We start from the raw sequence: 57,671 nt of genomic DNA, 5'->3' as shown, positions 1-57,671 counted from the left end.
CTACGGTAGTGTTTATTAATGGAAAAGTAACTGATTATAATAGGCCTGCAGGAGAAGGTGTTGAACTAATTTTTACTAAAAAAGAAAATAACAAGAAATTTAAAACTGTAACCGATTCTATTGGTAATTTTGAAATAGAAGTAGTAAAAGGATCATACGAATTACAGCTAATACCATACATATACGGCAGAACTCCAACCTTAACCTTTGAAAATTTAAATTTTAAATCTGGAGAAAAACGTGAATTGATAATTTATACTGAATCAAATTATGAGACTATAGCAAAAGACACCATTTTTGAGAATAAAAAAGCCTATAAAAAATATACTGAAAGGTAACCATAAATACTACTGACAACAACACCTATAAGCATTACGGATTTTAGTCCTTACTACAAAAGTTTAGTGAATATTTATTAAGTCTACCAAATAATTTTGAATTGGCTTTATTTAGCAATACTAAAATACTCAAACTAAGTACTTAATAGTAAATTAATTGCTTATTTACTCCTGCACTAACCATATCCAAAACCGTTTTTAAAATATAAATAGTAGATTACTGCTTTTTAATGTACTTTAAAGTTTAAAAACATTTATTTCTTCTCTAAATTTTGGATTTTATAACAACGGATAATCTCAAAATTAAACGCTTTTAAATAAATAGTAGAACACAAAAAAATGAACAAACATTCAACAGTTTTTTTCACTGAAATCAGTGAGAAATAATGATTGAAGAATATATATTTTTGTGAATGAGACAGTTCACTATGTATCCTTACCAATAATTAAATTTAATGAAAACTAAAATTACGCTTCTATTACTATTAATAACTACAATAGCTGTTGCACAAGAATATAACTCTTTTATGCTAGAACAAATTGAATCTCATGAAAAATTTTCTTACGAAGGTGTTTTTGAACTATTTAATGCACAAAAAGTTGATGCCGAAATAGATCAAAATTACAAATTACCGTGGAACTCTACATTATATACAGAGGCAGACTGTAAAGCAATTCTAGATACATTGGCAAAAAATGGAGCAATAAATATTAAAGAGGGTAGCTTTTCTAATCACGTTTTAGAATTAAATTCACATTTTCCGGAGTTTGCTAAAAATAATTTAATGGATAATTTTAAATTATCTATTAAGGAAAGTAATATTACCAATGAAGATCTAAATTTAAAAATACAAAATAGTGGAACTATTTTCTATGGCTCCAATAGTTCTTCTGTATATAAAAACGGTAGCACAAAATTACACCGTTGGCGAACACTTAATGCTACTTTTAATATTAATACAAACATAAATACAGAAATATACAAGGGCTCAGTAATATTTGAAAGCGGATTTGTTTATGGATATGATTACGTAAAAATTAAAAAATCTGATATTGGAACAAAAATGAAAATTGGCAATTACAAGTTTAAAGTTATTGATGTTATGAATAATACTGTCATATTAGATTTTAAAAACAACATTAACCTTTTAGATTTTGATTTGATTAATTTAAATGAAAATGAGGAACGACTCATTGCAACAAATGGTATGTCATCTGGTGCCAAAACACTTTATAAAGATATATATCAAAAGTTTAAAGAAAACCCAAGCCTATCATTTGACGAATACAAAAAGACATTTCATTCTAAATTTTTAGACCTAATTAAAAGTACTGACTTAAGTAAAGAAGCTAAAGAAAAGTACTTAGGTAAAGAGTATGTTGCTTTTTCGTCATCCACTAAATTAGAAAACGCCTATTTATACCTTCCCAAATATTATTCAAAAACCTTTAAAATTAATTTACCTGACAATTAAAAAGAGATAAGTATTGGCAAATGGCATCAATTATAATTGCCTATTTACATAAAGCTTAATTATTATTTTAAACACATAAACTTAACACCACTCCAAAGCAACATTTATGCATATTATAATTAATAACGCACAATTTAATAAAGAAGATTTAGTTAAATTAATAAATGAAAGTAAATAAAAAGCAATTACACATATAACATCAAAAACCAATATTAGCTTAAAAGACGCCCATAATATAGTTGAAAATTTGAATGATAATCCTAACTACTATGATAATCAGGTATTAGATATTGCAGAAAAAGATTTTTCTACAGAAGAAACCATCACTATTAACGAAGAACCAACGTTCATTATAAATAAAAATTCAACTACCAATAAAGATGCCTTCACATTTACATCTAATAATAAATTAGACCAGATAAAACAAATTAAGGAAAGTTTAAATGTAGATTTAAAAACGGCACAGAAAATTGTAGAGGAGTTACATGAGAAAATGGGTGGTGGAATTGTAAAATATGTAGAAAGCCGTATGGTCAAGGAAAATGGTGAGTATACTACCATTAAAAACGAATTTTTATTGAACGAAATAATCTCTGAAAAGGAGTTTAACACCCTTGTTAAAAATGCCAAAAAACAGTAACATTTTAAAATAAAGTTAGCAAGATATTTATGATGTTGAGTTAAACCATAACATAAAACAACGCATTAAACATAGCTAACACACACTACACATTATTAAAATATGAATATAAACAAACTTTTAATAACCTCTTTACTATTAACTTTTACTGCAGGCTTAATGGTATTTATAAAACTAAGCTATTATTTTTGGAGTACACAATTTGATGCCTTAATTTATTTAGCTATAATTTTGGTTTTAATCGCTGTACTATCAGCTTTAACAGCCTTTGTACAATCATCAATACAATTTTACACGACTCAAAAATTTGAATGGAATTGGCTATTTAGTTTTATACTAGTATGTCTATATGCTATTGGGTTTACATACTATTTAATATTTAGCTAATCTTAGAACAACCATTAATTCTAAAATAAAAAAATATCTACATCTATTTTTATGAAAACACTATTTACTTGTCTATTTCTATTAACAACCATTTGCAACGCCCAAAATAGTACAATGAAAAAAACCAACATAACCGATTTAGAAAAATTGAACCTAAAAGGAAACGTAAAGAGTGTAAACGAATTTTCGCAAGTATTACACGTAGATGATGCACCATCTATTGAAAATGTTAAAACGTTTAATACAAACGGATTTTTAACAAATGAAACCATCTATTATCGGGGGAAAGCAAGAAGTACTGAAGAATATACATATTTAGACGGAAAATTAAAAACCAAAGTTGAAACACTATTAACATCCAGTGGCTACACAACTACATACAGATATGACTACAAAGAAAATGAAATTGTAGTAAAAGTTTTTGAAGATGATGAATTAGCAGAGTCGTCGATTAAAAAAATAGATAAAAACAATAACGTTATATACACTAAAGACAGTAACCTATTGTTTAATACCTACTGTGAAAAAACATACAAATACGACAAAAACGACAACCTACTGCTAGTAACCGAAGACTGCTACAATGAAGATGGTAAAAACTACAGCAACACTATAAAATATGAATATAAAGATGCATTACTTGTAAAAATGCAACACTCAAATACAATTACTAATGACAATATAGGCTTTACAGAGCAATATTATTACAACAACTTAAATGAGTGTACAGAAATAAAAGTTTTTATAGATAACAAATTAGATAGCAAGCAAACCAAAGTATACGATAATAGTCTATTAACAGAACATCATTTTTATGAAAATGATGATGAAATAAAATTTATAAAATACGAGTACGACCAAAAAGAGAATATCACAAAAAAAACTGTTAATGAAGTATCTTCTAATGGAACTGTAACAACTATTTTTACTTTTAAAATTAGCTATTACAACAATTAACTACTGTAAATCAATTTATTGAGAATATAAAAATTGCTAATTATCAATGAAAGATTATTAAAGCCTAAACAAAGATGTAAACTAAAAACAATTATAAAATTAAGGTGTTATTACTTTTTTTCGTAACCGTTCAATCCATAAATGCTCAAAATTATATAGATTATTATGAGAACGGGAAAAATTAGAAAATAGCCTATGTCCATAAACAAACACGCTAACCTCAATTGTCCTAAATAAATACCTATAAGCAATATATTAAAGATTCTAAATAATATTTGTAACGTTTACTACCACAAGAGTACAAATAATATAGATGTGTGTACTTATTATATATCTTGAACAGAATAGACATCAAAAAAATAAATAATTAAAATCTTTATGAAAAAAAATAAAAAACTACCCATTGGAATTGCTATTGGAATAGGAATAGGAACCGCTGTTGGTGTTGCAACAGATAATCTGGGACTATGGCTTAGTGTTGGAATTGCCGTTGGGGTTGCTATAGGAACCACACTTGATAAAAAAAATAAATCGGAAGAAAGCAATAGACCTTAAAAACAAGTTTAGCTAATGAAAGAAATTTTAATTTGCTAAACTAGGTGCTTAACTATCTAAATAACCTAACACAACCAAAAAGTATACAACATCCGAAAATTTGTATAAGCATTTAAGCCTATTACTACCTCATCTTTGCAATGTTATTTTAATCTATAAAAAAACAGACAGCAATGAAAGCAAATAAATTTGGCAAAAATGGTTGGACACCAGAAAGAATTGATGATTTAAGCGGTAAAACATTTGTTATAACAGGCACTACAAGCGGAACCGGATTTGAAGCAGCTAAAATATTGCTGTCTAAAAATGCTAAAGTGGTAATGCTTAACAGAAACCCTAAAAAGGCAGAAGACACCATTAAAACTTTAAAGCAGGAAGTTGGTAGCCATTGTAATGTTTTAAATATAACTTTAGATCTATCTAAACAAGCCTCTGTAAAAAAAGCTGCCCAAGAGGTGCTTAACACCGTTACTAAAATTGATGCGTTAATTTGTAATGCTGCAATTGCACAAGTACCAAAACATACACTAACAATAGATGGTTGGGAAAGTCAAATGGGCACCAATTACTATGGAAATTGGACATTACAAGCTTTATTGTTTCCGCTTATAGAAAAATCTAACGGGCGCATTGTAACTGTTGGTAGTATGGGGTATAATATGGGAATTAAAACCATAAAATTTAATGATTTAAATTGGAATAAAGATTATACACCTAACAATGCATATAGCCAAAGTAAATTAGCACAAATAATGTCAATTTACGAACTACAAGATAGGTTAAAAGAAGCTGGCAAAACTAACGTTAAGGCCTATGCTTGCCACCCAGGAGCATCAAGAACAAACTTAATTAACACAAGCGGAAGCTTGCTTATGCGCTTTATGTTTTTTCTAATGAAACCATTTACACAATCTGCAGAAAAAGGTGCTTACCCGCAATTAATGTGTGCTACAGAAGAAAATTTAGACCAAACGGGTTTTTACGGCCCTACTGGAAGAAGCAATTGGGTTGGCCCTGTTGGCGCACATAAGTTAGAACCACACGCTAAAGACGAAGCGGTTTCTAAAAAATTATGGGAGCTTTCTGAGAAAGAGACAGGTGTAAAATGGAATATTTAAATTTGTAGTATGCAACATTTTAAAACATTATCTGCTTATTTAGATTATTTAGAGCTACCAAGTCCAGAGCATCCAATGCTTAGTGTTTTTAACTCTAAAGGAAATGGTAATTTACCGTGCCCTAAAGAGAGCTCGCCGCCAATTACAAACGATTGTTATTCTATTAGCTTTAAAAAGTTTGTAAAAGGAAAATTAAATTATGGGCGTACAAAGTATGATTTTACTAATGGTGCTTTATTTTTTATTGCTCCAAGGCAAGTTTTACAATGGGATAGTAGCGTGGTTTTTGAGCAAAAAGGTTTTTCTATAAATTTTCATGAAGATTTTATTAAAGGGACAGAGTTAGCACAGCAAATAAAAAACTATGGTTTCTTTTCTTACTCTGTTAATGAGGCATTGCATCTTTCTCCTAAAGAAGAAAAACAAATGGAATTAATAGCTTCTGCCATAGAAATTGAATATCAAAACAACCAAGATGCGTTTAGTAAAGACATTATTATTTCTCAACTAAGCACGCTTTTAAAGTATGCTAACAGGTTTTATGAAAGACAGTTTTTAAACAGAAAAGAGTTCTCTACCTCTTTATTAGAACAATTTAACAGGCAAATATCTACCTATTTAGAAACTGGTCTACTGCAAGAGAAAGGAATACCCAGCATAGAACAAATAGCAAGTAAAATGTTAGTGTCTCAACGTTATTTAAGTGACACTCTAAAAAAAGAAACTGGCAAAACTACTACAGAACATTTACACCTGCATTTAATAGATGAGGCAAAAAATATACTATTACAACCAAATAAAAGTATTTCTGAGGTTGCTTATGAGTTAGGGTTTGAATATCCGCCTTACTTTTCTAGGTTATTTAAAAAGAAAGAAGGTATAAGTCCAACGCAATACAGAGAAAAATATAAACTTAATTAAAGTATGGAACTATTAAAATTAGCAACAGAATGGGCAAAAGCAGAAGTGTTCTCTACACGTTTTTTTATTTTATTTGCCTTCTTATTTTTAATTGCAAGTATTGGCTTTTGGCAATTAGGAAAAACCGATTTAGCAAAGGCATACATTATTCCTACTTTGGTAGCCGGTGTATTGCTTATGACTATAGGACTTGGTTTATTTTTCACCAACAAATCTAGAATAACACAATTTAAAAAAGCATTTACTACAAATGCAGCTGCTTTTTATGAGTCTGAAATTGAACGTACAGAAAGCACGTTAAAAGAATATACCGTTGTATTTAAAGTTATCCCTATTTTAATAGTTGTTGCCGCATTGGTAATGTTATTTATTACAACACCTATTTGGCGTGCCATTAGCATTACTACTGTTGCTATGCTTATTGTAATTTTATTGGTAGATGGCACAGCTTATGCAAGAATTGAAACTTACCACAAAGAGCTAAAACTACTGAATAATAACAGTTAAAAAACGAAAAATAAATTATTAATTTTCTAATAACTATTAATTAATCTGCCTATCATTTTTGCCAACTAACTTTGGTTTTTGTTCGTATTAACTTAAACCAAATTTTAAAATGAAAAACCTACTTACACTAAAAACAATAACTTTTATTATTGTTTTAGGCAACCTGCAATTTGTTTTAGCACAAGATGCTAACCATATGAATAAGCAAAGAAGATATGATGAAATCTCTTGGCTTATTACCCACAATGCTAATAATAATGATATTGATGCTCCACAAGGTTTTTTTGGCTGCTTAGGAGGAAGAAACCAAAGTAAAGGTATAAAGGCTCAATTACAAAGTGGCGTTAGAAGCTTTATGGTAGACATACACAGAGTAAACGGAGAATTAAGACTAAAACATGGGTCTCCTAATATGTGTATGATGGATGCTAAGGATTTTAATAATATAATGGAAGAATGGTTAAGAAATCATCCATTGGATATAATAACACTTCACATACAAACAGGAGCTAATTTAGGAATAAGTGGTTTAGATGATATTTTTTACGGCAGAAGAACGGGTTACAAAAACATATCTAACTACATATACAACCACAGTACTTTTGTTAGCGCTAGCAGACCTGCAAATTCTGGCTCAGATACCTACCCTACAATTCAAGAAATGATTACTAAAAACAAAAGGTTAGTTATTTTTACAGAAACAAACTACAATAGTAATCTTTATAGATATGAGTTTTCACACACAGTACAAAACCCTTATAGAGCAAGTCAGGTGTCACAATTATGGGATACAAATAAATTTATAGCAGACAGAGGCGTAGACCACAAAACCATACTAACCGTAAACCATTTTGCAGGAGACGCACCAACATACAACGCAGACAAAAATAAATCTAAAGATGCCAACAAAGACGTGAGTAAAAAAGCGGTAACTGCTTGGTTTCAATTTGGTCATAGGCCTTCTATAGCCGTAGATTATTATAGTTTATCTAATAGTAACGGAACCATACCACAAATTAATGAGGTAAACACTTTTAATGAGGTAAGAGGTAAATTTACAGATCCCAGTAACACATCAAAACACATAAGAGATGTAAATGTGTACTTAGCTGAACTTGTAAACGGCCAATGGAAAAAAGTAAAAAATGTAGCATATAATGGAGTAAGAGCTAAATGGCATTTATTTTATTCTTTTCCTGCAAGACCAAACGACAATAGAGCGCTGTTTTTTGAACATCCTAACTATAATTTTTCACCAAGATTTATTAAAATTGGAGATTATGATGGTGCACAAAGCAAAACATTTACTATAAACATAACTGCCAATCAAAAAAGCGCCTCAAGATCTTTTGTACAAACTACCAAATTAGATCCACTGGCAGTATACCCAAATCCGTCAACAAATGGGACTCTAACATTTAAATACAATACAGAAAAGCCTAAAACTCTTATACTAGATTTGTATGATTTAAACGGACAACATATTAAAAACGTAACTCATAAAACAGTTACAGGAGAAAATGAATTGCAATGGAATTCTAATGGTTTAAAAGGGATTTTTATTCTTAAAGGAAAATTAGGAAAAGAAACTATTAGTAAAAAAATACTATTTAGATAGTTAAATAAAAGCAAGTATACAGTTAAGTATAAACAATAAAATTTATGCTTAACTGTAATCTTTATAATTTAATCAAAAATCAAAACAAATTAATATACAACCAACTGCCAACAAAATATTTAGCAATTATTTAAACTAAAAAAATGATAAAAAAAAGCATAACTACTATTTTAATTTTTACTGTAATTATTACAACTTTTTTAGGCTGTAATGAGAGTGACGATAACAATACTGAACCCAATGAAAATATAATTAAGATTGAAGATGCTAAATTATTTGATTTTCCATTATTTGGTATTACACCAATTTCTATAGAAATAATACAACCTACCATTATAGATAATAAGGAAACAGTATATGGTGAAATTAATATTGTAGTGCCAAACTCCGTTTCTTTAAGTAAAATTGCTGCTACCTTTACGTCAAATGAATTGAACTTGAGTAAATTTAATGTTTTACCTGGCAACACCTCCTCACTAAATTACGAAACACAAAATCACATATACACTGTAGTAAATGTGTTAGATGAATCAGAAGAACTCTTACATTACACTGTAAATATTAAAAAAGAAGTAATACAAACACCACCTACACTTACAGTAACAGATTTTAAGTTTGAAGCAAGTAAAAATTCGCAATTAACTAACGATGTTACCATTGAAAAACGAGTAGATGATGTAAACAGCCAAACAATTTATTTATTTGTTCCTACTGGCACAGATTTTTCTAATTTAACACCAACGGCAACATTTGATGCCGAAGATGTTTTTTATACACAAGACTCCTCTATTTCAATAACAGATGTAAATACAGCATACCCTACTACAGAAACTAGTTTTGATTTTGCTTACCCAAAAAGATTTATTATTGTATTGAGAGATGATGCAAATAATACTATAAAATGGGTAAATGTATTTGTTGATGTAAAAAACCCTGTGGCAATAGAGAATACAGATATTACTACGCCAGATATAACAACAACAGCAAGTTCAACTTCTTTTAGAGGTATTACTACATGGAAAAATGTTGGAAATCATATCTTAGAATTTAATATGGCAACTACCTATGAAAATAAAATACCTACTTCTGATATAGACTTTATTACAGCAAGAAGAAATTTTACTTCAATTGGCCTTGCTCCTAAAGAAAGTGCTGACATAAACGTGTTAGTGATAAAAGATTTACCAGTAGGTGAATACAAATCTACAGCTGTGTTCCATTCAAAATTTGTTAATCATGAAGCAACAGCAGATTTAATACAGCCAGTTAAACTTAATATTACTACAAATGTTACAAATTAAATTTTTTAAAACAAACCAGTAGTAAAAATACCATTTAAATAGTTCAACAAAATTAATATAGCCAGAACTGCGTGCGTAGATTCTTATAAATTGCTATATTGGAATTTTACTATAAACATTTACGCAAATGAAAAAACTAAACATATTAAATACTTTATTTTTAGTAGTGATAAGAAGAAACTAAAATGTCTATAAAAAACACACAAATTTCAAGAGTCAAAATAAGCAACAATATGATTTTGGCTCTACTAATTTTTTTTACAACCTTAGCGAGTACTGCACAAACTATTAAAGGAACTGTTTTAAATAAAGAAACCAACAAACCGGTTGATAACGCAAGTATATCTGTCGTTAACACCAGTAATGGAACATTTACCAACGCAAGAGGTGTTTTTAAATTAAAAAATACTTCTGGTTTATCGCCATTAACAAAAATAAAGTTTTCTAGTCTTGGATATAAAACCTTAGTTACTACAGTGCAATCTATAAAAGATGCAAATTATATTGTTTACTTAGAGTCTAATGCAGAAAAATTAAAGGAGGTTGTTGTTTCATCTAACAAAAAATTAAAAAAAAATATTAGTTTTCAAATATTGGCAGAAATGCCATTTGGTGTATCAAACTTCGGATCTACAATTATTAACAATAAACTATATGTTACCGCAGGGGATTTATCTTTTATTGAAGAAAATGAAAAAAGAGCTATAGACAACTCTGAAACAATGGGAGAGCTAATTAACAATTTACGAATTAACGGCTCTTGGGTAAGTTACAGTAATAAAATACAGGTTTATAATTTTGAAAACAACTCTTGGGAAGTTTCAAAACAAAACCTGAATAAAAAAGCTTACCACAAAACAGTTGCTGTAAATGAAAGTTTATATGTTTTTGGAGGAAAAACAATATCTCCAAACAAAAAAAGAGAGTATTTAAATAATAAAATTGAAGTTTTTAATACAACTACCAATGATATTGGTATTGATGATGCATACCCACACCAAGCAGTTAATTTTACAGCTGTAACCTATAAAAATAACATAATTATTATGGGGGGCTCTACCAAGGTATTAGACAACGGAAAAAAATTGTATCGTAACAATTCTTACTTATTTAATACCAGTACTGGTCACTGGTATCAATTAACAAAAATGCTAAAGGACAAAGAGGCCAATGGCGTATTAGCAAACAATAAAGTTTTTTTAGTTGGTGGTTTTCATAACGGACCATTAAAAGATATTGAAGCTTACGATTTAGAAACCGCAGAGTGGGAAGCACAGGGAAACTTATTTGATGGAATTGAAAGACCTGCTCTAGCCTCTAACAATAATATCATATATATTTTTGATTCAAAAAAAATACTTACTTACAATACCAAAACAAAACTTTTAAAAGAATACAAAATAGACATCCCTTTAAAATATGCTAATATGCATTATTTAAATGGCAAGCTATACATACTTGGTGGCTCTAACTACTTTAATTACAAATCCAAAGCATCAAAAAACCTGTATACTATTAAATTGTCAGAATTTAAAAATACTAAGCCTCGTAAGGAAAAGTATCTAGACTAAAATTAAAAACAAGCTGTTTAAAGCTTGTTTTTAATTTTAATTACTACAAGGAATACTACTTCTAATTCAACTTAAAAATAATATCTTGTTCTTCTAATTCTGCTAATAATTGTGTGGTAATATTTATCTTTTGTTTACGACTAGACAAGTCTACCTTTATTTGCTCTTCCATTTCATAAACCTCAAATTTTAAGGGATGCTTCCCTTCTTGCTCATCAGAATTTAGAGTCTTTTTTAAATTAAAAACATCTTCTTCCTTAAGCGTATCTATATTTAGTTTTATGGTAAGCTTTTTAGCGTATTGTTCCATAACATCTTGCAATAGCATAAAGCTATTAAATTGCAATCTAGGATCTCCTTTTTTTCCGGTATCCTTATTGATCCAACCTTCTCTAATAAACAGTTTTACGTACACAAAAGAGCTAATCATTAAAAAGTGACGAAACTTTAAGTACTCCTCTCCAAATATTCTAAAGTCATATGAGTCTGTATAATCTTCCATAGAAAACATTGCCCAACCCTTTCCGTTTTTAGAAACTCTATGTTGCACGTCTGTAATTACACCTGCAATAGAAAGCTCTTTATTTACATATTGCTCCATATTATGTACAGCAGCAATACCAGAATTACAAAACGATTTTATTTCTGATTTAAAATCATCTAGCGGATGACCAGAAATATAAATACCTACAACCTCCTTTTCTTTTCGCAGTTTTTCCATAGTCCCCCACTCTTCACAAGGTGGTACTACAGGTTCTGGAATTTGTACATCACTAGCTTCACCAAACAGACTTACTTGAGACGAGTTTTGGCTTTCTTGAAACTTAGAGCCATATTTCATTACTTTTTCTAAAAACGTAATTCCGTCTCCTTCATCATGCAAATATTGTGCTCTATGGGTATCTCCAAAAGAGTCAAAACCTCCTGCTAGAGTTAAGTTTTCAAAAGCTCTTTTATTTGCAGCACGTAAATCTATACGTTTTGCCAAATCAAAAACAGATTTATACGGACCGTCTTTTTTTCTGTTTTCTACAATAGTTTCAACAGCACCACGACCAACACCTTTAACAGCTCCCATACCAAAACGAACTGCACCAGCGTCGTTTACAGCAAATTTATAGTAAGATTCGTTTACATCTGGCCCCAAAACCTCTAACCCCATACGTTTACACTCTTCCATAAAAAAGGTAACTGTTTTAATATCATTCATATTATTAGACAATACCGCAGCCATATATTCTGCTGGGTAGTGTGCCTTACAATATGCAGTTTGGTAAGCAATCCATGCGTAACAGGTAGAGTGAGATTTATTAAATGCATATGCCGCAAAAGCTTCCCAATCTTTCCAAATTTTTTCTAATTTATCTACTGCATGTCCTTTTGCAGAAGCCTGTTCTATAAATTTAGGCTTCATTTTATCTAGAACGTGCTTTTGCTTTTTACCCATTGCCTTACGCAAGACATCGGCTTCACCCTTGGTAAAATCTGCCAATTTTTGAGACAAAAGCATTACTTGCTCTTGGTAAACCGTAATACCATAGGTTTCTGCTAAATACTCTTCACAGGCATCTAAATCATAAATAATTTCTTCGGTACCGTGCTTACGAGCAATAAAGCTTGGTATGTATTCCATTGGCCCTGGACGGTACAATGCATTCATGGCAATTAAATCTGCAAACACTGTAGGTTTTAGTGATCGCATGTGTTTTTGCATTCCAGGAGATTCATATTGGAAAACCCCTACTGTTTCTCCTCTCTGGAAAAGCTCATATGTTTTTTGATCATCTAACGGAAAATTCTCTGGATCTAGCTCAACACCATGTTTTGCTTTTACAATTTTTACGGTGTCTTTAATTAGGGTTAGAGTTTTTAATCCTAAAAAGTCCATTTTTAACAATCCAGCACTTTCAACAACAGAGTTATCAAACTGCGTACAATACATGTCTGAGTCCTTTGCTAGTGCAACAGGTACAAACTTCGTAATATCGTCTGGAGTAATAATAACTCCACAGGCGTGTATACCTGTGTTACGTACAGAACCTTCTAAAACATAAGCTTGGTTTAGTGTTTCGGACTCTAAATCATCTCCTTCAGAAATTTCTAAAAGCTCATTAATTTTGGCTAGTTCCTCACTATTAAACTTACTTTTTAACGTTTTTTCATCTACACCAATAATTTTTTTAAGCTTAGACATGTTAGGAATAAGCTTTGCCATACGGTCTGCATCACCCAACGGCAAATCTAACGCGCGGGCAGTATCTCTAATTGAAGATTTGGCTGCCATTGTACCATAGGTAATAATTTGCGCCACTTGGTTAGAGCCATATTTATCTATTACGTAATCCATTACACGGCCACGCCCTTCATCATCAAAATCTATATCAATATCTGGCATAGACACACGATCTGGATTTAGGAAACGCTCAAAAAGTAAATCGTACTTAATAGGATCTAAATTGGTAATCCATAAACAATAGGCAACAGCAGAACCTGCTGCAGAACCACGACCAGGACCAACAGACACGTCCATTTTACGAGCCGCTCTAATAAAATCTTCTACAATTAAGAAGTATCCAGGATATCCTGTTTTTTCAATTACCTTAAGCTCAAAATCTAAACGCTCATCAATCTCTGGTGTAATTTCACCATATCGTATTTTTGCGCCTTCGTATGTTAAATGCCTTAAAAACTTATTTTCTCCACGCTTACCACCATCAATTTTATCTTCCTCAAAAACAAACTCTTCAGGAATATCAAAAGCAGGTAACAGTACATCTCTAGCAAGTGTAAACGTTTCTATTTTATCTACAACCTCTTGTATATTGGTTATTGCCTCTGGTATATCTTTAAAAAGCTCCTTCATTTCATCAGAAGATTTAAAATAATACTCCTGATTAGGCAAACCGTAGCGGTAACCACGACCACGGCCTATTGGTGTGCTTTGTTTTTCTCCATCTTTTACACACAATAAAATATCATGTGCATATGCATTTTCTTTTTCTACATAATATGTATTATTGGTTGCTACCAATTTTACGTTATGTTTTTTTGCAAACTTTATTAAAACCTGGTTTACACGGTCTTCATCTTCTTGGCCATGGCGCATAATTTCCATGTACAAGTCGTCTCCAAACTGCTCTTTCCACCAAAGTAACGCATCCTCTGCTTGATTTTCACCCACATTTAAGACCAAACTTGGCACCTCTCCGTATAAATTACCTGTAAGTACAATTAAATCTTCTTTGTACTGTTCTATAATTTTTTTATCAATCCTAGGCACATAATATTTACCATCTACAAAGGCAATAGAAGACATTTTAGCCAGGTTATGATACCCATTTTTATTTTTAGCTAAAAATACTATTTGGTATCCATTGTCTTTTTGAGACTTGTTGGTATGATCCTCACACACCTGAAACTCGCATCCTATTATTGGTGTAATTTCTTTTTCTGGAATAAATTCATGCAAAGGCTCTTCGCCTTCTTCCAATCTATTTTCCTGCGTAGCTTCATACCGTATTTCATTAGCATCATTTCTAGATTTTACACCTTTGTTGTGGTTAAGAACACCATTTACAAAGTGAAAAGCTCCCATCATATTTGCATGATCTGTCATTGCAACAGCAGGCATATTGTTTTTAGCTGTTGCTTTTATTAAATCTGGGACACTAATGGTAGATTGTAATATAGAAAACTGTGTATGGTTGTGTAGGTGAGAAAACTCGGCCGACTCTAAAGTTGCTAAATTTTCTTTAATTTCTTCTTTACTAACACCACCAGTATCTTTAGCCCAAAGTGCATCTGCTATTTTTTTTGATGCCTTTTTTAGGTTAATGTGTTTTAACCCTATAAGTTCTATTGGCTTAGGATTAGCTTCTGAAAAGTTTTTAAAATAATCTGGCTGAACATCTAACTGTTCTGCGGTATATTGTTGCTTACGTATAAGCTCTAAAAAACAACGTGTAGTTGCCTCAACATCTGCTGTTGCGTTGTGCGCTTCTCCAAAAGGTTCACCAAATAAAAATTGATGCAATTCTGTTAGTGTTGGCAATTTAAATTTACCTCCACGACCACCGGGAATTTGGCACAAGCTAGCTGTATGCTCTGTACACGTATCTAACACTGGCAGCTCTTGCAACTGGTTTTCTACCTGAAGACGATGAAACTCTGCCCCCATAATGTTAAGGTCAAACCCAACATTTTGCCCAACTACAAATTTTGTTTTTTCTAATGCAGTATTAAATTTCTCTAAAACCTCTGCCAAAGGCACACCATCTTGTTCTGCTAAAGCAGTAGAAATGCCGTGTATTTTTTCGGCATCATACGGAATATTAAATCCGTCTGGCTTCACCAAATAATCTTGATGCTCAATAACATTACCCATATCATCATGCAATTGCCATGCAATTTGAATACACCTTGGCCAGTTGTCTGTATCTGTATAAGGAGCATCCCAGCGCTTAGGTAATCCGGTAGTTTCGGTATCAAAAATTAAGTACATAGTGTAATGTTTGTAGTCTTAAAAAAGCAGTGGATAAAAATACCAAAAACCATTGGTTTTATAAAGCCATTTAAAGAAGAGTTATTAACGGTATAAAAAAAGCAGGACTTTCGTCCTGCTCCCTCAACAATTAACCAAACATACAAGATAATTATGAAACCATTTCCTGATACACCTTTGCAGTGTTTAACGCAGATTGCACACTATTGCGCTGCGCAATTAACAGGTTTTCTGTAGATGGTGCTAACACCATATCTTTGTCATTTAATATATCATCATACTCTTCTATAAAAGATTGTTCTCCGCGTTCTACCTCGTCTAAAATGCGTTCTTCTTCATTAGAAGATAAAGTAGCCGTTAGGTTCATCCAAGTTCTATGTAAGTCACCCTTGATTGTTCCACTTTTTTCTGGCAAGTGTCCATATGCCAAAATCTCAGACTTTAATTGGTGACCAAAATTGTAACGTTGTTCTGCTTTACCCTCTAAAAATCTTTTTACAGACGGGTTTTCTACTTTTTCTGCGCCAAGCTTGTACCCTTTCTCGGCGTCGTAAGTTTTTTCTAATAAATTGTTTAATCTGTTTGTAATTTCTTCAGTATACTTCATAATATCTCTTATCATTTAAATTAATTAACATTGCTGACTATCAACAATCTTGTTCCTCTAAATTATAAACTGAAACACCCAATAACAAGAAAATACATCGGTTTAGCCTAAGTTTAACGCCAACTCTTAATAATTGTTAAGTTAAAACCATTATTTTTGCTGCATAAAGTATTGCAGATTAAACAGAAAGTGTATATTTGCACCCGCTTTTAAGCCAAAAGCAATTAAACGAATTAATAACAGGGGTCGGGCACCCTACAAATTTAATGTGATATGCCAGTTAGAATTAGATTACAAAGACACGGAAAAAAAGGAAAACCTTTCTATTGGGTAGTAGCAGCAGATTCTCGTGCTAAAAGAGATGGTAAATTCTTAGAAAAATTAGGAACTTACAATCCAAACACTAACCCAGCAACAATTAACTTAGACGTAGATAGTTCTGTAAAATGGTTATCTAATGGTGCACAACCATCTGATACTGCTAAAAGAATTTTATCATACAAAGGTGTATTATTAAAGCACCATTTACAAGGTGGTGTACGTAAAGGTGCATTAACTGAAGAGCAAGCAGAAGAAAAATTTAATGCTTGGGTTGCTGAAAAAGAAAAATCTGTAGCTGGTAAAGTTGAAGGTTTAGATAAAGTTAAAGCTGATGAAGCTGCAAAGAAATTTGAAGCAGAAAAAGCAATTAACGAAAAACGTGCAGCAGATGCAGCAGCGGCAGCAGCTCCTGTAGCAGAAGAAGCGCCAGCAGATTCTGAAGATGCAGCAGCAGCTTCTGAAGAAGAATAAATTTATACAAAAAACGATATGCAAAAGGAAGATTGTTTCTACTTAGGTAAAATCGTTTCAAAATATAGTTTTAAGGGCGAAGTGTTAATTAAGGTTGACGCAGATGAACCCGACTTATACGAAAATATGGAATCAGTGTTTATTTCTTTAGGAAATAACCTGGTTCCATTTTTTATTGATAAATGTAGGTTACATAAATCTAGTTTATTACGTATTAGGTTTGAAGAAGTTTTAAACGAGTCTGATGCAGACCGCATTATGGGCTCTAAACTTTACCTACCACTTACAATGTTACCTAAATTAACAGGTAACAAATTTTACTTTCACGAAGTTATAGGTTTTACTTTACAAGATGATGTACACGGAGATATTGGAGAAATTACCAGTGTTAACGACACCACATCACAAGCACTTTTTGAGGTTGAAAAAGGAGATAAACAATTGCTAATACCTATTAACGATGAAATTATCACCAAAGTAGATCGTGAAAATAAAACCATTTTTGTAACCACACCAGAAGGCTTAGTAGACTTATACTTAAGCTAAATTTAGCTTGCACATAATAAAACCTGTATTTTTGCGTATATACTACACATATTATGCAGAACAATCAGAATATAAAAGTAGCAGTAGATGCCGTTGTTTTTGGCTACCATAACAATGCACTTTATGTATTGTTAGTACAACAAAAGTATGGTGTTTATAAAGATCAGTGGGTTTTACCTGGCGGCTTAGTACATAATGGAGAAACATTAACTAATGCCGTACACAGAGAATTACAAGAAGAAGCAGGCATAAACATTAACTACCTAGAGCAACTGTATACTTTTGGTGATGACGTTGAGCGAGATAAGAGAAACCAAGTAATATCTGTTTCCTATTTTGCCTTGGTAAATCCAGATAATTTAAAACTATCTGCCGCTACAGATGCACAAGACGTAAAGTGGCAAAACATTAATAACATACCAAAACTACCGTTTGACCATAATTTAATAATAGATACTGCTTTTAAAAGAATAAAAGCAAAACTACACTACCAACCTATTGGCTTTGATTTGCTTCCTAAAAAGTTTCCTTTTTCGGATTTAGAGCATTTGTATGCAACTATTTTAGAACAAGAAATAGACCGAAGAAACTTTAGAAAAAAGATTTTAAGCTTTGGTTTTATAAAAAAATGCAACGAAAAACAAAAAAATGGCAGCGGTAGACCAGCACAGCTATATACCTTTGACCCCAACAAATACAAAGCTTTAGAGAAAAATGGAATGCACTTTGAAATTAAGTTTGCGTAAATTTAACACAAATAATTTTTGTTAATTCATTTTCTCGATTAACTTTGTGTAAAAATAACGCAAATGATATTAAATTTAGATCCACAGTTTAACCCGTTCCCAAATCAGAAAAGCATCGAATTTAAATCGTTTTTATTTTCTGGTGGTGAACCTCACATTAAAATTGAAAACAATTTTAATACCTCAGATACTATAACAGTAACACACAGACTGCAGTCCTTTAATGATGTTGGCTTATTGCTACTTACTATAGACGCCTTAAAACGTATGGGCGTAAAAACAATTAATGCTTTTATACCATATTTTCCGGCTGCTAGGCAAGATAGGCTAATGGCTCCAGGAGAATCATTATCTGTAAAAGTGTATGCAGAATTAATGAATAATCTTCAATTAAATGAAGTTATTGTTTATGACCCACATTCTGAGGTTACCCCTGCTCTATTACACAATTGCACTACAATTACAAATTACACTTTTATACAAAAGGTTATATCAACCTTAAATAACAATGTTTTATTAATATCTCCAGACGGAGGTGCGCTTAAAAAAATTTATAAAGTAGCCGAATATCTAGGAGGTAAAGAAGTAATAGAATGCTCCAAAACTAGAGATGTTAAAACCGGCAAGTTATCTGGCTTTAAAGTGTACGCAGATGATTTACAAGGCAAAGATTGTTTGGTTGTAGATGATATTTGCGATGGTGGTGGAACTTTTAATGGTTTAGCTCAAGAATTAAAAAATAAAAATGCTGGCAACTTATACCTAGCTGTTAGTCACGGTATATTTAGTAAAGGGTTAGAGAGCTTAAGCAGTTATTACAGTGGCATTTTTACTACAGATTCTTTTAACTCAATTGAAGAACAACCAAAGGTTAAACAAATACCACTTGCTACCATACTACAATAAGACATTAAAAACAAAATATAGATATTATGAATCCACTATTATATACAGACGGTTACAAAGTAGACCACAGAAGACAATATCCAGAAGGTACAACCTTAGTATACTCTAACTGGACACCAAGAAAAAGTAGAATAGACGCTATAGATGAAGTTGTATTTTTTGGACTTCAATATTTTATAAAAAAATACATTATTGAAGAATTTAACACCAACTTTTTTAACAAACCTAAAAAGGAAATTGCAGAAAAGTACAGCAGAAGAATTAATAATTATTTAGGACCAAATGCTGTTGGTATTAAACACATAGAAGATTTACACGACCTTGGTTATTTACCAATGGTAATAAAAGCATTACCTGAAGGGTCTAGTGTGCCTATACGTGTACCTATGATGACAATGTACAATACATTACCAGAATTTTTTTGGCTAACTAATTATTTTGAGACTATTTTAAGCACTACTATTTGGATGCCTTGTACCTCTGCTACCATTGCTAAACAGTACAGGAAAATATTAGATAAGTATGCAGAAGAGACATCTACAGCTCTTGAATTTGTAGATTGGCAAGGTCACGATTTTTCTATGCGAGGTATTGCAGGTATGGAAGCTGCTGTTATGAGTGCATCTGGACATTTACTTAGCTTTTCTGGCACAGATACAATTCCTGCTATAGACTTTTTAGAGGAATATTACAACGCAAACTCCGACAAGGAATTAGTTGGTGGCTCTGTAGCAGCTACAGAACACTCTGTAATGTGTATGGGAACAAATACTGGAGAGCAAGAAACTTTTAAAAGATTAATTACAGAAGTTTACCCTAACGGAATTGTTTCTATTGTTTCTGACACTTGGGATTTATGGAAAGTACTTACCGAATACTTACCTAACTTAAAAGAAGATGTGTTGGCAAGAGATGGCAAAGTTGTAATTAGACCAGATAGTGGAGATCCTGCAGATATTATTTGTGGTAATCCTAACGGAAAAACTGAAGAGGAGAAAAAAGGAGTTATTGAATTGCTATGGGAGATATTTGGCGGACAAACTAACAGCAAAGGCTACAAAGAATTAGACTCACACATTGGTGCTATTTATGGCGATAGTATTACTACAGAACGCGCTACAGATATTTGTGAACGATTAAAGCAAAAAGGGTTTGCGTCTACAAACGTAGTTTTAGGTATTGGCTCTTTTACGTACCAATACAATACTAGAGATACTTTTGGTTTTGCAATGAAAGCTACATATGGCGAAGTAAATGGTGAAGGAAGAGAAATTTTTAAAGATCCTATTACAGATGATGGAACAAAAAAGTCTGCCAAGGGTTTACTTAAAATTGAAAAAGAAAACGGAACTTATAAACTTGTAGACCAAGTAAATTGGGAGCAAGAAAAAACAGGAGAATTAAAAGAGGTATTTAAAGATGGTAAATTACTTATTGATGATTCTTTACAAGATATTAGAAATAGAGTAAGATAAACTTCTTAATTTTGCAACCGTAAGAGGCAAGCTTTTTTACAAGCTTGCCTCTACTGTTTTAAAAAACTTTATAATGAGCAAACCTTTTATTTTTAAACAGTTTACAATAAACCAAGACCGTTGTGCTATGAAAATTGGTACAGACGGAGTTTTATTAGGCGCTTGGGCATCTGTAGACCACAATCCGTATTCAATTTTAGATATTGGTGCTGGTACAGGAATAATAGCGTTAATGTTAGCACAGCGTAGTGCTGCAGACAATATAGAAGCTATAGAATTAGATGCTGATGCCTATGAGCAGTGCACAAATAACTTTGAAGCATCGGACTGGGCAGATAGACTATTTTGTTTTCACGCTGGTTTTGATGAGTTTGTAGATGAATACGCTACAGATGAAACAGAAGAAGATGAGTTGTATGATTTAATTGTATCTAACCCTCCTTTTTACGCAGAAGAAGTTACTAGTGGTAATAAAGCAAGAGATAATGCACGCCAAAACACATCCTTACCTTTTAGTGAGTTGGTAAGTGGCGTGGCCAAATTATTAACTACAAACGGAAGATTTGCTACCATAATACCATATAAAGAAGAAGAAGAATTCATCAAACTAGCAGAAAATTTTAAACTATACCCGCTAAAAATTACCAGAGTTAAAGGCAATGTAAAAGCAGAGGTTAAACGTAGTCTGTTAGAGTTTCAAAAAACACCTTGCACCAACATAAAAACAGAAGAGCTTGTTATAGAGAACGATAGACACGTATACACCGAAGATTACATTAATCTAACTAAAGATTTTTATTTAAAAATGTAACATTTAGTCTTTGTATTGTTATATTTCTTTACCTATCTTTGGTTACATATCCTAATACATAGCTATGAAACCAGACTTATTTGAAGCACCAGATTATTATAACATAGACGATTTATTGTCGGAAGAACATAAGTTGGTGAGAGATGCAGCCCGCCAATGGGTTAAGAGAGATGTATCTCCTATAATTGAAGATTATGCTCAAAAAGCAGAATTTCCAAAACAAATAATAAGTGGTTTAGCAGAAATAGGGGCTTTTGGTCCGTATATACCAGAAGAATATGGCGGTGCAGGATTAGACCAAATTAGTTACGGTTTAATTATGCAAGAGATAGAACGTGGTGATAGTGGCGTACGCTCTACAGCATCTGTACAATCATCACTAGTAATGTACCCAATATACACTTACGGCACAGAAGAACAACGCAAAAAGTATTTACCTAAACTTGCCAGTGGTGAGTTTATGGGCAGTTTTGGACTTACAGAACCAAACCACGGATCTAACCCTGGTGGTATGGAAACCAAGTATAAAGATATGGGCGACCATTACCTTTTAAATGGTGCTAAATTATGGATCTCTAATGCTCCTTTTTGTGATGTAGCTGTTGTGTGGGCAAAAAATGAAGAGGGTAGAATAAACGGACTAATTGTAGAGCGAGGAATGGAAGGTTTTTCTACACCAGAAACTCACAACAAATGGTCTTTAAGAGCATCTGCAACAGGTGAGCTTATTTTTGACAATGTAAAAGTGCCAAAAGAAAATTTATTACCAAACAAAAACGGATTAGGCGCTCCGTTAGGTTGTTTAGACTCGGCTCGTTACGGTATTGCTTGGGGTGCAATAGGCGCTGCAATGGATTGTTATGACACCGCATTACGTTATGCAAAAGAACGCATACAATTTGGAAAACCAATTGGTGCATACCAATTACAGCAAAAAAAGCTAGCAGAAATGGTTACCGAAATTACTAAAGCACAATTACTAGCGTTGCGTCTAGGACAGCTTAAAAATGAAGGTAAAGCAACAACAGCACAAATATCTATGGCAAAACGTAACAATGTAGATATGGCTTTAAATATTGCTAGAGAAGCTAGGCAAGTATTAGGAGCTATGGGCATAACTGGTGAGTACAGTATTATGAGACATATGATGAATTTAGAAAGTGTTATAACGTATGAAGGTACACACGACATTCACTTGCTTATAACAGGTATGGATATTACAGGACTTAATGCCTTTAAGTAAAAAATAATTCCTTATCTTTACACAGTCTAAATAAGGGTTGTCTTGTTTACAAAAACAACCCTTAAATATGTAAGATTATGGAAACACTACAACACATTTTAGTTTTTATTACTGTAACTATTGCATTTGGGTATATTGCTAAAAAATTCTTTCTTCCTAAATCTCTTTTCACAAGCAACAAAAGCAAAAAGTCTTGCGGGTCTGACAATTGCGGCTGTAGCTAAATAGGCTGCCAAATACTCAGTATTTTTCTTAAAACATTCACAATTTCGTTAAAGAAATAAGAATTGTATATTAAAATTATCAAAAAACGCTTTTTTGTAGTCTTTATATTACTTTAATTAGCCGTCAGCTAAAAAACTACAAAAAAGAGACCTATTAAACTACTTATAACCAAAGTATTACACTATTTTTTTTAGTTGTTTTAGCTTCATTGGGCAACACAAACCACATTGTTGTAGTCTATACTAACAAGAAACAAAACTAAAAAATCAAAAATGCGTAAAACTATTCAGCTTGCTCTACTTATCTCTATTTTACTTACGGGTAACTTTTTAAAATCCCAAGAATTAAATGCTAGTATAAAAGATGCAAACAGCAAAGAGCCAATACCATATGTTTCAGTTGTTTTATCTAACAAAAAAGGTGTTATTACAAATGGCGAAGGTAAATTTTCATTAAGCACTGCAAATACAACTGCTATAGATTCTATTTTTATTTCTTGTATTGGCTACAATACCATTGCGCAACCAGTATCTACTTTTACAGATAGTATTATTTATATGAAACCTAAAACAATAGAGCTTAGAGAGGTACTGGTTTCTAATAAAAACTACACTGGAGAAGAAATTATAGATATGGTTAAAGATAGTTTAGAAAAAAACTACAACAAGGATTTCACTAGAAAAAAAATGTTCTTTAGAGAGTCTTACTACCAAGGTTTCGATAAAACGAATTACACATTTATGAAGTCTACAATTAAGGAATTAAATAAACCTTTTATTGATAGTATTTTAAATGCTGTACCCAAAAGAGATAATAGTTATTCGGAAATTTTATGTGACTTGTACGGGAACTACAATAGAGAAAATATGAAGATTGACGGTATAAAAGCTTGCAAATTATATGATGAAAAATCGGAATTAGATATAAACAACCTTGAGGAAAAGTTTAATGAAATTATAAAAGATAACGTAAGACCAGATTCTTATTTTAAAATAAAATCGGGCATATTTAGCACAAAAGTAGATGCAGAAGAAATGGGCGTTGCAGACGTTAAAAAAGACAGCACAGAGTTACAGAAAGAGCTTGAAAAAAGGAAAGAAGAAGAACGTATAAGAAATGTAGGCTTTGCAACTCATAGAAAACACACTATAGGAAGGCAGTTTGAAAACTTGTTTTATATGGATGATGCCAAATTAAATGTAATAACAAAATCTGGCCGTTACAATTTTACTATTACAGACTACACATATTGGGGAAATGCGCCAGTATACATATTAAATTTTGAACCAAAAAGAGGTGAAGATTACAAGGGTACAATGTATGTAAACGCAGATGATTTTGCGGTTATAAGAATAGACTATGAAAATGTAAAAAACTTAAAAAGTATAAAACTGTTTGGCATATCTTACCAAGAGCATTTAGCAAATGGTAAAATGATTTTTGCTAAAAATGAAAATAACACCTATGACTTACAATATTTAGAAAGAGAAACCGGAAGCAAATCTGGTATTAATAGACCATTAAAAATAATTGAAAAGAATAAAGTTGTAAAAGGAAGAAATAAGCAGAATGAACTTTATGTTAAGTTAGATATGGCTTTTACTAATGTTATAAAATATGAAATTGTTGTTTTTGATGCAGAACCAATAACAAAAGCTGACTTTACTAATTTTGAAGAAAAGAAGGGTGTTAAACCAGAGCTCTTGCGTAAATACGATCCTGAGTTTTGGAAAGGGTATAATATTATAGAGCCTAACCAAGCTATTAAAGAGTTTACAGCAGAAGAGTAACTACAATATTACGCCTGCAAAAAAGTAATTAATAAAAGCGCCCAACCTAGGACTAGCCCCAAGCCTCCTAGGGGCGTAATTGGCCCTAAGAATTTCATTTTTTTTCCTTTAGCAGATGATATGCACAGACCATATATACTAAAAGAGAATAAAAATATACCTATAACAAAGGCATAGCCCATTACAACCTCTATGGTAGAAGAAAAACTATAGTTAAAACCTAAAACTAACAACACAATAGCATGATACATTTGATACTTTACACCAGTTTCAAAATTTTTGAGTTGGTCATCTGTGAATATCTTTTTTAAGGCGTGAGCACCAAAAGCTCCAAAAATAACGGCCAACATACCGTAAAGAGCTCCAAATACTTTTATAGTAATAATCATAAGTATAATTTATAAATGAATTATTTAATACTAGACAAGCTATCTAACTTATTAGAAAAAACAGTATATAGTTTCTCTGTCTCTAAAGAATCTGAAACGTTAAAAAATAGCTGAAGAGAATCTTTATAAGTAACCTTTACCTTATGCTTAGATAATTTATCTACAAAAATATATACATCTGTATTGTAGACAGAATCTTTAAAAATACCTTTTTCTGTTTCACTTACAGAAAACCCATTAATACGTTCTAAAGATGGAATTTTTTCTACCATTTCTACAGCATTAACATCTGTAAAATTGATTGTTTTATAATATACACCAGATAATATTTTAAATTGATTGTTTTCAATTTTTATCCAGTTTTTATAATGAGCCATAAAAGCAATAACTACCACCATAAGTGTTAGTACTATTACTATATTCCAAAGCCAGTGTTTTTTTCTATTCTTCATTGTAAATACGAATGTACAATTTTTAAAAAATAAGAAGAATAATTACCCTCTAAATAAAAAGAAATCTTCTTTCATTTTTTCAATAGCTACAGTACTATTTGTTGTAATATAATCTATAGCTTTATCTGTAAAACCCTGACCTTTTTCTGTTAAGGATATAATATTGTTGTTTATTACTATCATATTATTTTTCAAAGCCAAATCTACTACTGTTTTAGATTGCATTTTACCCCAATTTATATGCTCGTTTAAGTGGTTTATGTGTCGTTCAGACTCCTCACTATGGTTTTGTAAATGCAACATAAATGTAAGTAAATACACTTCTACCTGTTGTCTTTTTTGCCTAAACAACACAGATATTAAGCCTTTACTTGGTGCAAACAAATACACTAATAAAAATAAAACTCCTAAAACCGTAGTCATAGATCCAGCTATAGAAGCGTCTAGATAATGCGCAACCCAATACCCTATTAAAGCAGAAGCCACACCCGCAACAACAGCTATTACTAGCATTTTTATTAAGTTGTTTGTTAACAAGTAAGCCATTGCTGCAGGAGCAATCATAAGAGCTACAACTAATATTGCACCAACAGCATCAAAAGCACCAACTGTTGTAATAGAGGCTACAGACATTAAACCATAATGCAATACTAAAGGAGAAAAACCCAAGGTTGCAGCAAGTTGCTTATCAAACGTGCTTACTTTTAGCTCTTTAAAAAAAGTAAACAACAATACTAATGTTACTAATACAATACTACCAATAACCCAGAGCGATTTTGCACCTATATCTACACCATTTATAATAAGCCTATCAAAAGGAGCAAAAGCAAGCTCACCTAATAAAACAGCATCTACATCTAAATGCACATCATTAGCATTTTTTGCAATTAAAATAACGCCAATACTAAATAGCGAAGGAAAAACCAGTCCTATAGCGGTGTCCTCTTTTACGAGTCCGGTTTTTTGAATATACTCTACTAAAACTACTGTAATAACACCTGTAACAGCAGCAAGTAATATTAACCAAGGTGAGTTTAAATCTTCTGTTATAAAAAAACCAATTACCAAGCCTGGCAGTATAGAGTGACTAATAGCATCGCTAATCATTGCCATTTTACGAAGCACTAGAAAAGTACCAGGTATAGCACAAGCAATAGCCACCAAACAAGCAATAAGTTGTATTTCTAATTGTGCGCTACTCATTTTCTTCTAATTGATTATATAAATTTGCAGCCGTACTAAAGCCTTTTTCTGTTAAAGACCACATTGTTTTGGTTACTGTTATTAACTCTCTGTCTTCTAATTTTTGAAGTGATTTACGTGTAAACCCGTGAAAATTATTTAATATTTTTATAGCGTGAGGATGATTTATATTGTCATGAGACGCTACAATTTGATACATAAAAGCTAACGTTTTATTTAACTCTAAATCTTTACGGTTGTTACGGTATCTAATCTCCTTAAACAACAATCCTCTTTTAGGTGAAAAAATAAACGAAAACAACACAAAAACAGCCGCTATTAATACAATTACTGGTCCTGTAGACAAATTATTAGAACTTGCACTAATTGCAGTGCCAAAAACTCCAGAAAAAGCACCAAAAACAGCAGCCAAAACCACCATTACACCTAAACTATTTGTCCACTGTCTTGCTGCAGCTGCAGGAGCTAACAGCATAGCACTCATTAAAACAACACCAACAGTTTGCAAGCCAACTACAATAGATATAACTATAAAAAATGTAATTAAGACATCTAAAAATTTCACATTAAAACCTAGTGATTTAGTATAATCTGCATCAAAAAGCAACAGTTTAAACTCTTTCCAAAACACCAACAAAATAAGCAAACTTAAACCAGCTATAACACACATTGTCCAAACATCACTGGCTACTAAAGTTGCCGCTTGCCCAAATAAGTATTTATCTAAACCAGCTTGGTTTGCATTGGGCATTTTTTGTATAAAGGTTAACAACAACATTCCAAAACCAAAGAATAGAGATAATATAAGTCCTAAAGCGGTATCAGATTTTAAATGTGTTTTTTTTACAATGCCTCTAATCCAAAAAGTACCAACCAAACCGCTTACCAAAGCACCAATTAATAAAGTATTGCTGTCTTTAGCTCCTGTAATTAAAAAAGCCAAAGCAATACCAGGCAAAGCTGCATGGGATATTGCATCTCCTAGCAAACTCTGTTTACGCAACACCGCAAAACTCCCTAGCATACCACACAAAGCACCTAAAATTGCTGTACCCAATGTTATTGTTTGCAGGGTATAATCTGTAAATAAAAGATTAAAATATTCTGTTATGTTCACAATTTAATTGTTTTATATAAACTTACTCTTGCACACTTACTTTATAGTTTATACCATAAGTTTTAGTTAGGTTACCATCATTAAAAATATCTTTAACAGGCCCTGTTGCTATTTTCTTCACATTTAAAAACGTAACCCAATCAAAATATTCTGGTACAGTTTGCAAATCATGATGTACCACAATTAATGTTTTTCCGGCTTTACGCAATTCTTTTAAAATATTAATAATGGCTTTTTCTGTTGTAGCATCTACTCCCTGAAAAGGTTCATCCATTAAATAAATACTTGCATTTTGCACTAATGCTCTAGCTAAAAATATACGTTGTTGTTGTCCGCCACTAAGCTGACTAATTTGTCTTGATTTAAAAGACAACATACCCACTTTTTCTAATGCTTCTAATGCTGCTTTTTTCTCTTTTTGCCCAGGTCTTTTAATCCACCCCAAACTACCATAAGTTCCCATCATTACAACATCTAAAGCAGTGGTAGGAAAATCCCAATCTACACTACCTTTTTGCGGCACGTAAGCAACCTCTTTAAACTGTTTTTTATAGGGTTTATCAAAAATTTTTACACTACCAGCAATAGGCTTAATAATACCTAAAATAGATTTTATTAGAGTAGATTTACCCGCACCGTTAGGACCAACAATAGCCATGAGCACGCCTTCTGGTATTGCCAAATCTATATCCCATAAAACAGGTTTATAGTTGTAAGCAACCGTAAGGTCATCTACCGTAATAGCATATTTTTTTTCCATAAATTATTACTTTAAGGCATTTACAATTGTAGTAACATTGTATTTAAACATTCCTATATATGTACCTTCTACAGTTCCTTTATCACCTAAAGCGTCAGAATATAATGTGCCTCCTATGGCAACATCATGATTTTTAGATGTAACAGATGCCTGTAAAGCCTCTATTGTACGTTTAGGTACAGAACTCTCTACAAAAATAGCTTTCACTTTATTTTCTATTATAAATTTAGACAATTCTTGCACATCTTGCACACCAGCTTCTGTTGCTGTAGATAATCCTTGCAAACCAACCACATTAAAATTATATGATACTCCAAAATAATTAAAAGCATCATGGGCTGTTACTAAAATTCTTTTGTCTTGTGGTAGCTCATTAATTTTTTCTCTTACTTCTGCATCTAGTTTTGTTAATTCTTGCAAGTATTTTTTGCTGTTTTGCTCATAAACAGCAGCATTTTTAGGGTCTGCCTTTTTTAACTCATTTGTAACATAGGTAGTTATTTGTTTCCAAAATGTAACATTAAACCAAATATGCGGATCGTAATTAGAAGCAAAATACTCAGAACCAATAAGTTCTTTTTTATTTAAAGCATCAGAAACAGCTATTGTTTTTTTTCCTGTTCTTTCCATTTTTTCAAACACCTCAACAAGCTTACCTTCTAAATGTAAACCGCCATAAAAAACTACGTCTGCATTTACCAATTTCGCTACATCACCCTCACTAGCCTTGTACAAGTGCGGATCTACACCACTGCCCATTAAACCAACAACATTTATAGTATTACCGCCAATATTCTGTAATAAATCTGTAATCATTGTAGTTGTTGTAACTACGTTTAATTTTCCGTTAACAGCTTTTTTAGCATCCGTTTTACAAGCAGATAAACTCACCATTAAAACGCTAATTAGTATATATATAATCTTTTTCATTTTGTTATTTATTCTGTTATCTGTACAAACAAATTAGAAGCAATTTGGTTAGACACGTTAAAACTGTTTGCATTAATTTTTAATTGAAAAGATCCGTCAAAATCTTCCTTATCTATTACTTCTATCACATCTCCTAATGCAATTTTATTTTTATCTAAAAACTTTAAAAACTGACTAGAAGAATCCTTTACCCCTACACAAATACCTTTATCATTTACAGAAAGTTCACTCAAAAGCTTTTTATCTATCACTTTAAAATTACCATTCTTATCTGGTATTGGGTCTCCGTGCGGATCATACTTAGGGTAATCTAGAAGCTTATCTAACTTATCTATTAATTTTTCACTTTTAATATGCTCTAATTGTTCTGCTACCTCATGCACTTCATCCCAAGAAAATTCTAACTTTTCTACTAAAAAAACTTCCCATAACCTGTGCTTTCTAATAATAGACAAAGCCATAGATTTACCAGTATCTGTTAATGAAACACCTTTGTATTTTTTATAGTTTACTAGATTTTTTTCAGATAATTTTTTAATCATATCTGTTACAGAAGATGGCTTAGTTTCCATTTGCTCTGCAATAGCATTTGTAGAGATCTCATTAACTCCTCCTTTACCAATGTGAAAAATTGCTTTTAAATAATTTTCCTCGGAATGCGTCATCAAATTTAATTTTTACCAAAAATACATTTTTATTTCTAAAAACAAATTTTTAGATTTGTCTAAATTTAATTTTAAACTGATGAAAAAAATAATTTTTACACTAATAATTATTCCCTATTCTATTTTTTCTCAAGACTTTAACATTAAAGGAAAAGTAAGTAATTACAACACACCATTAGCATATGCATCTGTACACGTTAAAGGAAAGCCTATTGGCACTACAACAGATGAAGAGGGATTTTACAGTTTAAAACTAAGTAAAGGGGATTACATTTTAGTATGCCAAAGTATAGGCTTTACCACTATTGAAAAGCAAGTTACAGTTAACAACAACCAAGCTCTTAATTTTAACCTTAAGGAAGATGTTTTGGGCTTAGACCAAATTGTGGTTACCGGTACCAAAACAGAAAAAAGAAGAACAGACTCTCCTGTAATTGTAAACCTTATAAACAGTAAAACGTTAGATAATGTTGTTGCCACTAACTTATCTGAGGGACTTAGGTTTCAACCAGGTTTAAGGGTAGAAACAGATTGCCAAACTTGCAATTACACACAGTTACGTATGAATGGCTTACAGGGTGGTTATTCTCAAATATTAATAAACGGGAGACCTATATTTAGTCCGCTAACCGGTTTATATGGTATGGAACAAATTCCGGTAAATATGATAGAACGCATTGAAGTGGTAAGAGGTGGTGTTTCTGCACTATACGGCTCTAATGCTATTGGCGGCACAGTTAACGTAATTACCAAAATACCTATTAAAAACGAATACAACTTAACCTATACCTACCAGAGTATAAACAATAACGCATCTGATAATATTTTACTTGGTAATGCTACGGTTGTAAATGATGATAGATCTGCCGGTGCTACATTTTTCATCAATAAAAGAGATAGAAATACGTATGATGATAATGGCGATAATTACTCTGAATTGCCTAGCCTAAAAAACAATTCTTTTGGGGCAAATTTATTTTATTTACCTTCTGAAAACGAAAAAATAGAAGCAAGTATAAGTAGCATTTATGAATACCGATATGGTGGCGAGCAAGTAAATAAAGCTGCTCATTTAGCAAAACAGTCTGAAGAACGCACCCATAATATAATAATGGGAAGTTTAGATTATCAGATAAATTTTAATGAAGATAAAAATAGTTTTATTGCCTACTATGGCGGACAAATTACAGACCGAGACCACTATACTGGCATACTACCAGATGATGAAAATGAGTTAAACTCTTTTTTGGTAAACCCACCATACGGAACCTCTAAAGTAGAGACTCACCAAGCTGGTGTGCAATTAAACCATAAAGTAGATTCATTTGTAGGCGGAGAAGCAATTTTTACTTTTGGTACCGAGTATGTTTATGATGATGTTTTAGATGTAATAGAGGCGTACAATTATAAAATAGACCAAACAACCCGAAATTGGGGTGCATTTTTACAAAGCGATTGGGATATTACTCCTAAAATTAATTTTTTATCAGGACTAAGAATAGACAAACACAACTTACTAGATAAAGTAATTGCTAGTCCTAGACTATCATTTTTATACAAAATGAATAAAGAATCTCAATTTAGATTAGGTTGGGGAACAGGCTTTAGAGCGCCACAAGCTTTTGATACCGATTTGCATATTGCCTTTGCAGGGGGAGGAATTTCTAGAATATCTTTGTCTGATAATTTATTTGAAGAACGCTCTAACAGCTACACGGCTTCTTTTAATTATGACAAAGCTACAGAGCATTTAATTGCTGGCTTTACAGTAGAAAGCTTTTACACAAAATTAAATGATGCTTTTTACCTTTTTCCTTTAGGCGAAGATAATTTTGGTGAGTTATTTGAAAAAAGAAATGGTGACGGAGCCGTTGTGAAAGGTATAACAGTAGAGACAAGAGCTAATTTTGATTATGTTCTACAGGTTGATGCAGGCTTTACATTACAATCTAGCAAATTTACAGAAGCAGTAGAAAATATTGAAGGCTTACCTACTAAAAAAGAATTTTTAAGAACACCAAACACCTATGGTTTTGCAACACTAACGTACACACCAACTAAAAGGTTTAATGCCTCTGCTAATTTGGTTTATACAGGCAGTATGGATATTGCGCATTTTGGAGGAGAAAACACGGGTCAGGCTATAGATGAATACAAGGATACTCCATCTTTTTTAGAAACAAGCTTAAGATTAGGCTATACTTTTAACAGCAACAAATTAAACACTGGCTTAGAAGTGTTTGGTGGTGTAAAAAACATAACAAATGCGTATCAAAACGATTTTGATATTGGGAAAAACAGAGATAGTAATTACGTTTACGGTCCGTCTTTACCAAGAACCATTTTTTTAGGACTAAGATTAAAAAGTTTGTAACTAAAATGAAATTGCACTACCCAAAAATACTTATTGGCCTATTAATTGGCTATATAAACTGTACTCAATTAAATGCACAAGCGCACAAATTAAACTGGCTAAGCTTTAACCAGCTTGAAGACTCTTTAGCTGTAAAACCAAAAAAAGTACTCATACACTTTTATGCAGACTGGTGTAGTTTATGCAATAAAATGGAACGTAAAACTTACAAAGACACCACCGTAATTAACAAATTAAAAAAAGAGTATTACGTAGTTAAAATGAATGTAGAATCCACTAAAAAAATAACATTTGGCGGCAAAGTTTATGAGAACAAAAACTTTAAAAAAGTAAATGCTATTCATGAAATACCTTTATTAATGGCTAGCCGAAAAAACAAACCATTTTCATTACCAGTAACAGTTATTTTAGATGATACATTTACGGCAACAGCTAGGTATTTTCAATATTTAAATGCAAAACAACTTTTAAAAACAATACAATAACAATTTATTACGTTTGAAAAAAAATAACTTTAGTTACATTTACAAAAAAAAGCTATGAAATACCTTGTCTGTTTTTTTACCCTACTGTTTTGCATTACCACTATAAATGCACAGCAAAAACAAGACACTACTTTTACGGTTAGCAAAACTGAGGATTATAAATTATTATTTTCCGCTAACAAAAATGATCATATACATTTGAGTTTAAAGGCTAAAGGAAAAGGAGATATAGTTTATACCATAAGCAAGTATAAAGATGTAAATACAGCAATTTTTAAAACTTTAGGCAAAAAAGCAAATTATTGGCTAGAAGCTCCAGACACAGACCTATACCAATTAATTATAAAAACCAGCAATAGTAAGGATTCAAAAATAAGCTTAAATTTTAAAGTAGATTCTTTTAACAAACAAGCGCCTATTATTGCCTACAAAGAAGTTGCAGACACAACATATGCTACACCAATAAAAACAGACACAGAGGTTACTAAACTAAAAACAATCTCTTTACAGCAAGATAATTTTTACCTTAACAGTAGGTCTAACGACTTATTAAAAGGAGGAAAAAGCAGAGTTCTAGTACCAATTGCATTACCAAAAAATACAGTTTCTTGGTATTACGTTTTTAGTGCCTCTAGAGAAGAACAAGACATAAAAAACACAATAAAAAGTTTTGGTTTAGCCTCTACATTATCTAATTATATAGATACGGAAAATTCTTTTTCGGGCGCAGTAGAAAATTTGAGTCCGCCACCTGGAGCTAATATTTGCGACATTTATTTACTAAACGAAGAAAATGCATTACTCTTTAAACAAAAAGAAAACTATGTTCCCTACTTATTTGGCTCTAGAGAAAACTACAAGTCTGGTATTGTAAATGTAACAGATACTACCAAAGGCACATTTTATTTAGGACTTAATAATCCAGATAATATTTACGGCATACACATTGGCATAGAGGTTATTTGCATTGTAGAACAACAGCAAACCATACAGCAAATGCTAAGTAAGCCAATAATTACATTAAAGAAGGTTCCGTATCTGGTAGACTAAAAAGTTACACTTTTCTGGTCATTAGCCATAACCCAAATTGCTTTAATGCTTCTTTGTTTGTAGCAGGTATTTCTAGCTTATCTAAAACATTAAAGGCTTTTTGCGTATAATCTTCTATAGCTTGCTTTGTAGCAACATCTGCTTTAGACTCTTCAAAAATAACTTTTACAGTAGCTATTTTATCATTATTATTTGTTGGTTGTATAGAAAACAACTGATCTAATGAGTTTTGCTCTGCGTTAGAGGAAAGTTCTAATGCTTTTAAGTACAAGTATGTTTTTTTGTTTTCTATAATATCACCACCTACTTGTTTACCAAATGTCTTTGGGTCACCAAAAGCATCTAAATAATCATCTTGCAACTGAAAAGCTATACCTAAATTTTTACCAAAATCGTAAATTAAGTCTTCATTTTCTACCGTAGTTTCTGCTATTATAGCTCCCATTTTCATAGCAGCAGCAACCAAAACAGCAGTTTTATACTCAATCATTTTTAAGTATTCTGGTATGGTAACATCATCTCTAGTTTCAAAATCAACATCATATTGCTGCCCTTCACAAACTTGCAAAGCAGTAGTACTAAAAAGTACATTTAGTTTTTTGTATTGCTCACCATCATACTGTTCTAAAAGCCTATATGCTTCAATTAGCATTGCATCTCCAGATAAAATACCAGTATTAATATCCCATTTTTCATGCACAGTTGCTTTTCCTCTTCTTAATGGTGCATCATCCATAATATCATCATGAACTAAAGAAAAATTATGAAAAACCTCAACGGCCATAGCTGCTGGTATCGCTTTTTTAAAATCTGTTTCAAAAACATCTGCAGTCATTAATGCCAAAATAGGACGCAAACGCTTACCACCTAATTGCAGTATATAATTAATAGGTTCATATAAGTTTTTAGGCTCCTTTTCTGTTGTAATTTTGTTTAATTCTTCTAAAAAAGACTCTCTATACTGGTCAATGGTGTGCATCTTTATTTTTTTTCCAAAAATACATGAAATACTTTTTAAGTAATTATAAATGTAACATTCATTTTAAACTAAGGTTAAGTAATAATAAAACTTAGGAAACTTTTTTTGTATTCTAAGTTTCCTGACTTATATTTGCGCCACATTATGAAAGAAAAAATTTTAGAAAAAGCTACAGATTTATTCTTAAGCCTAGGTTTTAAGAGTGTTACAATGGATGATTTAGCCAACGAATTGGGGATGTCTAAAAAAACCATTTACACCTACTTTGACAATAAAACAAAGTTAATAGAGGAAAGTACCTCTCATTTATTTTGTAATATTACTAAAGGGATAAACAATATTTGTGCATTAAACCACAACCCTATTGAAGAAATGTTTGAGATAAGAAAATTTATAATCTCTAACCTAAAAGATGAAAGTTCATCTCCAATTTATCAACTACAAAAGTACTATCCTAAAATACACCAATCATTAAAAAAAGAGCAGTTTACATTTATGCAAAAATGTGTATTAGCAAATTTAGATGAAGGAATAAAATTGGGATTATTTAGAAAAAATTTAGACACAGAATTTATTTCTAGAATATACTTTTCTGGGATGACGGCTATTAAGGATGATGACTTTTTTCCGCCTGAAAAATTTTCAAAAATAAAATTAATGGACAATTATTTAGAATACCACTTAAGAGGAATAGTAACTATAAAAGGAGAAAAATTATTAACTGATATTATCAAATCAAATCAATCATAAATGAAAAGGAGTTTAACATTATTAGTATTGCTTTTGAGCATACAAATGGGATTTTCTCAGGAGAAACCCACTAGTTTCTCGCTACAAGAAGCAATTAACTACGCATTAGAGCACAATTATAGTGCTATAAATGCAGAACGAGACATAGAAGATGCGCAAAAGCAAAAATGGGAAACCATTGCTAGCGGTTTACCGCAAGTAAATGGTGCAATTAGCTACCAAAACCAATTAAAGCAACCTGTATCTTTAATACCAGGAGAATTAGCAGGTGGTACACCAGGGTCTTTTATACCTGTAGTTTTTGGACAAAAACAATCTACTAGTGCTACAGCAACTTTAAGTCAGCAAATTTTTGATGGCTCATATATTGTAGGTGTACAAGCAACTAAAACGTTTATAGATTACAGCGCTAATAGTAAAGAAAAAAATGCTTTAGATGTACGCAAGGCAGTTGTAGAAGCATATGGCAATGTACTTTTAGCAGAAGAAAGTGCTGCTATATTAGAGAAAAACAAAACCGCTTTAGAAAAAAACCTTAACGAAACGCAAAAGATTTTTGAAAATGGTTTAACTGAAGAAGAGAGTGTAGAGCAACTGCAAATTACTTTAGCATCTATAACAAACCAGTTAAAAAACGCAATTAGACTTAAAAAAATTACAGTGCAAATGCTAAATTTAGTAATGGGCTTAGAACTAGACAACCCAACTAAATTAACAGAAGACTTAGATATTTTAACTGAAAAGCAGATAGATTTTAATTTAGTAGAAAGCGATTTAGTTTTAGAAAATAATGTAGACTACAAAATGGCACTTAACTTAAATGAGCAACGTGCATTAGAGCTTAAGTTAGAAAAAAGTAAAGCACTACCAACACTTAATGCTTTTGTAAATTTTGGATACACAGCTTACAGTCAAGAATTTGATTTTTTAAAGAAGGAAACAGATTGGTTTAACTCATCAATTTTAGGTTTTGATCTTAATATTCCAATATTTAGTTCTTTACGCAGAAGTGCATCTACACAACGTGCCAAAATTGCATTAGAAAAAGCAAAAACACAAAAAACAGAAGCAGAAGAATCTTTACGTTTAAGTTGGGAAAATGCAAAAAGTGAATACATTTTAGCAATAGAACAATACCAAACAAATAAAGACAATTTAGGCTTAGCAGAACGCATAGAGAAAAAAAACCAGGTAAAGTATTTTGAAGGTTTAGCTACAAGTTTTGAACTTAGACAGGCACAAACACAATTGTACGCAGTACAACAAGAGTACTTACAGTCTATGGTAGACGTAATTAATAAAAAAACAGCTTTAGAATTAATTCTAAATAACTAACCCCAACACAACAATTTGTAACACAAACAACATGAAAAAAATATTCTACATACTAACACTTACAGCAGTTGTTACTGCCTGCGGAAGCAAAAACAATTCTGTAGAAAGCATTATTGCTAAGGGAGATATAGAAGCCATAAGAGAAAAGAAAGCTACTGTTTCTGAAGAGCACAAAAAGCTAGAGATGCAAATGTTTAAGCTAGACTCTGCCATTGCAGAAATACAAGGAAACAAAAACCTTCCTTTAGTAAGTACATTAACCACTAAAAATCAGGTTTTTAATCACTTTTTAGAACTACAAGGTAACGTACAAACAAAACAAAATGTTTTAATATACCCAGAAATGGCTGGTACATTAAAAAGAGTATACGTTAAAGAAGGACAAAAAGTAAACAAAGGGCAAATACTTGCTACTATAGATGATGGTGGTATGAGCAGTCAACTTGCACAATTAAAAACACAAGCAGAACTGGCAAAAACTACTTACGAAAGGCAACAAAGACTTTGGGAGCAAAAAATAGGTTCTGAAATACAATACCTACAGGCTAAAACCAATTACGAAGCCCAAGTAAACGCTATTAAACAGGCAGAAAGTCAATTAGGCAAATCTAGCATTAGAGCTCCTTTTACTGGCATTATAGACGATGTTATTAAAGAGCAAGGAACTGTTGTTGCCCCTGGTATGGGATCTGAAGTTTTTAGAATTGTAAACTTATCTAATATGTATTTAGATGTAGAGGTACCAGAGACCTACATTAAAAGCATAAAAAACGGAAAAGAAGCTGTTGTATATTTTCCAATTTTAAATGATAGCGTAGTTACTAAGGTTCGCCAAACTGGTAACTTTATTAATCCTAGTAACAGATCTTTTGTAGTAGAAATTCCGGTTCCTAATAAAAACGGAAATATAAAACCAAACTTAACAGCAAAAGTTAGACTTAATGACTACACTAGCAATGAGGCCATTTTAATACCACAAAGTGTAATTTCTGAAAATGCAAACGGAGAACAGTATGTTTATGTAGCAGAAAAAACAGAAGAAAACTATGCTAATGCTAAAAAGAAAATAATTACGACTGGTAAAAGTCAAGGTCCATTAACAGAGGTTGTATCTGGCCTAACAGCTAATGAACACGTAATTAAAGAAGGTGCAAGAACAGTTAAAGACGGACAAAAAGTTGAAATTTTAAATCAATAATTCCATGAGCAAAATACAAAAAAACGCCGACAAGGAATTTAAAATATCCTCATGGGCAATAGATAACCCTTCCGTTATTTATGTGCTAATTGGACTATTTTTATGGATAGGACTCTCTGCTTATATGGCAATGCCAAGAGAAGATTTCCCTGAAGTAATTGAAACCAAAATATATATAAGCACACCATACCCTGGTAACACTGCTGAAGATATAGAACGTTTAATTACAGATCCTTTAGAAGATAAAATAAAAAACGTAAGTAATGTTGTAGAGGTAACATCTACCTCGCAAGAAGACTATGCTATGATTATAGTAGAGTTTGACGAAGGCATTACTGTACAAGAGGCTAAACAAAAAATTAAAGACGAGGTAGATGCAGAAAAAGCAAGTGAAGACTGGCCTACTTTTAATGGTGCAAAAGTAGAACCTAATGTTTTTGATCTTAACTTGTCTGAAGAAATGCCTATTATGAACATTAACTTTACAGGAGATTATCCTGTAGAAAAGTTAAAAGATTTTGCAGAGTATTTACAAGATAAAGTTGAAGACTTGCAAGAAATAAAACAGGCAGACATACGTGGTGCTCAAGAAAAAGAAGTAGAAATTGCAGTAGACATTTATAAAATGATGGCTGCTAAAATTAGTTTTGATGATGTTTTAAATACAATAAGAGGCGGTAATGTTACTATGTCTGCTGGTAATTTAAAAACAAAAGAACAAAGAAGAACTATACGTATTTTAGGCGAAGTAAAAGACCCACAATTACTAAACAACTTTGTGGTTAAATCAGAAAATGGTGCTACTTACCTTAGAGATATTGCTACTATTACTTTTTCTGAAGAAGATAAAACTACCTATGCCAGAGAGTTTGGAGAAAGCGTAGTAATGTTAGATGTAAAAAAGAGAGCAGGACAAAACTCAATTTCTGCATCAGACCAAATAAAAGAAATTGTAAAAAAGGCCCAAAAAGAATATTACCCACCAGATTTAAAAATTTCTATTGCAAACGACTCATCAACAAAAACCTTAAACCAAGTAGATGATCTTGTAAACAACATCATCTTTGGTATTATATTAGTTGTAACCGTTTTAATGTTCTTTTTAGGATTTAGAAATGCACTATTTGTTGGTTTTGCCATTCCTATGTCTATGTTTATGTCTTTTATGATATTATCTTTACTAGGCTACACCCTAAACACAATGATTCTTTTTGGAATGATTATGGGACTTGGTATGCTTGTAGATAACGGTATTGTGGTTGTAGAAAACGTATACCGTTTAATGGATGAAGGTTTGTCTAAAGTTGAAGCTGCAAAAAAAGGTGTTGGCGAAATTGCTTTCCCAATTATTGTATCTACACTTACAACAGTTGCAGCCTTTGTACCTCTTGGTTTATGGCCGGGCGTAATGGGCCAGTTTATGAAATTTTTCCCAATAACACTATCTGTTGTTTTAGGTTCTTCATTACTTGTTGCTATTTTAATGAACTCTATGCTGGTTTCTAGATTTATGGAACTAGGCGAAAAAGAACTTACCGTTAAACAACTTATACGCTTAAGTATTATTCTTGGTGGTTTTGGTTTACTAATATTAATTTTTGGTGGTGCAATGAGAGGCTTAGGCTCTGTAATGATTATTACTGCAATAATGTTCTGGGCTTACAAGTATTTTATTAAAAAATTGGCTATTCGTTTCCAAAAAAACACAATGGTTAAGTTTGAAAACTGGTACGAGCGCAGATTAAAACACGCCTTAAGAGGCGGCAACGTTTACTGGTATGTAGGCGTAACTTTTGTGCTTTTACTTGTTGTTTTTATGCTTTTTGGTATGTCTATTGGCAGTAAAAGAACCAAAATAGAATTTTTCCCAGACAACATTCCTAATGAAATATCTGTTTACATAGAATACCCAGAAGGTACTTCTATTGAGAAAACAAATGCCATTACAAAGGTTATAGAAAAAAGAGTTTATGATCTTTTAGATGATGATATTTACAAGCACAATGGAGAAAATTTTATTGTAGATTCTGCAGTTTCTCAAGTTGGTGAGGGTGCTGGTAACCCACAAACAGATGGTGGTTCTACCGCAGAAATGCCGCATAAAGGTAAAATAACGGTAAACTTTAGCGAGTTTAAATTTAGAAGAGGAATTAACACAGAAGATATACGTGCAAAGGTGCAAAAAGCACTAAGCGGTATTTACCCAGGTGTAAATATATCTGTAGAAAAAGACTCTAATGGACCACCTGCTGGCTACCCTATTAATATAGAATTAGAAGGTAAAGACTATAATGAACTTATAGCAACAGCAGAAAGCATTAAAAACTTTATTAACACCAAAAATATAGCTGGTATAGAAGAAATAAAGATTGATGTAAACAAGAGTAAACCTTCTATGGAGGTTGTGGTAGACCGCGAAAAAGCTGGTGAACTAGGAGTATCTGTTGCTCAAGTTGGTAATCAATTACGTAGAGCATTGTTTGGAGAAAAAGCAGGGGTTTACAAAGAGGATGGTGATGATTATGACATTAACGTTCGCTTCAATGAAGATTTACGCTACAATACAAATGCATTATTTAACCAGAATATAATTTTTAGGGATCCATCTAACGGACAAATAAAAGAAATTCCGGTTTCTGCTGTTGCCACTACTAAAAACACCTCTGGTTTTAGCGCTATTAAGCACAGAGATAACGAGCGTGTTGTAACAATCTACTCTGGTTTAGAACCTGGTTTTACAGATGCTGCTGCAATTGTAGATGAGATACAAAAAGAAATGGAGGATTACAAAGGCAAACCTTCTACCGTAAAAATAGATTACACTGGCCAAATTGAAGAGCAAAATAAACAAATGATATTTCTTGTTAGCGCATTCTTTTCTGGTCTAGGCTTAATTATGCTAATTCTAATATTTCAGTTTGGTGGTATTTCTAAACCAATAATTATAATGATAGCCATTTTCCTAAGCTTTATTGGTGTGTTTGGTGGACTAATGATTACTGGGTGGTCTTTTGTTATAATGATGACAATGATGGGTATTATATCCTTAGCAGGTATTGTAGTAAACAATGGTGTTGTATTGTTAGATTATACCCAAATACTTATAGACCGTAAAAAAGTGAAGCTTGGCTTAGATGAAGGAGATGTTTTATCTAGAGCAGAAGCCACAGAAGCAATTGTAACTGGTGGTAAAGCAAGGTTAAGACCTGTAATTTTAACCGCAGTTACTACGGTACTTGGGCTAATACCACTTGCCATTGGTTTAAATATAGATTTCTTTGCTCTATTCTCAGAGTTTAATCCGCATATATACATTGGTGGTGACAACGTTATATTCTGGGGACCTTTAGCTTGGACAGTTATATTTGGACTTATAGTAGCTACATTTTTAACCTTAATAATTGTACCTGCATTGTTTGACATAACATACAGGTTAAAAATAAGGTTCTCTAAAAAAACTGAAGAAACTAAAATTAGTGCAGAGTAATTACTGTTATATACCATAAAAAAAGGCGCTATAAATGGCGCCTTTTTCTTTTAATTTTTTTTAGCTAAAAGCTATTCTTTTATTTTATCCTGAATTTTTTTAGAGATCATAAAAATTACCAACAACACAATAGCGCACAAAGCTGCAACAATACAGATAAGGGCAATAGTGCTTGGGCCGTTTAGTGGATCTTCAAAATTTATCTGAGTTACGTTGTACCCAATTAGCAATCCTGCTATTAAAAACAAGATTATAAATATTACTTTATTCATTTTAACTTCTATTTAAAATAGTTCATTAATATTTGCTGCAAATAGTTTTACTGCTATTGCAAGCAAAATTACACCAAAAACTTTTCTAATTACATTTAATCCGCTTTTTCCCAGTACTCTTTCTATTTTTTTAGAAGACTTTAACACTATATAAACAAAAAGTATGTTTACTAAGATAGCTACAATTATATTTTGTACGTGATATTCTGCTCGTAAAGATAATAAAGACGTCATTGTACCAGCACCCGCAATTAATGGAAAAGCTATTGGTACTATAGATGCCGTTTCAGGAACATCATCTTTATAAAGTGTAATACCCAATATCATTTCTATTGCCATAAAAAAGATAATAAAAGAACCCGCTACGGCAAAAGAGTTTACATCTATACCAATAAGGCCAAGTATTTCTTCACCTACAAACAAAAAAGCAACCATAATTAAAGTAGCTACTAACGAAGCTTTTTCAGACTGTATATGTCCAACTTTAGCTCTTAAACTAATAATTATAGGTATACTACCAATAATATCTATTACCGCAAAAAGAATCATACTAGCAGTAACAATCTCCTTAAAATCAAAAAAACTAGAAGGCATAATTTAACTTTTTTTAAAAATCGGTGCAAACTTACACTTTATAAAACGGTTTTAAATTACTAAAATTAAAAATAACAACTTATTAACGTTAAAAAAGTATCTTTGCAATCTTATATTACGCATATGTTTCAAATAGGAAAAACTATAGTATCTGAAGAAATTATTGACAACGATTTTGTTTGCAATTTAACGGCATGCAAAGGCGCTTGCTGCATAGACGGTGACGCTGGCGCTCCTTTAGATGACAAGGAAACGGAAATATTGGTAAATATTTACCAGGATGTTAAGCCTTTTTTAAGGCCAGAAGGTATTGCTGCCATAGAAGAGCAAGGTGCTTTTGTTAAAGGAGAAGATGGTGAGTGGGAAACTCCTTTAGTAAATGGAAGTGAATGTGCTTATGTGGTTTTTTCTGATAACGGAACAGCTAAATGCGGATTAGAAGATGCTTACAACGAAGGCATTACCAGCTGGAAAAAACCGGTATCTTGCCACCTATATCCTGTTAGAACAAGAGAATACACAGAGTTTACAGGTGTAAATTACCACAAATGGGAAATTTGTGATACAGCTTGCTCATTAGGTCAAGAATTAAAAGTACCTATTTACAAGTTTGTAAAAGAAGCTTTAATTAGAAAGTTTGGAGAAGATTGGTATAATGAATTAGACTTGGTAGCAAAAGAATACACCAAGTTAAATAATGGGAATAGTTAAAATAACTTCTGTACCCAAAGCTTTTTTACCTTCATCTTTTAAGTCTATAAACTCTACTTTAAAAGAGTTTAAATAGTCTTTAGAAAAGTTTTTTAAGCGTTCTTTTGTAATATCTATACCTAAAGATTTTCTTTTAAGCACTTTGGCTTCTTTAATTTTTTCTGATGCCGCTCTGCCTATACCATTATCTGTTATACGAATTATTATAAACTCTTCATCTTGTTTTGAGATATGAAGGTGTATTTTTTTATTCCCTTTTTTAGATGATAACCCATGCCATAAAGCGTTTTCTAAAAAAGGTTGAAGAATTAGTGATGGTATTTTTACTTGGTTTACATCTACATCCCTATCAACATCTACCGTAAAATCTATTTTATTAGAAAATCTAATGTTTTCTATATGCATATACAAGCTAACGGTTTCTAACTCGTCTTCTAATGAAATTTCTCTTAATGAGGATGCTTCTAATATTTTACGAACTAGTTTAGAAAACTTATTTAGATAATGCACCGCATTTTTCTTTTCATTATTAATAATGTAAAGCTTAATAGAATTTAAAGAATTAAATAAAAAATGAGGGTTCATTTGGCTACGCAGCATAGTTTGCTCTAGCGTGAGCATTTTTTTATCGCTGGTTAATTGGTTTTGCTTGTAAAAGACAAACAAAACAACCATTAATAACACTAAAGAAATACCTATGATAAGTAAAGTAGCTCTATTCTTTTTAAGCTTTAACTTTACTATTTCATTGTCTTTCCTAAGGTTTTCTATTTCATTATTAATTTTTTCATTCTCGTACCTTAAAATAACATCGTTGGCATAACGTATGTTTCTAGTACTACTAATTTTTTTTTCTAACTCTATAGCTCTTTTGTAGTAGGTTAAAGCATTATCATGATTACCTTTTAATTGCTCTAACTCAGACAATCTTTTGGTTCCTAAAGCAATTATTCTTGGTATACCTTGGTCTTTACCAATTTCTAAACTCCTTTTTATGTGGTTCTCTGCTTTTTCAATCTTATTTAACTGCATGTAAGCCCAACCCATATTTGCCTCTACAAAAGCAGTAATGTACTTATCTCCTATTTGTTTGGCGCCAACTAAAGCAGTTTCTAAAAGCACAATGGCTTTTTTAGTTTTATTCTGTTTTAGGTAAACTTGAGCTATACTATTATTACAAATTACCTGCCCTTTGTCTGAGTCTATTTCTTCATTATACGCTAATGAAGTTCTGTATTTTTCCAAGGCTTCCTCTAATTTACCTTGTTCCTCTAAAGCTTCTCCTATATTTTGGTAATTAATAGCTAAACCAAGCTTATTACCCAACTCTTCTTCAATTTTTAAAGATGCATTATACCTGTTAATAGCCAAGTTATACTGTTCTAAACTATGGTATAAATTACCAATACTATTTAGAGATACATTAATACTTCGTTTTAAATCTTTACTAGGCTTTTTTACACTTTCTGCTAGCTCTAAGGCTTGTTGGTTATAATCTAAAGCGGTACGTATTGCATCTATTCTTCTGTAGTCTACACCCAACATATTTAAGCTATATACCTTAAACTCTATATTGTCTGCTAATGTAGATGCCTCTAAACCTAGTTTATGCAATTGTATTGCTTTTTTATATTGAGATAAATTTCTGTATACCGTTCCTAATTGATTATAAGCATAAGATGCACCTACAAAATACTTACTTTTATCTGCCCTAGCCGCAAAATACCTTAACAATAAAGTATCCTTTTTACTGTATTTAACAACAGTATTTATTTGGTCATAAGTTTGCGGTTTTGCAAGTATTAAACTATCTATTTTTTGTTTACTTTTTTTACTAAGTGTAGTCTGTGCTTTTACTTCTGCACTAAGCAAACATAAAACACACATTAATAAAATATGTAGTAATTGCTTTGTAGTAATTATGTTGTTTTTTAATTTAAAAGTCATAACCAAATTAAAGCAAATCTAAAAAGTTAGACTTTTTTTGTCTAGACACAGGAATTCTGTCGTTAGATTGCAACACCAAGTAACCATCTGTTTTAATAAATTCTTTTACCTTATTTACATTTACAATGTAAGAGTTATGCACCCTAAAAAAGTTTTCTAAGGTAAGCATATCATCAACCTCTTTAAGTTTTTTTGTTAATACAACTTTATTGCCATCATCTAAATATAGTGTACTATAGTTACCATCAGACTCAGCATACATAATTTCATCACTATTTAAAAAAATAAGCTTTCCGTCTGTATTTATAGTAATCCTTTTATTTGCTTTATTAGAATTAAATCCTAAAAGCAATCGTTCCAAACGCTCAATGGTATCGTTTTTCTGATTGTATTTTTTAATCTTAACAATAGTATCATTTAAGTCATCTGTATCTATAGGTTTTAGCAAGTAATCTATAGCTTCATTTTTAAGAGCCTTAATAGCATATTGGTTGTATGCAGTGGTAATTACAATAGGATATTCTCTGTCTTTCACCTTTTGCATAAACTGAAACCCGTCCATAATTGGCATTTCTATATCTAAAAAAACACAATCTGGTATATTTCCGTCTAAGTAATTAAGGGCCTCATAAGGGTCTGTAAAAGAAGCTACCACTTTAATTTCATCACTAAAGTTGGTTAACTCCCAAGTTAAGCTCTGTATGGCTTTTATTTCATCGTCAATTACAACTGCTTCTATCATAACAAAGATTTAGAATAGTAAATGTACAATACAATGTTTAAAACAATATTTTTTTTGTGTAGTTGGTTAAAAATTACGTGTTAATTGCTTAAAAAAGCTGATTTTCATACAAACTATACATTTTTTTTCTCCATCTATACATTGTTAACGCATAGATTAGTAAATGATTATAAATTAGCAATGTATTAGATGTGCGTAATACAACATTTATAAAGTAAACCTAAAAGCAATTACAGAATTATGAAAAAATGCATTTTTATGTTTAGCCTATTAGTAATTACTATAGTTATTGCCGCGCTAATAGAAAACAACAAAACAACAACAAAAGACAAAAAACAAGAGGCTGCTTTAATTACAACAGATAAAAACGCAGATTCTTTACTAGCAACAACAGTAAATAAATAACAAAATTAATTTTATGATACCACCAAACTAAGAGTTTACGATTCTAAAGGACGTGTATTAAAAAAACAGAATACACAACTGCGTTAAGCAGCCTGCTTTAATAAAACGTTAAATGGTTTTTATTGCAAATGGTTTAAAGGTTTCGGGGGGAACTACCTGAATCATATAATAGTTCATTTTTGTTTGTATTAAAGTCAGAATCGTAAAGTTTGGTGCGTCATAAATTGCTACTTCACTCACAAACAACACTTCTAAATAATATACTTTTTGGTTTATTTTTTTACAGCATTTTTCTGTTTAAAAAACTAAAAAAACATATAAATTCTTCAAAGGCAATAAACATCACTGGCGAGGACACATGTCAACAATTACTGTTAAAAACTTATAGCCTAAAAGCCGCAAAAGCCCTTTACCATGTGGCTACATTTTACAATCTTTGTAGTCCCCCAAGGTTTAAGGGTCAATTCTCCTTAAAATTTTTAAAACAGTTATAATCCAGATTTAAATTATGTCAGCAGCAATAGAACCTATTTTAGAAAAAAACGAAGACAGATTTGTAATTTTCCCTATTAAACACAACGATTTATGGGATTGGTATAAGAAATGTGAAGCTAGTTTCTGGACAGCTGAAGAAATAGATTTACACGCTGATCTTGATGATTGGAAAAATAAATTAAATGACGACGAGCGTTACTTTATTAAACATATACTAGCATTTTTTGCTGCATCTGATGGTATTGTAAATGAAAACCTAGCAGAAAACTTTGTTAGCGAAGTACAGTATGCAGAAGCAAAATTCTTTTATGGTTTCCAAATTATGATGGAAAACATACACTCGGAAACATACTCATTGTTAATTGATACATATGTTAAAGATGAAAAAGAAAAAGATATTTTATTTCACGCATTAGAAAACTTTCCTGCTATTAGAAAAAAAGCAGATTGGGCATTAAAATGGATAGAGTCTCCAAGCTTTGCAGAGCGTTTAATTGCTTTTGCTGCAGTAGAAGGTATTTTCTTTTCTGGTTCTTTCTGTTCTATATTTTGGCTTAAGAAAAGAGGCCTAATGCCAGGATTAACCTTCTCTAACGAATTAATATCTAGAGATGAAGGTATGCATTGTGATTATGCTGTTCACCTACATAACCACCATTTAATTAATAAAGTACCTAAAGAACGTATTACAGAAATACTTGTAGACGCATTAGATATAGAAAGAGAATTTATTACAGAATCTTTACCTGTAAGCTTAATTGGCATGAACTCTAAATTAATGACACAATATTTAGAATTTGTAACAGACCGCTTATTAGTAGAATTAAACTGTGACAAAGTGTACAACTCTACAAATCCATTTGACTTTATGGATATGATTTCTCTTCAAGGAAAAACAAACTTCTTTGAAAAAAGAGTAGCCGAGTACCAAAAATCTGGAGTTGCCAACAATAATGATGGTGACGACGCACAGAAAATTAGCTTTGACGCAGATTTTTAAAATTTAACCCTTTTATTTTTTAGAATAAATTTCTAAAAAAAGCACTATAAATAACCAATTTGTTGAGTCTCACAAGACTTGACCTAACCAACGTATCACTAAAAACAATTGTAGCATGTATGTAGTAAAAAGAGACGGCAGAAAAGAATTAATAATGTTTGACAAGATTACGGCAAGAGTTCGTAAGCTTTGTTATGGCTTAAACGCATTAGTAGACCCACTAAAAGTGGCTATGCGTGTAATAGAAGGTTTATACGATGGTGTAACAACATCTGAGTTAGATAATTTAGCAGCTGAAATTGCAGCTACTATGACAACCACTCACCCAGACTACGCCAAGCTAGCTGCACGTATATCTGTATCTAACTTACACAAAAACACAAAAAAATCTTTCTCTGAGGTAATGAAAGATTTATATGAATATGTAAACCCTAGAACAGGTAAAAAAGCACCTCTTTTATCTGACGAAGTCTTTAAAGTGATACAAGACAACTCAGAAAAACTTGACTCTACTATTATATACAACCGAGATTTTGGCTACGATTATTTTGGATTTAAAACCTTAGAACGTTCTTACCTATTAAAACTTAACGGTAAAATAGCAGAACGCCCGCAACATATGTTAATGCGTGTTTCTATTGGTATACATTTAAACGATTTAGATGCTGCTATAGAGACATATGAACTTATGTCTAAAAAATATTTTACACACGCTACACCAACATTGTTTAACTCTGGTACTCCAAAGCCACAAATGTCTTCATGCTTTTTACTTGCTATGCAAGATGATAGTATTGATGGTATTTATGACACATTAAAGCAAACTGCTAAAATATCTCAGTCTGCTGGTGGTATTGGTTTATCTATACACAATGTAAGAGCTACAGGCTCTTATATTGCAGGTACAAACGGTACATCTAATGGTGTGGTGCCAATGCTACGCGTTTATAATGACACGGCTCGTTATGTAGATCAAGGAGGAGGAAAACGTAAAGGTAGCTTTGCTGTTTATGTAGAACCATGGCATGCAGATATTTTTGAGTTCCTAGATCTAAAAAAGAACCACGGTAAAGAAGAAATGCGTGCGCGTGACCTTTTTTATGCAATGTGGATTCCAGATTTATTCATGCAAAGAGTTGAAGCTAACGCAGATTGGACATTAATGTGCCCTAATGAATGCCCTGACTTATACAAAAAGCATGATAAAGAGTTTGAAGAGGCATACTTAGCCTTTGAAGCAGAAGGCAAAGGAAGAAAAACAATTAAAGCTCGTGATCTTTGGGAAAAAATACTAGAATCTCAAATAGAAACTGGTACACCTTATATGCTATATAAAGATGCAGCAAATCGCAAGAGCAATCAAAAGAACCTAGGTACCATACGTTCTTCTAACTTATGTACAGAAATTATGGAGTATACTGCTCCTGATGAAGTTGCTGTGTGTAACCTTGCCTCTATTGCATTACCAATGTTTGTAAAAAATGGCGAGTTTGATCATAAAGAACTTTTCCGTGTAACAAAACGTGTTACCAGAAACTTAAACACAGTAATAGACCGTAACTACTACCCAGTAGTAGAAGCAGAAAACTCTAACATGCGCCACAGACCAATTGGTTTAGGTGTACAAGGCTTAGCAGATGCATTTATTATGATGCGTATGCCTTTTACTAGTGATGAGGCAAAAAAATTAAATCAAGAGATTTTTGAAACATTATACTATGCTGCCGTAACAGCTTCTATGGAAATGGCTAAAGAAGATGGGCCATACTCTAGCTACGAAGGGTCTCCAATATCTAAAGGAGATTTTCAGCATAACTTATGGGGTATTAAGGATGATGAATTATCTGGTAGATGGGACTGGGAAAAATTACGTAAAAGCGTACTAAAAAACGGAGTTAGAAACTCTCTTTTAGTTGCTCCTATGCCAACAGCATCTACATCTCAAATTTTAGGAAATAATGAATGTTTTGAGCCTTATACATCTAATATTTATACACGTAGAGTATTATCTGGTGAGTTTATTGTTGTAAACAAGCATTTATTAGAAGATTTAGTACAATTAGGGCTTTGGAACGAGAGCCTAAAGCAAGAGCTTATGCGTGCTAACGGCTCTATACAACATATTGATATTATTCCTGAAGATATTAAGGAACTATACAAAACAGTTTGGGAGTTAAGTATGAAAGACATTATTGATATGTCTAGACACCGTGGATATTTCATTGACCAAAGTCAGTCTTTAAACTTATTTATGGAAAATGCAAACTACTCTAAGTTAACGTCTATGCACTTTTACGCATGGAAAAGCGGACTTAAAACTGGTATGTACTACTTAAGAACTAAGGCTGCTGCAGATGCAATTAAATTTACAGTAGACAACAGCAAGAAAAAAGAGAAACCAGTTGTTGAGGCTCCAGAGCCTAAGTTAGCTGCAGTTAGCGCTGCACCTAAAGCAACTGCAACAGAGTTAAAAGTAAACCCTACACCTGCAGATTCAGATGTAGAACCAATGAGTGCAGCAGAAATGAAAGCACTTATAGAACAAGCTAAAGCTGGCCAAGCAGATGACGATTGTTTAATGTGCGGCTCATAACAGCGTAAAGCTTTATGAACACCTCTCGTTATGGACGAGAAAAAAAATACCTCAACTATGCCCTCCCCTAATTTGGCATAGCTTGAGGTTTTTTATTTTTTTAATATTATTTTACCAACTATACCAAACAAAAAAGCATCATTAAACACTACCATAATAGTAGATTTAATGATGCTTTTAAAATCTATATAAAAGCTATGCAATAGCCATAGCTATTCTTTTCTAAGTCTAGGTCTAATAATTGTAGAATACACTAATGCAGATGTATACACAATTAATAAAATAAAATAATTCTCCATAGTAGTATGTATTTTCTAAAGAATAACAATTTAAACATTACCCTTTTGTTATTTATACGTTATGAAAATACAAAAAGTTTACATACAACCAAATAAAAGCGCACTTAATCGATAAATATTTAGAGAATTTAACTTGAAATTACAATTTTTAACACAATTTGAGAGTTTCAAAAACAAAAAAAGCTATGCATACACATAGCTTTTTTAATATTTTAAACCTAATCTTTACATAAAACTATCTACTGTTTTATAAGCCTCTATAACAGCACGTTCACCAGCCTTATTAGGTCTAGAATTGCCGTGCTCCATACCTAAAATACCAGTAAATTTTTTATCGTGAATAAATTTAAATACATTTTTATAATTTATTTCTCCTGTAGTAGGTTCTTTTCTTCCTGGGTTATCACCAATTTGTATGTAAGCAATTTCATCCCAACTTGCTTCCATATTTGGTATTAAATTACCCTCTTGTATTTGCTGGTGATAAATATCAAATAAAATTTTACAAGATGGAGAATCTACAGCCTTACAAATTTCATAAGCTTGCGGAGACTCTGTTAAAAACAACCCTGGATGATCTCTAAAATTTAACGGCTCTAACACCATTATAATTCCGTGAGGCTCTAATATAGCTGCTGCTTGCTTTAAAGACTCTATTACATGAGCAGTTTGGTAACCCATAGACTGCTTTAAATCTACGTGTCCTGGCACCACAGTAACCCATTTTGCATTAACACGCTTGGCTACCTCAACAGATCTTTTAATATCAGACAAAAACTTTTCTCTAATGGTTAAATCACCAGAAGTTAAACTAGGTTTTTTCCAAAAAATTTCATGCGCCACAAAAACGCCCATTTCTATGCCTAAATTTTGCATTGTCTTGGCAAGTTTGGTTTGTGTTGCCACATTACGACTTAGCATTGTGTTATCTTCTAAAGCAGTAAAACCTTCATCTGCCATAAAACGCAATTGATCTTCTAAACTTTCTGCGTGGTTAGAAAACATTCCAAAATGAGGCGCATACTTTAAATTAAATGCGTGCTTAGCATTTGTGTTATAACCAGCCCCGTAACCATAAGCAGTACCTAAAGTTAATGCACCTGTAGTTAATGCCGATTTTTGTATAAAGCTTCTCCTTTTCATTTAATAAATTATTATAAAGCCCAAGCTTTACCTCCTGTAAACTCTTCTGTAGTACCACAAGGAACATATTTACCCGGTATAGGATCAAAAGCTAAAAAGTTTTTAGCTATTTCTTCCGTAGCCTTATAGCCTCTAATTGTCCACCCCCTAAGCTCATGAGCAAAAGCAATAGCTCCAGAGTTTATATCTAATTCGGCCACTTCTCCATTGGCAATAGCATTATTATAATTACGCATCGTAATATTTTGTTGTTTAATTTGCTCTTCAGATAATTTTAAACAACTTGCCAAGGCGCTTTCTAACTCTTCAGCTGTAATATCTGTTACAGCATCTTTACCAGATTTGCTCTTAGCTAATGATAAAAAACTAGCCATTTTAGCTTTAAACAATGCTTTTTCTTCTTCTGTATTAGATACATTTATATATTGATCTACAAACATATGCACATTTGCTTCAGATGCAGAAGGAGAATCAGTTTTTGGTAAAATAATATCCATTAAGGTTATCACAACATTACCTTCTTCCTCTGAAAAAAATTCTGGAGCAAAAGCAACACCTTTATCGTTTTTACAACTTTGTACAATACTAATTAAGGTTGGCGTAGCTACAACATAGCCTAATGACAAACCTAGGTTCTTAAGTGCTAATCTTCTATTCATTATAATAATCCTTTTTTAATTTGTTCTGCAGCGTGGTTTGCTGCTCTTGCAGTAAAAGCCATATATGTTAATGATGGATTAACACATGAAGACGATGTCATAAAAGACCCATCTGTTACATACACATTAGGTACAGAGTGCACTTGGTTGTATTTGTTTAATACAGATGTTTTAGGATTATGACCCATACGAGCAGTACCCATTTCATGTATTCCAAGGCCTAAAGCTCCTAAATTATCAAAAACATTAACATCTCTAAATCCTGCAGATTTTAACATTGCCGCAGCCTGTTCTTTAATGTCTTCTCGCATTTTTAGTTCGTTCTCTTTAAACTCAGCATCAAAAGTAACAGTTGGTAATCCCCAATCATCTAACTTATTATAGTCTAATGTAAACCTGTTATCTTCATAAGGTAATACTTCACCAAAGCCCATAATACCCATTGTCCATCCACCAGGTTTTAAAATAACATCTTTTAAATCTTTACCATAACCCGTTTCTGCAACTACCTCTTGCCAGTTACCTCTACTTGCACCACCTTGGTAACCATAGCCTCTAATAAAATCTTTACGGTCTGTGTCTCCTCCTAAATTCCTAAATCTAGGAATATAAACACCGTTAGCTTTTCTTCCTTTATAGTATTTATCTTCAAAACCATCAAACTTACCATTTGCACCACAACCTAAATGGTGATCCATAATGTTTCTACCTAATTGATCTGACTCATTACCCATACCATTTGGGAAAGTATCAGACTTAGACTGCATTAATATAGCTGTAGAAGCAATAGCCGATGCACACAAGAAAATTACTTTTGCTTTAAACTCTATTTTTTCTTTTGTTACCCTATCAATAACCTTAACTCCTGTTGCTTTTTTAGTTTCTTCATCATAAATAACCTCATAAACAATAGAGTCTGGCCTTAACGTTAAATTACCTGTAGCTTCAGCAGCAGGCAAGGTAGAAGAGTTACTACTAAAATAAGCTCCAAACGGACACCCTCTACTACAACGGTTACGAAATTGACATTTAGATCTTCCGTCTCCTGCAAATTTTTTATCACTAGTAATGTGGGCAACTCTACCAGCAGTAATAACACGGCCGTTAAAATTCTCGGCAACGCTTTCCTTTAATTTTTCTTCAACACAATTTAATGGCATCATTGGCTCAAACTTACTATCTGGTAGTTGGGGTAAACCCAAGCTTTCTCCAGACACACCAATAAATGTCTCAACCTTTTCATACCAAGGCTCAATATCTTTATAACGCACTGGCCAATCTACACCATGACCATCTTTTTTATTAGCTTCAAAATCTATATCACTCCAACGGTAACTATGCCTACCCCACATTATAGATCTACCTCCTACGTGGTAACCACGCATCCAGTCAAAACGCTTAGTTTCATTGTAAGGATGCTTTAAATCATTTACAAACCAATGCTTAGTATCTGCATTTGTAGTATAACCAGTTCTAGATTGCTTTAACTGTTTTGCTTTCTCTTCCGGAGAAATGGCTCCGTTATTTGGCAAATCCCAAGACTCTTTAAAAGCGGTAGGGTAATCCTCCCTATGTTTTACCATTCTACCTCTTTCTAAAATTAAAGTCTTTAAACCAGCTTCACATAATTCTTTAGCAGCCCATCCGCCACTTATACCAGTTCCTACAACTATAGCATCATAAGACTCTTGTTCTTCGTTATAATAAAATTTGCCCATTCTTTGCGTTGTTTATTTGATAATTTTCTCAAATATAAAATAAATTTTCTACATTTAAACCCTGTAAATATTGAGGTTAACGTACTATAACGTTATAGTTGATGTAAATTCCTAAAAATTAAATATCTAAAAAATGAAAGTTAAAAACCTAGTTAAACAAAGTGTAAAATATCCATTAGTTTTACTTGTTTTTTGTTTTGCATCATGTAAGGATGCTCCTAAAAAAACCGAAGAAGTAAAAGAAGAAATTGCGAAAACTAAAGTAGACGAAAAAAAACCATTTTTTGAGTTGTCTTTAGCGCAGTGGTCGCTACACAAGCAAGTTTTTGATGGCGGAAATCCTTATGATTTTGCTGAGAACGCGAAAAAATTAGGTTTTACTGGTTTAGAATATGTTAGCGCTCTTTACAATGATGTTAAGGAGGCAAATTATTCTGATGAGGCTATGGCAGAATTTGTAGCTAAATCTAATGAAGCTGCTAAAAAACATGATATGAAAAATGTTTTAATTATGGTAGACGGACAAGGAGATCTTGCTTTGGCAGATGCCGCTGAACGTAAAAAAACTGTTGAAGCTCATTACAAATGGGTAAAAGCTGCCGCAGAAATGGGATGCCACGCCATACGCGTAAATTTAGCAGGTGCTACAGAAGAAAAAGAATGGGTTGCCAGCTCTGTAGATGGATTAACACAACTTGGCACTTTTGCTAAGGAACATAATATAAATGTTATTGTAGAAAACCACGGCGGATTGTCATCTAATGGAAAATTACTTTCTGAAGTAATGAGCAAAGTTAATATGGACAACGTTGGTACATTACCAGATTTTGGAAACTTTTGTATTAAAAAAGCAGAAGATGGTAGCTGTGAAGATATGTATGACATTTACAAAGGGATAACTGAATTAATGCCATATGCAAAAGCAGTTAGTGCTAAGTCTTACAATTTTGATGCAGAAGGAAATGAAACGAAAATAGACTATGCCAAAATGTTACAAATTGTAAAAGATGCTGGTTATACTGGTTTTATTGGGGTTGAATATGAAGGTGAAGAAAAAAGTGAAGAAGAAGGTATTATTGCTACCAGAGACTTACTAATTAATGCATCTAAAAACTTAAAATAAAAAAATAAGCCTTAAAAGATACTTTTATGAGTAAAAAAATTAGACTAGGAATTCTAGGTGGCGGTGGAGATTCTTTAATTGGTGTTTTACACAGGGTTGCTTCTTTTATTAATGACAATTACCAAATTACTGGTGCTGTTTTTAATCCTAATTTAGAAGATAGCTTAAGTTTTGCAAAACAAATAGATATTCCTACCAACAGAATATATAAAGATTTTGACACACTTATTGAGGAAGAATTAAAACTACCTGCAGAAGAAAGAATACAAGTATGCTCTATACTTACTCCTAACTTTTTACATTTTCCTATGGCTAAAAAGTTATTAGAAAATGGCTTTCATGTTATTTGCGAAAAACCAATGACAACCACTTATGAAGAGGCTAAAATTTTACAAGCTACTTTAGAAAAAGCAGGTACAATTTTTGCCGTTACACATACGTATACTGGCTACCCTATGGTACGCCAAATGCGAGAAATGATTAAAGCTGGTGCTATAGGAGACATTCAAAAAGTAGATGCGCAATACTACCAAGGATGGATAAACCCTATAATTCATGAAAAGGATAAAAGAGCCAGCACTTGGCGTTTAGATCCCGAAAAATCTGGTATTAGCTGTTGTATGGGAGACATAGGTGTACACGCGTTTAATATGATAGAGTACACAACTGGTATGCAAATAAAATCTTTATTATCAGATTTAAATTATTTATATGATGATAATAAAATGGACATAGACGGTACAGCTCTTGTTCGTTTTAACAGTAACGCAAAAGGTATTATTAGAGCTAGCCAAATAGCTACAGGTGAAGAAAACGGACTTACCATTAAAATTTACGGGAACAAAGGCGGGTTAAAATGGGAGCAAGAAAACCCAAATTATCTGTATGTTATGAGTGATGATAAACCTTTGCAGGTATACAAACCAGGACACGCTTATAACTCTGATTTATCTTTAGACGGAACCAAATTACCTCCAGGGCATCCAGAAGGTATTTTTGATGCAATGGCTAACATTTATTTAGGCGTTGCCAGAGCTGTAAGAGGTGAAAAGTACAATGATGGGGAATTCCCAACAATGTTAGATGGCGTGCGTGGTCTTAACTTTATACAAAGTAGCGTAACCTCTCACCAAAAAGGAAATGTTTGGATAGATTTAGATTAACTAATACACCAATATAAAAACAAAAAGCCACACTTTAAAAGTGTGGCTTTTTGATATAATGTAGTGCCAGTTTAAAAAACTTTTTCAAATTCCTCACAAACAACTATCATACTATCTGTGGGCTTACGTTTAAACTCTGCCAATTCTCTTGTATAATAATCTACGTGTGTAGTTCTCCAATACGATAAACTTTTATCTCCCTCACCCTCTTTCTGCGCATAACTTTCGTCAATACTAAACAAAGGCTTTAATTTAACAGCCGTAGTACGCACAATACATTTTGCTTGGCCACTCCAGTCGGTAACAATTCTAAAATCACCTATTTTTGGTAAGGATTCATTACGCAATTGCAAACCAAGTAAAGAGTGCGTAGTTGCCTTTTTTATTCCTTTAACAACCAGTGTAGCACACTCATTTGCATCTTTTTCATTATCGCAGAAATGTTCTACTTTAGGGTCTTTTACAAAAGCATCTTCCAAATGCTTATCTAAATAATCTCCCCATAAATTCTTAGCCGATTTATTGTTTTCCACAGATATAAATTTATATTTTTAGTCCAATACGGTTTTTATGTTGTTCGTCGCACAAAACCACTCAATTCGT

At 32.2% G+C, this 57,671-nt stretch carries 50 protein-coding genes (1 of these 50 running past the window's edge); 32 read left to right on the top strand and 18 right to left on the bottom strand.

Annotation, left to right across the window (positions count from 1 at the left end; genetic code table 11):
- The 11 genes from CELLY_RS08610 to CELLY_RS08560 all read left to right on the top strand — a co-directional run.
- Nucleotides 1–338: the 3' portion of a carboxypeptidase regulatory-like domain-containing protein gene (locus CELLY_RS08610; RefSeq protein WP_013621283.1), read on the top strand. It extends 169 nt beyond the left edge of the window; 338 of the gene's 507 nt are visible here — the last part of the coding sequence; the start codon falls outside the window, past its left edge; its stop codon occupies nt 336–338.
- 455 nt (nt 339–793) lie between these two features.
- Nucleotides 794–1,813, top strand: coding sequence for a hypothetical protein (locus CELLY_RS08605; protein ID WP_013621282.1), 1,020 nt, complete (start codon nt 794–796; stop codon nt 1,811–1,813).
- 247 nt (nt 1,814–2,060) lie between these two features.
- Nucleotides 2,061–2,453 carry a hypothetical protein gene (locus tag CELLY_RS08600; protein ID WP_013621281.1) on the top strand — a complete coding sequence of 131 codons (393 nt, stop codon included), beginning with the start codon at nt 2,061–2,063 and terminating at the stop codon, nt 2,451–2,453.
- A 501-nt stretch (nt 2,454–2,954) separates the two neighbouring features.
- Nucleotides 2,955–3,797, top strand: coding sequence for a hypothetical protein (locus CELLY_RS08590; protein ID WP_013621279.1), 843 nt, complete (start codon nt 2,955–2,957; stop codon nt 3,795–3,797).
- Between the two features lie 378 nt (nt 3,798–4,175).
- On the top strand, nt 4,176–4,352 hold the full coding sequence (locus CELLY_RS17065; RefSeq protein WP_013621278.1) for a glycine zipper domain-containing protein: 177 nt from the start codon (nt 4,176–4,178) through the stop codon (nt 4,350–4,352).
- 173 nt (nt 4,353–4,525) lie between these two features.
- Entirely contained in the window at nt 4,526–5,470 is a 945-nt protein-coding gene (locus tag CELLY_RS08585; RefSeq protein ID WP_013621277.1) for an SDR family oxidoreductase, read from the top strand.
- 9 nt (nt 5,471–5,479) lie between these two features.
- The gene (locus CELLY_RS08580) at nt 5,480–6,391 is read left to right on the top strand and encodes a helix-turn-helix domain-containing protein (protein WP_013621276.1); all 912 of its coding nucleotides are present in this window, start codon (nt 5,480–5,482) and stop codon (nt 6,389–6,391) included.
- A gap of 3 nt (nt 6,392–6,394) precedes the next feature.
- Nucleotides 6,395–6,898, top strand: coding sequence for a hypothetical protein (locus CELLY_RS08575; protein ID WP_013621275.1), 504 nt, complete (start codon nt 6,395–6,397; stop codon nt 6,896–6,898).
- Nucleotides 6,899–7,007: 109 nt separating this feature from the next.
- Nucleotides 7,008–8,516, top strand: coding sequence for a phosphoinositide-specific phospholipase C-related protein (locus CELLY_RS08570; RefSeq protein ID WP_013621274.1), 1,509 nt, complete (start codon nt 7,008–7,010; stop codon nt 8,514–8,516).
- A gap of 143 nt (nt 8,517–8,659) precedes the next feature.
- Entirely contained in the window at nt 8,660–9,817 is a 1,158-nt protein-coding gene (locus tag CELLY_RS08565; RefSeq protein WP_013621273.1) for a hypothetical protein, read from the top strand.
- Between the two features lie 239 nt (nt 9,818–10,056).
- Nucleotides 10,057–11,388 carry a Kelch repeat-containing protein gene (locus CELLY_RS08560; RefSeq protein ID WP_169309922.1) on the top strand — a complete coding sequence of 444 codons (1,332 nt, stop codon included), beginning with the start codon at nt 10,057–10,059 and terminating at the stop codon, nt 11,386–11,388.
- A gap of 61 nt (nt 11,389–11,449) precedes the next feature.
- On the opposite strand, the gene dnaE is transcribed toward CELLY_RS08560, so the two are convergent.
- Nucleotides 11,450–15,889, bottom strand: coding sequence for a DNA polymerase III subunit alpha (gene dnaE, locus CELLY_RS08555; RefSeq protein WP_013621271.1), 4,440 nt, complete (start codon nt 15,887–15,889; stop codon nt 11,450–11,452).
- A gap of 151 nt (nt 15,890–16,040) precedes the next feature.
- The gene (locus tag CELLY_RS08550; RefSeq protein ID WP_013621270.1) at nt 16,041–16,511 is read right to left on the bottom strand and encodes a ferritin-like domain-containing protein; all 471 of its coding nucleotides are present in this window, start codon (nt 16,509–16,511) and stop codon (nt 16,041–16,043) included.
- A 258-nt stretch (nt 16,512–16,769) separates the two neighbouring features.
- Here CELLY_RS08550 and CELLY_RS08545 point away from each other — a divergent pair, with 258 nt between their 5' ends.
- The 8 genes from CELLY_RS08545 (at nt 16,770) to CELLY_RS08510 (ending at nt 25,030) form a co-directional block, all read left to right on the top strand.
- Complete coding sequence (locus tag CELLY_RS08545) at nt 16,770–17,288, top strand: 30S ribosomal protein S16 (protein ID WP_013621269.1); 519 nt, start codon at nt 16,770–16,772, stop codon at nt 17,286–17,288.
- A gap of 18 nt (nt 17,289–17,306) precedes the next feature.
- Complete coding sequence (gene rimM, locus CELLY_RS08540; protein WP_013621268.1) at nt 17,307–17,834, top strand: ribosome maturation factor RimM; 528 nt, start codon at nt 17,307–17,309, stop codon at nt 17,832–17,834.
- Nucleotides 17,835–17,887: 53 nt separating this feature from the next.
- Complete coding sequence (locus tag CELLY_RS08535) at nt 17,888–18,580, top strand: NUDIX hydrolase (RefSeq protein ID WP_013621267.1); 693 nt, start codon at nt 17,888–17,890, stop codon at nt 18,578–18,580.
- 63 nt (nt 18,581–18,643) lie between these two features.
- On the top strand, nt 18,644–19,486 hold the full coding sequence (gene prs, locus CELLY_RS08530) for a ribose-phosphate diphosphokinase (RefSeq protein WP_013621266.1): 843 nt from the start codon (nt 18,644–18,646) through the stop codon (nt 19,484–19,486).
- Between the two features lie 26 nt (nt 19,487–19,512).
- On the top strand, nt 19,513–20,961 hold the full coding sequence (locus CELLY_RS08525; protein WP_013621265.1) for a nicotinate phosphoribosyltransferase: 1,449 nt from the start codon (nt 19,513–19,515) through the stop codon (nt 20,959–20,961).
- Nucleotides 20,962–21,034: 73 nt separating this feature from the next.
- Nucleotides 21,035–21,772: a tRNA1(Val) (adenine(37)-N6)-methyltransferase gene (locus tag CELLY_RS08520; RefSeq protein ID WP_013621264.1), complete on the top strand. Its 738-nt coding sequence runs from the start codon at nt 21,035–21,037 to the stop codon at nt 21,770–21,772.
- A gap of 64 nt (nt 21,773–21,836) precedes the next feature.
- Nucleotides 21,837–23,015: an acyl-CoA dehydrogenase family protein gene (locus CELLY_RS08515; protein ID WP_013621263.1), complete on the top strand. Its 1,179-nt coding sequence runs from the start codon at nt 21,837–21,839 to the stop codon at nt 23,013–23,015.
- Between the two features lie 497 nt (nt 23,016–23,512).
- Nucleotides 23,513–25,030 (top strand): carboxypeptidase-like regulatory domain-containing protein, encoded by a 1,518-nt coding sequence (locus CELLY_RS08510; protein WP_013621262.1) that lies wholly within the window; start codon nt 23,513–23,515, stop codon nt 25,028–25,030.
- Nucleotides 25,031–25,038: 8 nt separating this feature from the next.
- On the opposite strand, the gene CELLY_RS08505 is transcribed toward CELLY_RS08510, so the two are convergent.
- From CELLY_RS08505 to CELLY_RS08475, 7 genes are read right to left on the bottom strand one after another with little or no spacing between them, the layout of a single operon-like run.
- Nucleotides 25,039–25,419 (bottom strand): DUF423 domain-containing protein, encoded by a 381-nt coding sequence (locus CELLY_RS08505; protein ID WP_013621261.1) that lies wholly within the window; start codon nt 25,417–25,419, stop codon nt 25,039–25,041.
- A 20-nt stretch (nt 25,420–25,439) separates the two neighbouring features.
- Entirely contained in the window at nt 25,440–25,871 is a 432-nt protein-coding gene (locus CELLY_RS08500) for a hypothetical protein (RefSeq protein WP_013621260.1), read from the bottom strand.
- A 42-nt stretch (nt 25,872–25,913) separates the two neighbouring features.
- Entirely contained in the window at nt 25,914–27,074 is a 1,161-nt protein-coding gene (locus CELLY_RS08495) for a metal ABC transporter permease (RefSeq protein WP_013621259.1), read from the bottom strand.
- On the bottom strand, nt 27,067–28,191 hold the full coding sequence (locus CELLY_RS08490; RefSeq protein ID WP_013621258.1) for a metal ABC transporter permease: 1,125 nt from the start codon (nt 28,189–28,191) through the stop codon (nt 27,067–27,069). Before CELLY_RS08490 ends, CELLY_RS08495 begins: the two co-directional genes overlap by 8 nt.
- A 22-nt stretch (nt 28,192–28,213) precedes the next feature.
- Nucleotides 28,214–28,951 carry a metal ABC transporter ATP-binding protein gene (locus CELLY_RS08485; RefSeq protein ID WP_013621257.1) on the bottom strand — a complete coding sequence of 246 codons (738 nt, stop codon included), beginning with the start codon at nt 28,949–28,951 and terminating at the stop codon, nt 28,214–28,216.
- 6 nt (nt 28,952–28,957) lie between these two features.
- On the bottom strand, nt 28,958–29,881 hold the full coding sequence (locus CELLY_RS08480; RefSeq protein ID WP_013621256.1) for a metal ABC transporter solute-binding protein, Zn/Mn family: 924 nt from the start codon (nt 29,879–29,881) through the stop codon (nt 28,958–28,960).
- A gap of 8 nt (nt 29,882–29,889) precedes the next feature.
- The gene (locus CELLY_RS08475) at nt 29,890–30,546 is read right to left on the bottom strand and encodes a metal-dependent transcriptional regulator (RefSeq protein ID WP_013621255.1); all 657 of its coding nucleotides are present in this window, start codon (nt 30,544–30,546) and stop codon (nt 29,890–29,892) included.
- A gap of 79 nt (nt 30,547–30,625) precedes the next feature.
- On the opposite strand from CELLY_RS08475, the gene CELLY_RS08470 reads away from it, so the two are divergent.
- The 3 genes from CELLY_RS08470 to CELLY_RS08460 are packed head-to-tail and all read left to right on the top strand — an operon-like array spanning nt 30,626 to nt 34,455.
- A complete protein-coding gene (locus tag CELLY_RS08470; protein WP_013621254.1) occupies nt 30,626–32,920 on the top strand; it encodes a TonB-dependent receptor in 2,295 nt (764 codons plus the stop codon).
- Nucleotides 32,921–32,925: 5 nt separating this feature from the next.
- Complete coding sequence (locus CELLY_RS08465) at nt 32,926–33,405, top strand: thioredoxin family protein (protein ID WP_013621253.1); 480 nt, start codon at nt 32,926–32,928, stop codon at nt 33,403–33,405.
- Nucleotides 33,406–33,459: 54 nt separating this feature from the next.
- Nucleotides 33,460–34,455, top strand: coding sequence for a hypothetical protein (locus tag CELLY_RS08460; RefSeq protein ID WP_013621252.1), 996 nt, complete (start codon nt 33,460–33,462; stop codon nt 34,453–34,455).
- A 4-nt stretch (nt 34,456–34,459) separates the two neighbouring features.
- Here the strand turns inward: CELLY_RS08460 and CELLY_RS08455 are convergent, their stop codons facing one another.
- Nucleotides 34,460–35,434 (bottom strand): polyprenyl synthetase family protein, encoded by a 975-nt coding sequence (locus CELLY_RS08455; RefSeq protein WP_013621251.1) that lies wholly within the window; start codon nt 35,432–35,434, stop codon nt 34,460–34,462.
- Between the two features lie 144 nt (nt 35,435–35,578).
- Between CELLY_RS08455 and CELLY_RS08450 the strand changes: the two genes are divergently transcribed.
- The 4 genes from CELLY_RS08450 to CELLY_RS08435 are packed head-to-tail and all read left to right on the top strand — an operon-like array spanning nt 35,579 to nt 42,204.
- Complete coding sequence (locus CELLY_RS08450) at nt 35,579–36,184, top strand: TetR/AcrR family transcriptional regulator (RefSeq protein ID WP_034644782.1); 606 nt, start codon at nt 35,579–35,581, stop codon at nt 36,182–36,184.
- Nucleotides 36,185–37,519, top strand: coding sequence for a TolC family protein (locus CELLY_RS08445; protein WP_013621249.1), 1,335 nt, complete (start codon nt 36,185–36,187; stop codon nt 37,517–37,519). It abuts the gene before it with no gap.
- 31 nt (nt 37,520–37,550) lie between these two features.
- Nucleotides 37,551–38,717 (top strand): efflux RND transporter periplasmic adaptor subunit, encoded by a 1,167-nt coding sequence (locus tag CELLY_RS08440; RefSeq protein ID WP_013621248.1) that lies wholly within the window; start codon nt 37,551–37,553, stop codon nt 38,715–38,717.
- A gap of 4 nt (nt 38,718–38,721) precedes the next feature.
- Nucleotides 38,722–42,204 (top strand): efflux RND transporter permease subunit, encoded by a 3,483-nt coding sequence (locus CELLY_RS08435; RefSeq protein WP_013621247.1) that lies wholly within the window; start codon nt 38,722–38,724, stop codon nt 42,202–42,204.
- A gap of 71 nt (nt 42,205–42,275) precedes the next feature.
- Here the strand turns inward: CELLY_RS08435 and CELLY_RS08430 are convergent, their stop codons facing one another.
- On the bottom strand, nt 42,276–42,476 hold the full coding sequence (locus CELLY_RS08430; protein WP_013621246.1) for a hypothetical protein: 201 nt from the start codon (nt 42,474–42,476) through the stop codon (nt 42,276–42,278).
- Between the two features lie 12 nt (nt 42,477–42,488).
- Nucleotides 42,489–43,070, bottom strand: a complete 582-nt coding sequence (locus CELLY_RS08425) for a MarC family protein (protein ID WP_013621245.1) — start codon at nt 43,068–43,070, stop codon at nt 42,489–42,491.
- A gap of 123 nt (nt 43,071–43,193) precedes the next feature.
- Between CELLY_RS08425 and CELLY_RS08420 the strand changes: the two genes are divergently transcribed.
- Nucleotides 43,194–43,781 (top strand): DUF3109 family protein, encoded by a 588-nt coding sequence (locus CELLY_RS08420; RefSeq protein WP_038505728.1) that lies wholly within the window; start codon nt 43,194–43,196, stop codon nt 43,779–43,781.
- On the opposite strand, the gene CELLY_RS08415 is transcribed toward CELLY_RS08420, so the two are convergent.
- Together CELLY_RS08415 and CELLY_RS08410 are read right to left on the bottom strand one after the other, a co-directional pair.
- Complete coding sequence (locus CELLY_RS08415; RefSeq protein ID WP_013621243.1) at nt 43,761–45,728, bottom strand: tetratricopeptide repeat protein; 1,968 nt, start codon at nt 45,726–45,728, stop codon at nt 43,761–43,763. The two genes, CELLY_RS08420 and CELLY_RS08415, sit on opposite strands and share 21 nt — an antisense overlap.
- A 7-nt stretch (nt 45,729–45,735) precedes the next feature.
- The gene (locus CELLY_RS08410) at nt 45,736–46,470 is read right to left on the bottom strand and encodes a LytR/AlgR family response regulator transcription factor (RefSeq protein ID WP_013621242.1); all 735 of its coding nucleotides are present in this window, start codon (nt 46,468–46,470) and stop codon (nt 45,736–45,738) included.
- 240 nt (nt 46,471–46,710) lie between these two features.
- Between CELLY_RS08410 and CELLY_RS17060 the strand changes: the two genes are divergently transcribed.
- The 3 genes from CELLY_RS17060 (at nt 46,711) to CELLY_RS08400 (ending at nt 50,963) form a co-directional block, all read left to right on the top strand.
- Nucleotides 46,711–46,875 carry a hypothetical protein gene (locus CELLY_RS17060; protein WP_161633457.1) on the top strand — a complete coding sequence of 55 codons (165 nt, stop codon included), beginning with the start codon at nt 46,711–46,713 and terminating at the stop codon, nt 46,873–46,875.
- Nucleotides 46,876–47,383: 508 nt separating this feature from the next.
- Nucleotides 47,384–48,370: a ribonucleotide-diphosphate reductase subunit beta gene (locus CELLY_RS08405; protein WP_013621240.1), complete on the top strand. Its 987-nt coding sequence runs from the start codon at nt 47,384–47,386 to the stop codon at nt 48,368–48,370.
- 115 nt (nt 48,371–48,485) lie between these two features.
- Nucleotides 48,486–50,963 carry a ribonucleoside-diphosphate reductase subunit alpha gene (locus tag CELLY_RS08400; RefSeq protein WP_013621239.1) on the top strand — a complete coding sequence of 826 codons (2,478 nt, stop codon included), beginning with the start codon at nt 48,486–48,488 and terminating at the stop codon, nt 50,961–50,963.
- Between the two features lie 524 nt (nt 50,964–51,487).
- Here CELLY_RS08400 and CELLY_RS08395 read toward each other — a convergent pair.
- From CELLY_RS08395 to CELLY_RS08385, 3 genes are read right to left on the bottom strand one after another with little or no spacing between them, the layout of a single operon-like run.
- Nucleotides 51,488–52,405 (bottom strand): hydroxypyruvate isomerase family protein, encoded by a 918-nt coding sequence (locus CELLY_RS08395; RefSeq protein WP_013621238.1) that lies wholly within the window; start codon nt 52,403–52,405, stop codon nt 51,488–51,490.
- Between the two features lie 11 nt (nt 52,406–52,416).
- Nucleotides 52,417–53,064 carry a gluconate 2-dehydrogenase subunit 3 family protein gene (locus CELLY_RS08390; protein ID WP_013621237.1) on the bottom strand — a complete coding sequence of 216 codons (648 nt, stop codon included), beginning with the start codon at nt 53,062–53,064 and terminating at the stop codon, nt 52,417–52,419.
- Complete coding sequence (locus CELLY_RS08385) at nt 53,064–54,782, bottom strand: GMC oxidoreductase (protein WP_013621236.1); 1,719 nt, start codon at nt 54,780–54,782, stop codon at nt 53,064–53,066. The genes CELLY_RS08390 and CELLY_RS08385 overlap by 1 nt, the downstream gene beginning before the upstream one ends.
- A gap of 133 nt (nt 54,783–54,915) precedes the next feature.
- Between CELLY_RS08385 and CELLY_RS08380 the strand changes: the two genes are divergently transcribed.
- The gene (locus CELLY_RS08380) at nt 54,916–55,905 is read left to right on the top strand and encodes a sugar phosphate isomerase/epimerase family protein (protein WP_013621235.1); all 990 of its coding nucleotides are present in this window, start codon (nt 54,916–54,918) and stop codon (nt 55,903–55,905) included.
- A 26-nt stretch (nt 55,906–55,931) separates the two neighbouring features.
- Entirely contained in the window at nt 55,932–57,068 is a 1,137-nt protein-coding gene (locus tag CELLY_RS08375) for a Gfo/Idh/MocA family protein (RefSeq protein ID WP_013621234.1), read from the top strand.
- Between the two features lie 71 nt (nt 57,069–57,139).
- Here the strand turns inward: CELLY_RS08375 and CELLY_RS08370 are convergent, their stop codons facing one another.
- On the bottom strand, nt 57,140–57,601 hold the full coding sequence (locus CELLY_RS08370; protein WP_013621233.1) for an ASCH domain-containing protein: 462 nt from the start codon (nt 57,599–57,601) through the stop codon (nt 57,140–57,142).
- Nucleotides 57,602–57,671: the final 70 nt, after the last annotated feature.

It is taken from the genome of Cellulophaga lytica DSM 7489 (genome assembly GCF_000190595.1).
GTDB classification, from domain to species: Bacteria; Bacteroidota; Bacteroidia; order Flavobacteriales; family Flavobacteriaceae; genus Cellulophaga; species Cellulophaga lytica.
The sequence above is the reverse complement of the archived record's forward strand: the minus strand, read 5'-3'. Positions and strand labels throughout refer to the sequence as shown.

Excerpts from the sequence above, each read along its gene's own strand:
- CELLY_RS08380 (WP_013621235.1), top strand. The coding sequence starts at position 54,916 with ATGAAAGTTAAAAACCTAGTTAAACAAAGTGTAAAATATCCATTAGTT.
- CELLY_RS08505 (WP_013621261.1), bottom strand. The coding sequence starts at position 25,419 with ATGATTATTACTATAAAAGTATTTGGAGCTCTTTACGGTATGTTGGCC.
- CELLY_RS08445 (WP_013621249.1), top strand. The coding sequence starts at position 36,185 with ATGAAAAGGAGTTTAACATTATTAGTATTGCTTTTGAGCATACAAATG.
- CELLY_RS08460 (WP_013621252.1), top strand. The coding sequence starts at position 33,460 with ATGAAATACCTTGTCTGTTTTTTTACCCTACTGTTTTGCATTACCACT.
- CELLY_RS08545 (WP_013621269.1), top strand. The coding sequence starts at position 16,770 with ATGCCAGTTAGAATTAGATTACAAAGACACGGAAAAAAAGGAAAACCT.
- CELLY_RS08485 (WP_013621257.1), bottom strand. The coding sequence starts at position 28,951 with ATGGAAAAAAAATATGCTATTACGGTAGATGACCTTACGGTTGCTTAC.
- CELLY_RS08535 (WP_013621267.1), top strand. The coding sequence starts at position 17,888 with ATGCAGAACAATCAGAATATAAAAGTAGCAGTAGATGCCGTTGTTTTT.
- CELLY_RS08515 (WP_013621263.1), top strand. The coding sequence starts at position 21,837 with ATGAAACCAGACTTATTTGAAGCACCAGATTATTATAACATAGACGAT.
- CELLY_RS08420 (WP_038505728.1), top strand. The coding sequence starts at position 43,194 with ATGTTTCAAATAGGAAAAACTATAGTATCTGAAGAAATTATTGACAAC.
- CELLY_RS08480 (WP_013621256.1), bottom strand. The coding sequence starts at position 29,881 with ATGAAAAAGATTATATATATACTAATTAGCGTTTTAATGGTGAGTTTA.
- CELLY_RS08525 (WP_013621265.1), top strand. The coding sequence starts at position 19,513 with ATGAATCCACTATTATATACAGACGGTTACAAAGTAGACCACAGAAGA.
- CELLY_RS08440 (WP_013621248.1), top strand. The coding sequence starts at position 37,551 with ATGAAAAAAATATTCTACATACTAACACTTACAGCAGTTGTTACTGCC.
- CELLY_RS08405 (WP_013621240.1), top strand. The coding sequence starts at position 47,384 with ATGTCAGCAGCAATAGAACCTATTTTAGAAAAAAACGAAGACAGATTT.
- CELLY_RS08455 (WP_013621251.1), bottom strand. The coding sequence starts at position 35,434 with ATGCACACCATTGACCAGTATAGAGAGTCTTTTTTAGAAGAATTAAAC.
- CELLY_RS08565 (WP_013621273.1), top strand. The coding sequence starts at position 8,660 with ATGATAAAAAAAAGCATAACTACTATTTTAATTTTTACTGTAATTATT.
- CELLY_RS17065 (WP_013621278.1), top strand. The coding sequence starts at position 4,176 with ATGAAAAAAAATAAAAAACTACCCATTGGAATTGCTATTGGAATAGGA.
- dnaE (WP_013621271.1), bottom strand. The coding sequence starts at position 15,889 with ATGTACTTAATTTTTGATACCGAAACTACCGGATTACCTAAGCGCTGG.
- CELLY_RS08385 (WP_013621236.1), bottom strand. The coding sequence starts at position 54,782 with ATGGGCAAATTTTATTATAACGAAGAACAAGAGTCTTATGATGCTATA.
- CELLY_RS08425 (WP_013621245.1), bottom strand. The coding sequence starts at position 43,070 with ATGCCTTCTAGTTTTTTTGATTTTAAGGAGATTGTTACTGCTAGTATG.
- CELLY_RS08500 (WP_013621260.1), bottom strand. The coding sequence starts at position 25,871 with ATGAAGAATAGAAAAAAACACTGGCTTTGGAATATAGTAATAGTACTA.
- rimM (WP_013621268.1), top strand. The coding sequence starts at position 17,307 with ATGCAAAAGGAAGATTGTTTCTACTTAGGTAAAATCGTTTCAAAATAT.
- CELLY_RS08570 (WP_013621274.1), top strand. The coding sequence starts at position 7,008 with ATGAAAAACCTACTTACACTAAAAACAATAACTTTTATTATTGTTTTA.
- CELLY_RS08435 (WP_013621247.1), top strand. The coding sequence starts at position 38,722 with ATGAGCAAAATACAAAAAAACGCCGACAAGGAATTTAAAATATCCTCA.
- CELLY_RS08415 (WP_013621243.1), bottom strand. The coding sequence starts at position 45,728 with ATGACTTTTAAATTAAAAAACAACATAATTACTACAAAGCAATTACTA.
- CELLY_RS08410 (WP_013621242.1), bottom strand. The coding sequence starts at position 46,470 with ATGATAGAAGCAGTTGTAATTGACGATGAAATAAAAGCCATACAGAGC.
- CELLY_RS08395 (WP_013621238.1), bottom strand. The coding sequence starts at position 52,405 with ATGAAAAGGAGAAGCTTTATACAAAAATCGGCATTAACTACAGGTGCA.
- CELLY_RS08510 (WP_013621262.1), top strand. The coding sequence starts at position 23,513 with ATGCGTAAAACTATTCAGCTTGCTCTACTTATCTCTATTTTACTTACG.
- CELLY_RS08580 (WP_013621276.1), top strand. The coding sequence starts at position 5,480 with ATGCAACATTTTAAAACATTATCTGCTTATTTAGATTATTTAGAGCTA.
- CELLY_RS08585 (WP_013621277.1), top strand. The coding sequence starts at position 4,526 with ATGAAAGCAAATAAATTTGGCAAAAATGGTTGGACACCAGAAAGAATT.
- CELLY_RS08450 (WP_034644782.1), top strand. The coding sequence starts at position 35,579 with ATGAAAGAAAAAATTTTAGAAAAAGCTACAGATTTATTCTTAAGCCTA.
- CELLY_RS08550 (WP_013621270.1), bottom strand. The coding sequence starts at position 16,511 with ATGATAAGAGATATTATGAAGTATACTGAAGAAATTACAAACAGATTA.
- CELLY_RS08375 (WP_013621234.1), top strand. The coding sequence starts at position 55,932 with ATGAGTAAAAAAATTAGACTAGGAATTCTAGGTGGCGGTGGAGATTCT.
- CELLY_RS08465 (WP_013621253.1), top strand. The coding sequence starts at position 32,926 with ATGAAATTGCACTACCCAAAAATACTTATTGGCCTATTAATTGGCTAT.
- CELLY_RS08400 (WP_013621239.1), top strand. The coding sequence starts at position 48,486 with ATGTATGTAGTAAAAAGAGACGGCAGAAAAGAATTAATAATGTTTGAC.
- CELLY_RS08470 (WP_013621254.1), top strand. The coding sequence starts at position 30,626 with ATGAAAAAAATAATTTTTACACTAATAATTATTCCCTATTCTATTTTT.
- CELLY_RS08390 (WP_013621237.1), bottom strand. The coding sequence starts at position 53,064 with ATGAATAGAAGATTAGCACTTAAGAACCTAGGTTTGTCATTAGGCTAT.
- CELLY_RS17060 (WP_161633457.1), top strand. The coding sequence starts at position 46,711 with ATGAAAAAATGCATTTTTATGTTTAGCCTATTAGTAATTACTATAGTT.
- CELLY_RS08605 (WP_013621282.1), top strand. The coding sequence starts at position 794 with ATGAAAACTAAAATTACGCTTCTATTACTATTAATAACTACAATAGCT.
- CELLY_RS08475 (WP_013621255.1), bottom strand. The coding sequence starts at position 30,546 with ATGACGCATTCCGAGGAAAATTATTTAAAAGCAATTTTTCACATTGGT.
- CELLY_RS08590 (WP_013621279.1), top strand. The coding sequence starts at position 2,955 with ATGAAAAAAACCAACATAACCGATTTAGAAAAATTGAACCTAAAAGGA.
- CELLY_RS08495 (WP_013621259.1), bottom strand. The coding sequence starts at position 27,074 with ATGAGTAGCGCACAATTAGAAATACAACTTATTGCTTGTTTGGTGGCT.
- CELLY_RS08430 (WP_013621246.1), bottom strand. The coding sequence starts at position 42,476 with ATGAATAAAGTAATATTTATAATCTTGTTTTTAATAGCAGGATTGCTA.
- CELLY_RS08520 (WP_013621264.1), top strand. The coding sequence starts at position 21,035 with ATGAGCAAACCTTTTATTTTTAAACAGTTTACAATAAACCAAGACCGT.
- prs (WP_013621266.1), top strand. The coding sequence starts at position 18,644 with ATGATATTAAATTTAGATCCACAGTTTAACCCGTTCCCAAATCAGAAA.
- CELLY_RS08575 (WP_013621275.1), top strand. The coding sequence starts at position 6,395 with ATGGAACTATTAAAATTAGCAACAGAATGGGCAAAAGCAGAAGTGTTC.